The organism is Pseudomonas sp. NPDC088414 (genome assembly GCF_044753325.1).
Classification (GTDB): domain Bacteria; phylum Pseudomonadota; class Gammaproteobacteria; order Pseudomonadales; family Pseudomonadaceae; genus Aquipseudomonas.
Map to the genome: position 1 here is coordinate 114,955 of NZ_JBIVMY010000001.1, position 40,699 is coordinate 155,653.

The window sequence follows — 40,699 nt, forward strand, 5'->3', positions numbered from 1 at the left end:
CCGAATGTGCCTGGCAGAACGGCGTCGACAAGCAGCGTTGCAGCGGATTGCCGAGCGTGCAGCGTCCGGGCTGGCTGCTCGGCGAACCGCAAAGTGTGCCGGAAGGTTCGGCGCGAATCCTCATGGGCCCGGAACGTATCGAGTCCGGCTGGTGGGACGGTGACGATGTGCGCCGCGATTACTACCTGATCCAGAACCGCGCCGGTCAGCAGGGCTGGGCCTATCGGGCCGTGGGCGAGGGCGGTCCGTTGTGGCTGCAGGGCTGGTTTGCATGAGCGATGGTTATGCCGAGCTGCATTGCCTGTCGAACTTCAGTTTCCAGCGCGGAGCCTCCAGTGCCCTGGAGCTGTTTCAGCGGGCGAAAAAACACGGCTATCAGGCGCTGGCGATCACTGACGAATGCACCCTGGCCGGGATCGTCCGCGCCTGGCAAGCGGCGAAATCAGTGGAGCTGCCGTTGGTCATCGGCAGCGAAATACGCATCGACAACGGCCCTAAACTGCTGTTGCTGGTGGAGAATCTGGCGGGCTATCAGGCCTTGTGCGGCTTGATCACTCAGGCCCGGCGGCGTACGCAGAAAGGCCAGTACCAGGTGCTGCGCGAGGATTTCAGCGAGCCGTTGCCGGGATTGTTCATTGTGTGGGTGCCGGACAGTATCGATGACGTGCAAGAGGGGCGCTGGCTGAAGCAGACCTTCAGCGAGCGCCTGTATCTGGCGGTGCAGCTGCATCGCGGGCAGGACGACCGGCGGCGGCTGACGGCCCTGTCGAGTCTGGCCGAGCAGTTGCAGATTGTCGCCGTGGCCAGCGGCGATGTGCACATGCACGCCCGTGGCCGGCGCGCCCTGCAGGACACCATGACCGCGATCCGCCATCACGTGCCGGTGGCCGAAGCCGGGTTGCGCCTGCACCCCAACGGCGAGCGGCACTTGCGCAGCCTCGACGTGTTGCGCGAGTTGTACCCGCAAGCGTTGCTCGACGCCTCGGTGCAACTGGCCCGGCGTTGCACTTTCGAGCTGGGCGAGTTGCGCTATCAATATCCGAAGGAGCTGGTGCCAGAGGGGCACACCGGCAGTTCCTGGTTGCGCCAACTGACTGAAGAAGGCATTGCCTGGCGCTGGCCTAAAGGGCCACAGGCCAAAGTGCTCAAGCAAATCGACGACGAACTGAAGCTGATCGCCGAACTCGGCTACGAAAGCTACTTCCTCACCGTGCACGACGTGGTGCGCTTCGCCCGCCAGCAAAAAATCCTTTGTCAGGGCCGTGGTTCGGCGGCCAACTCGGCGGTGTGTTTTGCCCTGGGCATCACTGAGATCGACCCGGACCGCACCACGCTGCTGTTCGAGCGTTTCATGTCGAAGGAGCGCAACGAGCCGCCGGACATCGACGTCGACTTCGAGCACGAGCGCCGCGAAGAAGTCCTGCAATACGTGTTTCGCCGATATGGCCGGCGGCGTGCGGCGCTGACGGCGGTGGTCAGCACCTACCACGCCGCCGGTGCGGTGCGTGACGTGGCCAAGGCCCTTGGACTGCCGCCGGATCAGATCAATGCACTGGCCGAATGCTGCGGTCACTGGAGCGATGAAACGCCGCCGCTGGCGCGCTTGCTCGAAGGCGGCTTCGACCCCGACAGCCCGCTGCTGCGTCGGGTGCTGAGCCTGACCGGGCAACTGATCGGCTTCCCCCGGCATCTGTCGCAGCACCCCGGCGGTTTTGTGATTTCCGAGCAGCCGCTGGACACCCTGGTGCCGGTGGAAAACGCGGCCATGGCCGAGCGCACGATCATTCAGTGGGACAAGGACGACCTCGATGCGGTCGGCCTGCTCAAGGTCGATATCCTCGCCCTCGGCATGCTCAGTGCGATCCGTCGCTGCTTCGACTTGCTGCGCCGTCACCGGCATCAGGATCTGAGCCTGGCGACGATTCCCGCCGAAGACAAACCGACCTACGAGATGATCAGCCGCGCCGACACCATCGGCGTGTTCCAGATCGAATCCCGGGCGCAGATGTCAATGCTGCCGCGGCTGAAACCGGCAAAGTTCTACGATCTGGTGATCGAAGTGGCGATCGTCCGTCCGGGGCCGATTCAGGGCGGCATGGTTCATCCGTACCTGCGCCGCCGCAACAAGGAAGAGCCGGAAACCTATCCCTCGCCGGAGCTGGAAGTGGTGCTCAAGCGCACCCTCGGTGTGCCGCTGTTTCAGGAGCAGGTGATGCAGATCGCCATTGTCGCCGCCGACTACAGCCCCGGCGAGGCCGATCAGTTGCGCCGCTCGATGGCCGCGTGGAAACGCCACGGCGGGCTGGAACCGCACAAGGCACGGTTGGCCGCCGGCATGAAGAAAAACGGCTACAGCGAGGCATTCGCCGCGCAGATTTTCGAGCAGATCAAGGGCTTCGGCAGCTATGGTTTTCCCGAATCCCACGCCGCCAGTTTCGCCTTGCTGACCTACGCCAGTTGCTGGCTCAAGTGCCACGAACCGGCAGCGTTCGCCTGTGCGCTGATCAACAGTTGGCCGATGGGTTTTTACAGCCCGGATCAGATCCTTCAGGACGCGCGCCGCCATCAATTGCAGATCCGTCCGGTGGACGTGCGCGCCAGCGACTGGGATTGCAGCCTGGAACCGATCAGCGGCGCGCAACCGGCAATCCGCATGGGGCTGCGGATGATCAAGGGTTTTCGCGAGGACGACGCCCGGCGCATCGAAGCGGCGCGGGCGCGCGGGGCGTTCGCCGATGTCGCCGATCTGGGCGAGCGGGCCGCGCTCGACAGTCGCGCCCAAGCGTTGCTCGCCGATTCGGGGGCGTTGCGCGGCATGGCCGGCCATCGACATCGCGCACGCTGGGAAGTGGCCGGGGTGCAGAAACAGCTGGGCCTGTTTGCCGGGTTGCCGAGTCAGGAAGAGCCGGATGTGCTGCTGCCCAAACCCAGCGTCGGCGAGGACCTGCAGGCCGATTACGCGACCATCGGCACCACGCTGGGGCCGCATCCGCTGGCGCTGCTACGCGGCGAACTCAAGGCACGGCGTTGCCGCAGCTCGCAGGAATTGCTGGACGTCGAACACGGCCGGCCAGTGAGCATCGCCGGGCTGGTCACCGGGCGTCAGCGGCCGGGCACCGCCAGCGGCGTGACCTTCGTCACCCTCGAAGACGAGTTCGGCAACGTCAACGTGGTGGTCTGGCGCGATCTGGCCGAGCGTCAGCGCCAGGTGCTGGTCGGCTCGCAACTGCTCAAGGTCGATGGCCGCTGGGAGCGCGAAGGCGAAGTCCGGCACCTGATCGCCGGGCGATTGAGCGACCTGAGTCCGCTGCTCGACGGCATCCGCGTGCAGAGCCGCGACTTCCACTAACACCGATCCCCCCTGTAGGAGCTGCCGAAGGCTGCGATCTTTTGACTTGGATTTTTAAAAGCAAGATCAAAAGATCGCAGCCTTCGGCAGCTCCTACACGGGGGGATTTGCGGTGTTCAGATCAGCCAATTCATTGGCGTCAAAAAAATCTGTCGCGAATGATGGCACTTTGTCATAATGCCGCCCCTTTTCCGCTCCCCACTGCCTTGCCGTGCCGGGACACACCGTTTTTTTCAGAAGGAATGCACAGTGAGAATGATCTCCCGGATGTTGGTCTCAGGCGTTGCGATTGCCGTGCTCGGCACCCTCGCCAGCTCCCTTGCCGGGTGCGCCACCGAAAGCTCCCGCGCGCTGCCGGTGGCCAAGGTCGAGAGCGCCACGCAAGTCTGGACCGGCGCTCGTGTGCCGATGGCGGTGGGCAAATTCGATAACCGCTCCAGCTACATGCGCGGGATCTTCTCCGATGGTGTCGATCGTCTCGGCGGCCAGGCCAAGACCATCCTGATCACTCACTTGCAGCAGACCAACCGTTTCTCGGTACTGGATCGCGACAACATGGGCGAGATCCAGCAGGAAGCCGCAATCAAGGGCCAGGCCCAACGCCTCAAGGGCGCCGATTACGTGGTCACCGGTGACGTCACCGAGTTCGGCCGCAAGGAAACCGGCGACCATCAGCTGTTCGGCATTCTCGGCCGGGGCAAGACCCAGGTCGCCTACGCCAAGGTCAACCTGAACATCGTCAACATCAGCACTTCCGAAGTGGTGTATTCGACTCAGGGCGCTGGCGAATACGCCTTGTCCAACCGCGAAATCATCGGCTTCGGCGGCACCGCTGCGTACGACTCCACCCTCAACGGCAAAGTCCTCGATCTGGCCATGCGCGAGGCGATCAATCGTCTGGTCGATGGCATGAACGCCGGTGCCTGGAAACCGGCTAACTGATCGCTATTCATTGCAAGGAGCAACACCCATGAATCTGACTTTGTCGCGGTCGCTGCTGGCCCTGACGCTGGCCGCGAGCGCCTTGCTGGCCGGTTGCAGCAGCCCGAAAACCCTGTACCAGTGGGAAGACTACCAACCGCAGGTCTACGAATACTTCAAAGGCGAAGAGCCGAAAGAAGCCCAGGCTGAAGTGCTGGAGCGCGACCTGCAGAAGATCCGTTCCACCGGCAAGGCTGTGCCGCCGGGCTACCACGCGCACCTGGGTCTGCTGTACCTGAGCATGGGCAAGGACGATCAGATGGTGCAGCAGTTCCGCACCGAGAAAGCGCTGTTCCCCGAGTCCGGCCCGTACATGGATTTTCTGCTTAAAAACGCCAAGACCGGAGACGCCCAATGATTTCGCGCACCCTGAAACTGCTGGCGGCCGGTCTGGCCCTGACCGTACTCGGTGGCTGCGTCGCGCCGAAAACCGTCGACTATTCAGCGTACAAACAGGCACGGCCGAAGACCATTCTGGTGCTGCCGCCGCTCAATACCTCACCGGATGTGAAGGCTTCGTACAGCCTGTTGTCGCAGGTGACGTTCCCGCTGGCCGAAGCCGGTTACTACGTGCTGCCGATCGCTCTGGTGGACGAAACCTTCCGCCAGAACGGCCTGACCACTCCGGATGACATTCATCAGGCGCCGGCCAACAAGCTCAAGGAAATCTTCGGCGCCGACGCTGCGCTGTACATCACCGTGACCGAGTACGGTACGCGCTACATGGTGATCAGCAGCGAAACCGCGGTAACCGCCACTGCCAAACTGGTAGACCTGAAATCCGGCACCACGCTGTGGACCGGTTCGGCGCGGGCGTCGAGCGAAGAGGGCGGCAACAACAGCGGTGGCGGCCTGATCGGCATGCTGATCACTGCCGCGGTGAAGCAGGTGATCAACAGTTCCACCGACGCCGGATACCCGATTGCCGGTGTGGCGAGCAATCGCCTGTTGTCGGCGGGGCAGCACGCCGGCTTGCTGTATGGCCCGCGTTCGCCGAAATACGGTACCGACTGAACCCTTGAGGCAGTGATGCCTCTGTGGCGAGGGAGCTTGCTCCCGCTGGGATGCGCAGCGGCCCCAAATCCGACAGCGCGATGAGTCTGACTCACCGCGTCGTTTGGGTTTACGACTGCTGCGCAGCCGAGCGGGAGCAAGCTCCCTCGCCACAGGTTTCGCAATACAGGTTTATTTGGGCTCTGGCCAAAACCGTTCGCCACCCCCCGGCGCCTCCGTCCACGCTTGCAACGAGCGGGTCGGCAAGTCGAAGTAATCCCGGGTCCGTGCATAACCATGGCCGCCCATGCGCCCGATCGCATCCAGGCCCAACTGATCGATGTACAGCGTCTGTGGATCGATCAGCTCGTCGCGCACATGCGCCATCAGCACCTCGCCAAAAATGATCTCCCGCGACTGACCGATGTTCAGCGCCATCATCCGTCGACACTCCAGCGCCACCGGTGCCTCGCCGATGCGCGGGCATTTGACTGCCGTGCCAGGGATTGCCGTGAGGCCGGCGGCGGTGAGTTCATCAAAGCCCGGAGCGAACGGCACGGCGCAGACGTTCATCGCTTCCACCAGCGCATCGCTGACGATGTTCACCGTGAATTCCTGATTGAGTTGGATATTGCGCGTGGTGTCCTTGGGGCTTTGGTCGCCGTAGTTTTCCACGCCGAGGGCAAGGATCGGCGGGTCGGCGGACAGCGCGTTGAAGAAGCTGAACGGTGCGGCATTGACCCGGCCCTCACCGTCGATGGTGGTGACCAGGGCAATCGGGCGTGGCACCACGCTGCCGATCAGGATCTTGTATTTTTCCCGGGGGCTGAGCTGGCTGAAGTCGAAGCTGTGCATGGCAGATATCTCTAAAGAAGTGGATCGATTGCGCTCAATGGCGCTTCGGCGCTGTAGTCGTCAGCGAACGGGATGGCCGGCTGGAACAGGGTCTTCCAGTCCGGGCGGGCAAAGGCCCGCTCGCTGTGGCTGCGCATGAGTTTTTCGTATTGGCGCTGGGCCTGGCGTTGCAGGGCGGGGTAGTCGACGCCATTGACCTGACCGTCGTGCATCACGCAGCGACCGTCGATGTAACTGGCGATGCAATCGTCGCCGCGTCCGGCCAGCAGCAGGTTTTTCAAGGGATCGAACAGCGGCCCCAGATGCAGGCCGCGCAGGCTGAACACGGTGATGTCCGCCTTGGCGCCGGGGGCCAGACGTCCAAGGTCATCGCGGCCCAAAGCCCTGGCGCCGCCAAGGGTGGCGGCGTTGTACAGATCGAGGCTGCTGGTCAGCGAAGCATCACCTTCCATCAGCCGGGCGATGCTCAAACCATGACGCATGTTGTCCAGCAAATCCGCCGGCCAGGTGTCGGTGCCGAGGGCGAAGTTGATGCCCTTGGCCCGGTAGCGCCCGAACGAGTTCAGCGCCTCGCCATCCCGGGCGAACACCAGCGGGCAATGCACCAGGCTGGCGCCAGCGTCGATCACCCGTTGCAGATCGTCGTCACCACGGGTGTAGATGCCGTGGGGCAACAGGCTGCGCGGCGTCAGCAAGTCCAGTTGTTGCAGCCAGCCCAGCGGTGAAGTGCCGCGCAACTGCTCGACCATTGCCACTTCGCTGCGCGCCTGGCAGCAATGCAGGCGCATTGGCGCATGCAGCTCGCGACTCAACGCCGAGGTGCGTTGCAGCAGCGCCGGGGTGCAGGTCTGGATGCGATCGGGCAACAGCGCGCCGCGAATCAATCCGTTGTGCGCACCGTCGAAATCCTTGAAGAAGCGTTCAGCCGCCGCAAGCCCGGCCAGACCTCGTTCTTCATCCCAGTGATGGGCGAGTGTGCCGTCGGCGCGCCAGTAGCTCATGCCGCTCATGTAGCAAGGCCCGAGGTAGGTACGCAGGCCGAGTTCGCCGGCAACGCCTGCGACGGCGGCAAACTCGGCGTAGGTCTCGGCCCATTCGCGGTAGTACATCGAGGTGATCGGCATCGCCGTGGTGATGCCGTTGCGGATCAACTGAGTGAAGGCGTAGCGGTATTTGAAGATTTCTTCTTCGGGGCTGTAGGTCTCACGCGGGCCTGCAGCCAGATACTCGGCAGACCACATGCGGCCCATGCTGCGCTCGTCGCCGTTGTCGAGAGTCAGCACGGTGGAGTCGAGATCGCCGAGGGCGTCCAGATCAATGAAACCTGGGCCGATCAGCGCATTGCCGTAGTCAATCCACTGATTCACCGGCCCCTGATAGCCGCGCCCGACGAATTCGATCCGCGAGCCGGCGAACACCACTTCGCCGTCACGCCACAGCACGTGCTGCGTGCCGTCGAAGCCGACCACGCAACTGGCACGCAAGCCGATGCGTTTCACAGGCGACTGTCCAGCAGACGACCACCGCTGGCGATCAACACACCGCCGCGATAAACCTCACGCACCGGCCGCGCCACCACGGCCTCGCCAAGGGTCTCGACCGGCATCAGCAGAAAGTCCGCTGGCCGTCCGAGGTCGAAGCCGTAATCATTGATCCCCAGCGCAACAGCGCCATTGACCGTGGCCGCTTCGAACGCCGCCGCCAGTTCATCGTCCTTGGCCAGATCGAAACGAAACGCCAGCAGCATTGCCCGCTCGAGCATGTCACCGTTGCCCATTGGCGACCACGCATCACGGATACCGTCGGAGCCGAGACACACGTTGACGCCCGCTTCACGCAACGCCAGAAACGGTGGCACGGCGGTGTCGGCCGGCGCCGAACTCATCAGCGAAATGCCCAGTGCGGCGAGGCGTTCCGCCACCGGTTTGACCTGGCTCCACGGCAGCATGCCCAGGCAGTAGGCGTGGCTGATCATCACCCGGTGCTGCAGGTTGAATCGCTCGGTGTATTCGGCGATTCGCGCGATTTGCCACAGGCCCAGTTCACCTTTGTCGTGCAGGTGAATGTCGACGCCACGGCCGAACTCGGCGGCGAGTCTGAACACGAAATCCAGCTGCGCGATCGGGTCGTTGTCGATGCCGCATGGGTCGAGGCCGCCGACGTTTTCCACGCCCAGGGCCATGGCTTCGCGCATCAGTTCGGCGGTGCCGGGACGGCTGATCAGCCCGGTCTGCGGGAACACCACCAATTGCAGGTCGATCAGGTCCTTGTAGCGTTCGCGTAGATGCAGCATGGCTTCGACGTGGCGCAGGCCGAATTCGGGGTCGATGTCGACGTGACAGCGCATCGTCAGCGAGCCACGGGCGATGCAGTTTTCCAGCAGGGCACCGGCGCGTTCGGCGATGGGGGATTTTACTTCGCGGAGGATGCGACGCTCGTTGCTGATGTAGTCCTTGAGCGTCGGGCCGGCGCTGTTCGGGCGCCATGGCTGGCCGTAGAGGGTCTTGTCGAGGTGGACGTGGCTTTCCACCAGTGGCGCGGTGAGCAACTGGTTCTGACCGTTGATGTCGGTGGCGGCCAATGGGGTGTTCGAGGCCGGGCGGCGTTGGCTGAACCGGCCGTTTTCGATCAGCAGGTCTTCGGCTGGGGCGCCGTAGGGGCGGATGTTTCTGAGCCATTGTGGCTGGGTCATTGGTTTACCTCGGTTTCAGTGGTGTCTGTGCGGGCCTCTTCGCTGGCAAGCCAGCTCCCACAGGTTTAAGGGAGTGCTCAATTTCTGTGAACGACACAGGTTCTTGTGGGAGCTGGCTTGCCAGCGATGGCTGCACCTCGGTTTCAGTGGTGTCTGGGCGGGCCTCTTCGCTGGCTTGCCAGCGAAGGCCGCGCTGCGGTCTCAAGCGAAATAAGTCAGCCCTTGAGCTTCGACCAGATCCGGTCCTGCAGCTCGCGCGACTTGTTGCTGCATTCCTTTTCCGGGCGCAGGCGCGAGGCGTATTCCTCGGGCATGTTGATGGCGTCCATGACCTTCCACTTCGGGTCGAGCAACTGGTCGCTCTGGATGCCGTTGGCATAGGCGATGGCGTTGGACACGGCGGCAGCGTTTTCCGGTTTCATCATCCAGTCGATGAAGATCTTCGCGTTGCCCGGGTGCGGCGCGCTTTTCGGCACGGCGAAGTTGTCCTGAAACATCGCCACACCTTCACGCGGATAGACGTACCTGATGGTGTTCTTCTGCAAGGTGGCGCGGGCAGTGGAGCCGTTCCAGTTCTGCATCATGATCACCTCGCCCGAGGCCATGCGATCGACGGTGTTGTCGGAGCTGTACATCTTCAGGAACGGTTTCTGCTTTTGCAGCAGTTCGAGGATGCGCTTGGCGTCCTGCGGGTTTTCCGTGCACTCGTCGACGTTCAGGTAATGGCTGGCGGCGTTGATCACGCTGCTCGACGTATCCAGCGCGGCGAGCTGGCCTTGCAGTTCCTTGCGCGGTTCGAAGAACTCTTTCCACGAATCCTCCAGTTTGCCGCCGGGCACCCGCGCACTGTCGTAGGAAAAACCGGTGGTGCCCCACAGGTACGGTGCCGAGAACTTGCGACCCGGGTCGAAGCTCGGGTCGCGGAACGGACCTTTGACGTACTGGAAATTGCTCAGGGTCGGGGTGTCGATTTCCAGCAACAGATCCTGCTTGATCAGGGTTTGCATGATCGACTGCGACGGCACGATCACGTCGTACGCGGCGCCGCCGGCCTGCAATTTGGCGAGCAGGGTTTCGTTGCTGTCGTAGCCGTCCATGGTGACCTTGATCCCGGTCTCCTTTTCGAACTTGGCCAGCAGATCCACCGGGTAATAATCGGTCCAGTTATAGAAAAACAATTCCTTGGGTTCAGCGGCGTGGGCGCCGAACGCGGCGAAACAACTCAGGGCCAGACCGGATACGGCCAGACGCAGGCTTTTGACTTTCATGAGAGCGCTCCAGGTTTATGGTTGTTTGCCGCGTTGGCCCAGCCAGAAGGCCAGCACCACGAGGACGATGGAAATCACCAGCATCAGGGTCGAGATCGCGTTGATCTCGGGCGTCACGCCGGCCTTGATCGCCGAAAAGATGTACACCGGTAACGTGGTCGAACCAGGCCCGGCGACGAAGAAGGTCATGATGAAATCGTCGAGGCTGACCACGAACGCCAGCACCGAGCCGGACAACACCGCCGGCCACAGCAGCGGCAAGGTCACGCGGCGGAACACCTGCCACGGATTGGCGTACAGATCGTTGGCCGCCTCCAGCAGGCTCTTGTCCAGATCGTTGAGGCGGGCACGGATCGGCAGGTAAGCGAAGGGAATGCAGAAGCCGATGTGCGCGACGATCACCGTCAGCAACCCGAGCTTGATCCCCAGCGCCATGAACAGCAGCAAGGTCGCTACGGCGGTGACGATCTCCGGCAGGATCAGCGGCAGGTTGATTCCGCCTTCGACCATTTTCTGCCCGTAGAACGGTCGGTAGGTCGCCAGTGCCGCGAGCAGGGCAATCGCCGTAGCGCACACGGTGGCGAGGGTGGCGACAATGATCGAGTTCAGCGCTGCGGTCTGGATCGACGGGTTGGCCAGAATCCGTCCGTACCAGGCGAAGGAGAACTCGGTCCAGACCGTCGCCGAGCGGTTGGCGTTGAAGCTGTAGACGATCAGCACCAGGATCGGCAGGTACAGATAGGCGAGGATCAGCAGGCTGATTTCCCGGGTCGCCGGGAGTTTTTTCAGGTGCAGAGAGATCATGCTTGCGCTCCCCGGTTGAGGGTTTTCGCCGCGCTGCGGCTATAGAGGGCGTAGAGCACCAGTGACAGCAGCAAAATGCCCAGCAGCAGGAACGACAACGAACTGCCCAGCGGCCAGTTGCGCGCGGTGCCGAATTGCTGCTGGATCAGGTTGCCGATCATCAGGGTCTTGCCGCCGCCGAGAATCGCCGGGGTGATGAACGCGCCGAGGCTCGGCACAAACACCAGAAGCGCTCCGGCGATCACTCCGGGCATCGACAGCGGCAGGATGATCCGGCGCAGTGCATGCCAGCGGTTGGCGCCCAGGTCATACGCGGCTTCCACCAGACGCCAGTCGAGTTTTTCCAGGGTCGAGTAGATCGGCAGAATCATGAACGGCAGAAAGCTGTAGACCAGCCCGACACTCACCGCGAAGTCGTTGTAGAGCAGGGTGATGCCGCCGGCGCTCGGGAACAGTGCGTTGAGGCTCTGGGCGACCCAGCCCTGTTCGCGCAGGATGATCAGCCACGCGTAGTTGCGGATCAGCAGGTTGGTCCAGAACGGGATGGTGATCAGCAGCACCATCAGATTGCGCCGACGCGGAGTCAGGCTCGACATCCACAACGCCACCGGAAAGCCGAACAAGAAACACAACACCGTGGTGCCACCGGCCTGCAACACCGAGCGCAACAGCGCCTGGGCGTAGACCCAGTTCAGCTCCAGTTCACCGTCGAAGCCCTCCTGAAAAAACAGCTGCACGTAACTTTGCAATTGCCATTGCGCCTGCCAGTCAACGCCGCCGTAGGTGTTGCGCGGCAGCAGGCTGATGTAACCCATGATCCCCAGTGGGATGGCGATCAGGGCGAGCAGGGTCAACACCACCGGGCTGAGCAACAGCGCCCGGTTCAGAGCGGGGGAAGTGCTGCTGACGCTCATCTCAGGCCTCCATCAACAGGCAGGCGTGCGGCGGCAGGTGCACGGCGACACGTTCGCCGACGGCACGACCACGGTTCAGGCCTTCGTTGTTTTCGCGCAGCATGACTTTGACGTCGTTGTTCAACCGGCACTGGTACAGCGTGGCGGTGCCGACATACAGCACCGCCTCGATGACGCCGCGCAGGTGATGCGGCTGGCTGGCATCCACCAGTTGCGAACGCTCCGGACGGAACGCCAGTTGCACGCTGGTGCCGGCAAAGCTCTGTTGCTGACACGGAATTTCGATCGGCATGCCATTGGGCACGAAGAGTTTTTCGTTGTGCGCGCCGTGCTTGAGCTGACCGGGAAGGAAGTTGATGTCGCCGATGAATTGCGCGACGAAACGGTGTCTGGGCTGTTCGTAGATGTCGGTCGGGGTGCCGATCTGCAGGATCTTGCCGGCGGACATCACCGCGATGCGATCGGACAGGGTCAACGCTTCTTCCTGATCGTGGGTGACGAAAATGAAGGTGATCCCGGCTTCCTTCTGTACGCGCTTGAGTTCGACCTGCATTTCCTTGCGCAGCTTCAAGTCCAGCGCCGACAGCGGCTCATCCAGCAGCAGGACCTTGGGTTTCGGCGCCAACGCCCGGGCCAGAGCCACGCGTTGTTGCTGACCACCGGACAGTTCGGCCGGTTTGCGCCCGGCCAGATGCTCCATCTGCACCAATGCGAGCATTTCGTTGACCCGATCCGGAATCAACTTGCGTTCAAGACCCTGCATCTCGAGGCCGAAGGCGATATTCTGCGCGACACTCATGTGCGGAAACAGCGCGTAACTCTGGAACACCGTGTTGACCCGGCGCTTGAACGGCGGCAGATCATTGACCGGCTCGCCAGCCAGGCGAATCTCGCCTTCACTGACGTGTTCGAAACCGGCGATGGTGCGCAGCAGGGTGGTTTTACCGCAGCCCGAAGGGCCGAGCAGGGTGAAGAACTCGTTATCGGCGATATTCACCGACACATTGTCCAGGGCCGGTGCGAGGCAAGGGTCCTCGGAGTACCGTTTGGAGACGTTGCGCACTTCAATTGCTATTGGTTGACCCATAATGGTGCAATCCTCTAATTATTGTATGCAATATCTGAATGCAATTTAGAAATACCCGGATTAATCTGCGTGTGCAACCCCCTTTTTCCATGGCCAGTCATCGCCAGGGGTCGGTTGCCTGACGCTAAAGGAGTGTTGCAATGACCGAGAAAAAACTGGAAACCACGGTCGACCGCGTCTACCAAGGGGTTTACGAGGCGATCAGCAAGCGTTCGCTGCGTCCGGGGATGAAGCTGGGCGAGGCCTCATTGGCCGAACTGTTTAATGTCAGCCGTACGTCGGTGCGTGCTGCGCTCAAGCAACTGGAGGCCGACGGACTGGTCACCACCGAGCCCAATAAAGGTGCATCGGTGTCGTTGCCCAGCAATGAGGAAATCCGTTCGCTGTTCGAAACCCGGCGCCTGATCGAGATCGGCATCGTCACCGAACTGTGCCGGCGCAAGGACACCGCTGCGATGCAGGATCTGCGCGAGCATCTGTTGCTGGAAGACGAGGCCCATGCCGCTGGCGACCACGAACGGCTGATCCACCTGCTTGGCGAGTTCCACATCAAACTGGCGCGCAGCCTCAACAACCCGGTGCTGCTCGACTGGTTTCAGAAGCTGATTTCCCGTGCTTCGCTGTATGCCGCCGCGCTGGACGACGACAGCCACGAAGCCTGTCGCGACGACGAGCACCTGCGGCTGATCGAGTACATTGAGGCGGGCAACCAGAGTGCCGCCATCGAGTTGACCTGCATGCACCTGAACGGCATTGAAAAGGCCATTCTCGACGTCGCGGCGAAGATGAAAACTGGCTACCATCCGCTCAAACACCTGATCGGGGTCTGAACCCGGGCCAGGCCTGAAATCGGCTATACCTTCAATGAAACCAATGCGGTCGGCGGCGCTCGAAATACACGGGCGCCACGTTCGTCAAGCGTTGCGATTTATCGGGCAGACACCACAGGACACCGAGTCAATCGATGCAGTTTTTATCCGATAGCCACGGGTGTGACGGCTGGAAAGGCGAGATGGCCGGGCGTATCCGTGCGTTCGACTGGAGCGACACCGAACTCGGTCCGCTGCAGAACTGGCCTGCGAGCCTGTGCAGTGCGGTGCAACTGATGCTGGCGTCGCCGTTGCCGATGGTCATGCTCTGGGGCCGCGCCGGCTACATGATCTACAACGATGCCTACTCGCTGTTTGCCGGTGGTCGCCATCCCTATCTGTTGGGGGTGCCGGTGGAGCTGGGCTGGCCCGAAGTCGCCGATTTCAACCGGCATGTGGTCGACACCTGTCTGGCGGGCGGCACCTTGTCGTACCGCAACAAGGAACTGGTGCTGTTGCGCGATGGCGTGCCCGAAGATGTCTGGATGGATTTGTATTACAGCCCGGTGGCCAATGATGACGGTGTGCCGGCCGGGGTGATGGCGATGGTGGTCGAGACCACCGAGTTGGTGCGCTCCGAGCGCCTGCGTCAGGCCGCTGAAGATGCCTATCGCGCGGACAACGAACGGGTGCGTCTGGCACTGAACGCCGGGGCCTTGCTTGGCTCGTTTGTCTGGGACGTGAAGCACAATGTGCTGTCGGCGGATGAGCGTTTCGCCCGCACGTTTTCGTATCCGCCGGATCAGGACTTGAGCAATCTGCCGCAGTCCTACTGCGAAGCGCGGATCCACCCGGACGATCTGGCGTGGGTGCATGACCGGGTCAGCCAATCGGTGCAGACCGGTGAACCATACAACGCCGAGTACCGCGTGCGGCGCCCGGACGGCAGTTATCTGTGGGTGCTGGCCAGCGGTGCCTGCGAGTTCGACGAACACGGCGCAGCGTTTCGTTTCCCCGGCGTGTTGATCGACATTCACGAGCGCAAGAACGCTGAAGAATCCCTGCTCAAATTCACCCGCAATCTGGAACAGCGGGTGGCCAGTGAAGTGGGCGCGCGGCTGGCGGCGGAAGAGCAACTGCGCCAGTCGCAGAAGCTTGAAGCCATCGGCGGCCTCACTGGCGGTGTGGCCCACGACTTCAACAACCTGCTGCAGGTGATCGCTGGCAACCTGCACTTGCTGGCGCGGCATGAGCCGGACAACGCCAACGTGCAACGCCGGGTCAGCGCGTCGCTGGCGGCGGTCGAGCGTGGGGCCAAGCTGTCGTCGCAACTGCTCGCTTTTGCCCGGCGTCAGCCGTTGTCGCCGGCGGTGTGCGATCCACGGCAGATCTTCGATGGTGTCGGCGAATTGCTCCAGCGTGCGTTGGGCGAGACCATTCAGATTGATGTGCAGTTGCCGCAGGAACCGTGGCACATCAACGTCGACCGCAATCAACTGGAAAACGCCATTCTCAACCTGGCGATCAATGCCCGGGATGCGATGAAGGGCGAGGGCACGATTGTCCTCAGCGCCCTCAATACTCGGCTGGACAGCAATTTCTGCGCGGGCAAAGGCATCGTTGCCGGCGATTTCGTGCGAGTGATGGTCAGCGATTCCGGCGTCGGCATTGCGCCACAAATGCTCGAGCAGGTGTTCGAGCCGTTCTTCACCACCAAGGCCGACGGCCAGGGCACCGGGCTCGGTTTGAGCATGGTGTTCGGTTTCGTCAAACAGAGCGGCGGCCACGTCGAGATCGACAGCACCGTGGGCGAGGGCACACGGGTGCAACTGTACTTTCCGCGCAGCCTGCGACCGGTTCTCGATGAGACGCCGAGCGTCGATCCGCAACAGGGGGGCGGCCACGAGACCATTCTGGTGGTCGAGGACAACGACGCCGTGCGCGCCTCGGCGGTAGAGTTACTGCGCGAAGAAGGTTATCGCGTACTGACCGCCGGCAACGGCGACGTGGCGATGCAAATGTTGTTGGAAGGTATCGAGGTGGATCTGATTTTCACCGACGTGGTGATGCCAGGGTTGATCAAGAGCTCCGATCTGGCAGCCTGGGCCAAAGTGCAGACGCCGCCGGTGGCGGTGCTGTTCACCTCCGGCCACACCCGCGACATCATTTCACGCAACCACCAGTTGAGTCCGGACACGCACTTGCTGGGCAAACCGTATGGCCCTGAGGCGTTGCTGCAGATGATTCGCTCGGTGCTCAATGCCTAGCCGGCTAATCCCCGATTCTTTGTGGAGAGGGAGCTTGCTCCCGCTCGGCTGCGCAGCAGTCGTAAACCCGGGAACCGCGGTATACCGGCCGGGTTGATTCGTCTGGATTTTGGGCCGCTTCGCAGCCCAGCGGGAGCAAGCTCCCTCGCCACAGGTTTTGGGTTCGACTTACATTTTCCGATCAAGGCCCGCCAATGACTACCAAGCGTAATTCCAAAGCACCCGCCGGCATGGTTCGGGTGCGTGGCGCCCGGGAACACAATCTGAAGAACGTCGACGTCGATATCCCCCGCGACGCGCTGGTGGTGTTCACCGGCGTCTCCGGTTCGGGCAAGTCGTCACTGGCCTTTTCAACGTTGTACGCCGAAGCCCAGCGACGCTACTTCGAATCCGTGGCGCCGTATGCGCGGCGGCTGATCGATCAGGTCGGCGTGCCGGATGTCGATTCCATCGAAGGCCTGCCGCCCGCCGTGGCCCTGCAACAGCAGCGCGGTACGCCGAGCACGCGTTCGTCGGTGGGCAGCGTGACCACCTTGTCGAGCCTGATTCGCATGCTCTATTCCCGCGCCGGCAGTTATCCGCCGGGGCAACCGATGCTGTACGCCGAGGATTTCTCGCCGAACACCCCCCAGGGCGCGTGCCCGGAGTGCCACGGTCTGGGCCGGGTCTACGAGGTGACCGAGGCGCTGATGGTGCCTGATCCGAACCTGACCATCCGCCAACGCGCAGTGGCCTCCTGGCCGCTGGCGTGGCAGGGGCAGAACCTGCGCGACATCCTCGTGACCCTGGGCATCGACGTCGATATTCCCTGGAAGAAACTGCCGAAAAAGCAGCGTGACTGGATTCTGTTCACCGAAGAAACCCCGACCGTGCCGGTGTACGCCGGGCTGACCCCGGAGGAAACCCGGGTCGCCCTCAAGCGCAAGATGGAGCCGAGTTATCAGGGCACTTTCACCGGCGCCCGGCGTTACATCCTGCACACCTTCACTCATTCGCAAAGTGCCTTGATGAAGAAGCGCGTTTCGCAGTTCATGCTCGGCAGTCCGTGTCCGTTGTGTGATGGCAAACGCCTGAAGCGTGAAGCGTTGTCGGTGACCTTTGCCGGTTACGACATCGGTGAGCTGTCGCAGATGCCGTTGTTGCAAGTGGCCGAGGTACTGCGGCCAGTGGCGGCGGCAACCTATCTGGACCACGCCGAGGAAACCGGCGAAACCCTGAGCCATGCGCAGACCCGCGAGGCCCGCCAGCAGCGCGTGGCCCACGGTGCCAGCGGCCACACTAGTGCACCGGACGTACGCCACACGCCAAACCTGTCGCTGGAAAAACGCCTGGCAGCGCAACGGATCGCCGAGGACTTGCTGGAGCGGGTCAGCACCCTGACCGATCTGGGCCTGGGTTATCTGGCACTGGAACGCAGCACGCCGACGTTGTCCTCTGGCGAGCTGCAGCGACTGCGCCTGGCGACGCAGTTGGGTTCGCAACTGTTCGGTGTGATCTACGTGCTCGACGAGCCGTCCGCCGGTTTGCATCCGGCCGATGGCGAGGCTTTGTTCGAGGCCTTGCAGCGCTTGAAGGCCGATGGCAATACGCTGTTTGTGGTGGAGCATGATCTGGAGACCATGCGCCGTGCCGACTGGCTGATCGATGTCGGCCCGGCGGCGGGCGAGAAGGGTGGGCGGGTGTTGTACAGCGGCCCGCCGGCTGGGCTGGCAGAAATCGATGAATCGCAGACCCGCGCTTATCTGTTTGCCGAGAACCAGCGGCAGACCCGCACCGCGCGCAAGCCGAGCGGTTGGCTGAAACTTGACGGGATCAGCCGCAATAACCTGCACAACCTCAGCGCTGAATTTCCGCTGGGCTGCTTCACCTCGGTGACCGGGGTTTCCGGCTCGGGCAAGTCGAGTCTGGTCAGTCAGGCGTTGCTCGAACTGGTCGGCGCGCAGTTGGGGCGGCCGGTGGTTGAGGACGAGCCGGAAGAGCTCAGCCTCGAAGACGATGCGCCGCAGGCCAGCAGTGGTCAGGTGACGGCGGGGCTGGAGTCGATCAAACGCCTGGTGCAGGTTGATCAGAAACCCATTGGCCGCACGCCGCGTTCGAACCTGGCGACCTACACCGGGTTGTTCGACACCGTGCGCAAACTGTTCGCCGCCACACCCGAGGCGCGGGCGGCGGGGTATGACGCCGGGCAGTTCTCCTTCAACGTTGCCAAGGGCCGCTGCCCGACCTGCGAGGGTGAAGGTTTTGTCAGTGTCGACTTGCTGTTCATGCCGAGCGTGTATGCGCCGTGCCCGACCTGTCATGGCGCGCGCTACAACCCGCAGACCCTGGCGATTGTGTGGCAGGGTCTGAATATTGCGCAGGTGCTGCAACTGACCGTTGAAGAGGCGGTCGCAGTGTTCGGCGAGCAACCGGGTATTCGTCGCTCGCTGGAGGTGCTGCGTGACATCGGCCTGGGTTATCTGCGGCTCGGGCAACCGGCCACCGAGTTGTCGGGCGGCGAGGCGCAACGGATCAAACTGGCGACTGAACTGCAGCGCAATCAGCGTGGCGCGACCTTGTATGTGCTGGATGAACCGACCACCGGGCTGCATCCGCGAGACGTTGATCGGCTGCTGGAACAGCTCGATACACTGGTCACGGCCGGGCACACGGTGATCGTGGTCGAGCATGAAATGCGCGTGGTGGCACAGAGTGACTGGGTAATCGACATCGGCCCGGGGGCCGGAGATCAGGGCGGCAAAATCGTCGCCGTCGGCACCCCACAGAAAGTCGCAGCGAGCAAGAAGAGCCGCACCGCACCGTTTCTGGCGCGGGCCTTTAACCAATAACCTCGGCGTCCCGTCTGGCCCCATCGCCAGCAGGCTGGCTCCCACAGATTCTGCGGTGTGCACAGGATCGGTGATCAACACAGTTCAAGTGTGGGAGCGAGCTTGCTCGCGAAAGCGGTGTGTCAGGCAATGAAGAGGCTGGATGTACCACTGCCTTCGCGGGCAAGCCCGCTCCCACAGGTTTTATGGTGTGCACAGGGTGGGTGATGAACACAGATCCAATGTGGGAGCGAGCTTGCTCGCGAAAGCGGTGTGTCAGGCAATGAAGATGTCGGATGTACCGACGCCTTCGCGAGCAGGCTCGCTCCCACAGGTTTTTGTGGTGTTCACAGCATCTGAGGTTTGCCTCAGTCCTGTGGGAGCCAGCCTGCTGGCGATGGCGGTGTATCAGGCACCATCAAGCGTGCGGCGGACCTTGTCCAGCAGTTCGCTGATCTGGAACGGTTTGACCAGCATTTCCATGCCGCTGCCCAGAAACACCTGACGATTGATCGCGGTCTCGGCGTAACCGGTCATGAACAGAATCGGCAGGCTTTCACGCCAGCCCCGCGCCACGTCCGCCAGTTCCCGGCCGCTCATGCGCGGCAGACCGACGTCGCTCAGCAGCAGGTCGATCGTCGGGTCATTCTGCAAACGCTCCAGCGCGGTTTCGATATCCGCCGCCTGGGTGCAGCGGTAACCCGCGTCTTCCAGCACTTCGGTGACGAACATACGCACTGCCGGCATGTCTTCGACAATCAGGACATGCTCGCCGGCACCCTGCGGATCCACCTTCGGCGCCGGGATGTCGGCGCCGGTCGGATCGTTCGTCGCCGGCAGCATGATGGTCACTTCGGTGCCCCGCCGTGCCACGCTGCGGATGTGCGCATCGCCACCGGACTGGCGGGCGAAACCGTAAATCGTCGACAACCCCAGACCCGTACCCTGGCCCAGCGGTTTGGTGGTGAAGAAAGGGTCGAACACCTTGTCGATCACACTGTGCTCGATACCGGTGCCGTCATCGCGCACCGACAGCGCGACATACGCACCATCGGCCATGTTCGGGTCGCCGTGGGAATACGCCGCATAGGTGTTGACCCAGATATTGCCGCCTCGGGGCAGCGCATCCCGGGCGTTGATGACCAGATTCAGCACCGCGCTTTCCAGCTGCACGGGATCGACCAGGGCAATCGCCGGTTTGTTGGTCAGTTCAAGTTTGAGGGTGATGCGTTCGCCGATGGTGCGCATCAGCAATTCTTCCAGCGAGCGCACCTGCTCATTGATGTCCACCGGCCGGGTATCCAGTGGCTGTTGGCGGGCGAAGGCCAGCAGACGATGAGTGAGCGAAGCCGCACTCATCGCTGAATTCAGCGCTGCTTCAGCATAGAGCTGCACTTTGTCGGGCCTGGCATCGGCCATGCGTTTCTGGATCAGTTCGAGGCTGGTGATGATCCCGGTCAACAGGTTATTGAAGTCGTGGGCGATGCCGCCGGTGAGCTTGCCCAGTGCGTCCATCTTCTGCACTTGCAGCAACTGCGACTCGGCGCGCGCGCGCTCGGCGACTTCCTTGGCCAGTTGCGTGGTGGTGTCGTCCAGCTGTGCCAGGTGCGAGCGTTCGCGATGACGATGTTCGGTGACATCCTCGACGAATACCAGACTCAGCTGCGGCGTGCGGTACGGCGAAATCTGCCATTCGGTTTCGCGGATCTCGCCCTGCACGCGCATGTTCAGCGTGCCTTTCCAGCGTTCGCCATCGACCAGGCGCAGGCGCAGCTCATTGAGGATTGCGCTCTGGTTCTGGTCAAAGCATTCGCTGAGGGTGTCCAGGGTGCGGTTGTCCTGAATCATCTGCGCAAAGGCGTGGTTGCACTCGTGCACTTTGAGGTTGGCATCCAGCACGGCAATCGGCGCCGAGACATTGACGAAAATCTCGCGGAACCGGGCCTCGCTCTCGCGCAGCGCGTTTTCAGTATCACGCACCCGCAGCAGGGTGCGCAGGGTCGCCAGCAGCACGTCCGGGTCCACCGGGTGAATCAGGTAGGCATCGGCGCCAGCGTCGAGGCCGGTAATGATGTCGCCGGTCTGGATCGACGCGGCGGACACGTGGATCACCGGCAGCAACGCGGTGCGTGCATCGGCGCGCAGGATCCGCACGATATCGAAGCCGCTCATGTCCGGCAGGTTGACGTCGAGGATCAGTGCATCGAGAACCTCGCTCGCGATCAGCGCCAGGCCCTCGCTGCCAGTACCGGCTTCCAGCACCTCGTAATCATGACGCTCCAGACGCCGGCGCAAGGCGTAGCGGGTGGCGGCGTTGTCGTCGACGATCAATAGACGGATGTCACGTTTCATCGACGTTCTCCAAGGCGAGCGCCAGTGGAATGATCACGAAAAAGGTCGAGCCGACCCCAGGGGCGCTGTCCATCCCGACCTCGCCGCCGAGCAGGGCAGCGAAGCGCTTGCACAGGGACAAACCGAGGCCGGTGCCGCGCAGGCGTTTCTGCAATGGCGAGTCGACCTGCGAGAAGTCCTCGAACAATGCACCATGCAGCTCCGGTGCGATACCGATACCGGTGTCGCTGACGGCGAAGCGGACTTTGTCCGAGCCTTCCAGGCGCGCTGAGACCCGCACTTCACCACGGGTGGTGAACTTCAGCGAGTTGGAAATGAAGTTGCGCAGGATCTGCGCGAGTTTCTTGTCGTCGGTGTACAGGCGCGGCAGGCCGACAGGTTCTTCGAAGATCAGGTCCACTGCCGAAGCGTCGACAATCGGCCGGAACATCCCGCGCAGGGCGGAGAACAGGTCGAACATGTCGAACCATGCCGGAGAAATGGTGATCCGCCCGGCTTCGATCTTCGCCAGATCGAGCAAGTCATCGACCATGTCGCTGAGTTCACGCGCGGCGCTGCTGACGAACGCCACCTGCTTGTGCTGCTCGGGGCTTAGCGGGCCGTCGAGTTCGTCGGCGAGCAGGCTGTTGATGCTCAGGATCGAGCCCAGCGGGGTGCGGAACTCATGGCTCATGTACGACAGGAAGCGGCTTTTCAGGTCCGAGGCCTGCCTCAGCTCTTCGGCCTGGGTGTCGAGTTCGGCGTAGAGCGCCAGCACGCCCTGGTTGGTCTCGTCGAGTTCCTCGCGCAGGGCCGCGGTCTCGCTCTGCAATCGGGCGATCAGCGCAGCCTGTTCGGCGGCATTCAGGGGTGGCGACTCAGCCATGGGCGGCCTCCAGGGCAACGACCAGCACCGTTACATCGTCGCGCCCGCGACAGAAGTCGCGGTGCAGGACGCTGGCTATCACGGCGGGATGGCGATGCACCAGACCGGGGTAGTCTTGAAGGTTCCAACGGGACTGCAAGCCGTCGCTGTACATGATCAATAGATGTCCGTTCACGTGAGCATAGTCAAAGGGCTGGGCTTTCCGGTACTGGCCGCCGACGATGCCCGGATGCGAAGCCAGGCCTCGCGATTTGTCGGCGGCGATCAGGCAGGCACCGATATTGCCGACGCCGGTAAAGGTCAGGCTGTCGCGGGCGGCATTGAACTGCGCGAATGCGGCGGCGCCGCCACGGCTGCCGATCATGTCGCGGTGCATGTCCTCCATCAGCAGCACCGGGCTGGCGAACGGCGTCTGGGCGAACACCCGCTCGCCGGCCTTGGCCGCGCGTTCGGCATCTTCACCGTGGCCAAGACCGTCGATCACCAGTGCGCTGACGCTGGCGCCGTTGTACGCCAGATGCCAGGTGTCCCCACACGCCGGATCGTTGTGCAGCGAATGCTGGCTGACGCCGTAACGCAAGTCGGGCTGCCGGTCGCTGCGTGGATACAAACGCGCCAGCAGCACCGCGCCACGGGCGTCGGCGTGCACATCGAACACTTCGGTCTGGCGTGCCACCGCACCCAGACCGATGCCCTGGGTGCCGCCGGTGGAAAAACCGTCGGTCAGGCAGGCATCCAGGTCAAAGCCCTGGGCGCGATCGATCGCGAGCATTTCGATGCCGAATCCACCGGGACGCGGCATCAGGCGCAGGTGAAACTCGCCGCGACTGGCATGTTTGAGCACGTTACTCGCCAGTTCGGTGGCGACCAGCGCCACACGTCCGGCATCGGTTGCATCAAAGCCATGTTGCTCGGCGAGCCGTTGCGCGGTGCGCCGGGCATGGCCGATCTGGCTGCTGTCTTCGATCAACAGCACCTGGGTCAGCGACCCCGCGATATTCATGTCCATCGGGTGATCGTTATTCGGGTGCCCTTGCCGGGCTCGGTGTCCAGTTCGAACTCTTCGACCAGGCGTTTTGCCCCGGTCAGGCCCAGGCCCATACCGCTGCCGGAAGTCCAGCCGTCGGTCATCGCCAGTTTGATATCGGCAATACCGGGGCCTTCGTCACGGAACGTCAGGCGCAGACCGACCTTGTGATCTTCATCGAGAATCTGCCAGTCCATGTCGCCGCCGCCACCGTAAACCATGGTATTGCGGGCCAGTTCGCTGACCGCCGTGACCATTTTGGTCAGGTCGATCAGGCGCATCCCGCATTCGGTGGCCAGTTTGCGGGCGGTCTGGCGTGCAAGCACGACATCCTGCTCGATATGGATGGGTTGAGTACCGCTGCTGCGTACGGTCATTGCCGGTCTACTCGTTCCTGCAGCAGTTTCATCCCGCGCTCGACGTTCAGTGCGGTGCTGACACCCGGCAGGGTCAGGCCGAGTTCGACTAGGGTGATCGCCACCGCCGGCTGCATGCCGACCAGCATGGTTTCGGCGTCCATGATTTTCGACAGGCCGGAGATGGTGCTGATCATCCGGCCAATGAACGAGTCGACCATGTCCAGCGCCGAGATGTCGATCAGCACGCCACGCGCCGAGGTCTTGCTGATGCGCTCGGACAAGTCGTCCTGCAACGTGAGGGCGAGCTGGTCATGCATGTCGACCTGAATGGTGACCAGCAGGAACTTGCCCATTTGAAGAATCGGGATACGTTCCATCGGCTCAGACCGCTTTGCCGAGGCTGATGCCCAGGCGGGTGAGGGCGAGTTTCAGGGCATCGGCCAGGTTGGCCTTGGTCACCACGCCTTGCAGGTCGAGGCCCAGGTGGACGATGGTCTGGGCGATTTGCGGACGCACGCCGCTGATGATGCAGTCGGCGCCCATCAGGCGAATCGCGGTCACGGTTTTCAGCAGGTGCTGGGCCACCAGGGTGTCGACGGTCGGCACGCCGGTGATGTCGATGATGGCGATTTCCGAACCGGTGTCGACGATGCGTTGCAGCAAGGATTCCATCACCACTTGGGTACGTTGCGAATCGAGGGTGCCGATCATCGGCAGCGCGAGTACGCCGTCCCACAGTTTGACCACCGGCGTGGAGAGTTCCAGCAGTTCTTCCTGTTGGCGTTTGATCACCGCTTCACGGGACTTCTGGAAGGTGCGGATGGTGTGCATGCCGAAGGCGTCGAACAGTTCGGAAATTTCCCAGAGTTGTTCGGCGAGCAGCGCTGGCTGTTCTTTATAGTGCGCTTGCAGCAGGGCAAACAGCGGGCCCTTCAGGGCGAAGATGAAACTGGCCGTCTGTTGCGAATCCTGACCGAGCTGGGCACGGCTATGGGAGAGCTTTTCGAGGAACTGGCGGGTGGCTTCCCAACCCGGCGCATTGATGTTGGTGCCGTTGTCATCCTGCAGGCCATTTATCACCAGTTGCAGGAATTCGCTGGTCTGTTGTTGCAGGTCATGATCTTTGAGATTGCGGGTGGCGCCGCTGGCTTCCAGGCCGTTGATCCATTCGCTCAGCAGTTGGGGTTGTTTGTTTTTCATCGCATCGAATGTGCTGTTCTGCAGTGCTGCCATGTGCCTGTTGCTCCGTAGCGTATTGGGGCCGGTTCTGTAAAAAGTGACCGGTGCGAAGTCAGTGACCTTTGCCGTTCAAAATAGTTGTTCAGGTGCACAAGGATATTTTTGATCCGGCGCAAGGAATGCCCCGGTAACTCTAGTCGGCGCCCCTCGAACCAGCGATGTTTTGAACGTTGGCACCGTAGCGGCTTCGAATATACAAGGCCGGCGGGTTTGAGTCGCGCCAGCATTGAAAAACGAGGTGGCTATGAACGAGCAATCGCAACAGCAGCAGAAACCGGACGCCGAACCGATCAATCGCAACGACCCGGCCATCGACCCGCAAGTGCCGGGCCAGAGCCCGCCAACGCAACCCACGGGTGGCACCGAGCAAGCGCCAAGCGCCGATCCGGCAGTGGATCAGAAGAACAAACACACTGACAACGACAACGAGTTCAGTCCGGGGTTTGAACCTGAGCCCGATCGTCCGAAGCCCGGTGAGGAAACCGATGCCGACATCGACACCGACGGCGGTTGATCGCGCTGAAACGACAAAAGGCCGCATTCAATGAATGCGGCCTTTTGCTGTACAGCACCCGGATTATTTGCTCGGGTGTTTGGCTTGCAGCTCTTTGGCGGCAGTCAGGTGTTTTTCCAGCGCCGGGAGCATTTTCTGCGCGAAGGCTTTCAGCTCTGTAGCGCCCTTGGTCTTGTCGTCGGTCACGGTGTTGGCTTCTTTCTTGAACAGTTCGATGGTTTCTTCGTGGGCCTTGACCTGGTTGTTGGCGTAGGCCGCGTCGAAGGATTCATCGCGCATGTCGAGGATTTTTTCCTTGGCCTGCTTGACCAGGGTGGTGGAGTCCGGGACTTCGATGTCATTGGCCTTGGCAATGCTGGCCAGCTCATCGTTGGCCTTGCTGTGGTCGGTGATCATCATGTTGGCAAAAGCCTTGATGTCAGCGGACTGGCTTTTTTCCAGGGCCAGGCGGCTGGTTTCGATCTCCGCAATGCCGCCCGCTGCGGCGTTGTCGACGAAACTGTTGGAAGTGGCAGCGAAAGCACTGCCCATGCCGGCACTCAGGGCGACAGCCAGAACGAGATGACGCAGGTTGAATCCGTCCATTGGTTTTTCTCCACGCAGGTTTTTGTGAGCGTTATTCAATGGAGGGAAGGTGACGACCAAAGGTTTTATCGTATTTGCGACAGGGCGACGAACGGCCACCGCTGGTCTGACAGGAGGTCGACAGAACGGCCCGACCAAGGCCATTCTGATAACGGGCCAGCGCAATCGGTCGCGTTGGCTGCCGATCAACTGACGGAGGTGTTCCATGCCGGTGACTCATGACCTGTATCAGGATTTGAAGCTTACGAAGGAAGAGGTCCAGCAAAAACGCACCGAGGATCCATTTCTGGATGCACTGATCAACAAGTATTCCCAGGCGGACGCCGAAGTAGTCAAGGCCGAGACGGCGACCTCGGATGCACCCAGCGATGACACCCTGAAGAAACTCAAAGAGAAACGCTTGCAGGTCAAAGACAAGATCGTCGCGCAGTTGCAGGCGCGATCCTGACCGTCAGTCGCGTCACCGACCCTGGTTGGTGAATTGACTGGAACGACAGCCACCAACGGCACCTCGAATGTAAGAGCCTTCATTCAATGACTCTTTGCGAGGTGCCTCATGAACACACCCAGATTCCCCAGTGAAGAGCAGGGCGGCTTCGACCCGGTGCCCACTCACCCGGAACCCAACAGCCCGGCGCACACCACCACATTTCCCAAAGAGCCGGACGAGGATCTTCCTGAAGACGAGGATCCGGACAAGTTCGATCGATCCGGTAACTGACAGTCCGCTATCGCTGGCAAGCCAGCTCCCACAAGGTTTTGGGTGAGCCGACAGATAACGGATACCCGCAAATCCCTGTGGGAGCTGGCTTGCCAGCGATGGCGTCAGTCATTCCTGCACACATCCAGCAGGCTCACTTCAACGCCTCCGCCAACGGCAACCGCGCCATGTGCGTAGCCTTCAGCGACCCCAGATACAACCAGTCCCCATACTCGCGCGCCGTGGTAATCGGCGAGTAGTTGCCGCTGCTCGCGTCCTGCAGATTGGCGATCACCTTGCCCTCAAGATCGAGCCCCAGCACGAACCCGCGTTTTTCCACCGGTTTGGGCAAAACCGTCAGGGCGCGCACGATCATCTTGCGCAGCCACGGATGTCCGGCAGTGCCATCGAGCAAGGCACTGCGCGGCGCATAGAGCGCGACCCAGAAGCGATTGCTGCCATTGAACGCGAGGTTGTCCGGCAGGCCGGGCAGGTTGTCGATGAACAGGTCATGGGTGCCGGCCTTGGGCCCCGTCAGCCAGTAACGGCTGATGCGGTAGGCGCCGGTTTCGTTGACCAGCACATAGGCGTCATCAGGGCCGAGGGTCACGCCGTTGGCAAACTGCAGTTTGTCCAGCAGTACGCTGGTCTTGCCAGTCTGGAAGTCATAGCGCAGCAGACGTCCGTCGCCACCATGCTCGATGATCGCTTCGCCGTCATGGCCGTAGCCCCAGCGGCTGCTGGCATCGCTGAAATAGGCATAGTGACCGGACTTGTCGATGGTCACATCGTCGGTAAAGCCAAAGGGCAGGCCATTGGCCTCGGTGGTCAGCGGAATCAGCTGACCCTGGGCGTCGAGCGAGAGCAGGCCCTTGACCCCATCGGCAACCACCAGCAAACCGTTGGGATGTCGGGCCAGGCCGAGCGGCCGGCCGCCAGTGTCGCTCAGCATCTGACGTTGTTTGCCATCGAGGCTGGTGCGGATCAGTCGCCCGTCATGCAGGCCGGTGATCAGAAAGTCACCTTCCAGAAGTAATGCTTCCGGGCCATCGATGTCCCCCGGGCCAACCTGTTCCGCGGTTTTCAGGCGCTGGTTTTCCGCGTACGGCCCGGCACTCAGCGACGGTGCCACTGGTGGCTTCCACGCCACCGGCTGCACCTTGGTCGGCATCAGCAGCAGAAACGCGATGATGAGGATCGCCAGCAGTAACAGCAGGCGCTTCATGAAACGTGCCCCGTCAGCGTCAGGTGCCTGAGCGCCATGTCACGCAGCGCCTGCATCGAGGTCGCCGATTCCCGCTCAATACGGCGCTTGAGCAGCAACAGATTGGCCAGGCGCATGCCCAGCCCGTCGAACTGATAATCCAGGGTGCGCACGAAACGCGTGCCGTCGCCTCGCGCCGCGCATTCATAGGTCAGCAGCAGCGACAGGCCATGATCGCCCCGCGCCTGGGCGCACCAGCGGCGACCGGGCAGATACTCGGTGACCTCCCAGCGCAAATGGCCGGCGCGCCCGCCGGCATGAATGTCTTCTTCGAAACGCGCGCCGGCATGCAGCGGGCCTTGCGGGCCGTCGATTTTCAGCGAGGACGGGTGCCACTCGGGCCAGTGATTGACGCTGGCGGCGTAGCGGAGCACGGCGATCGGTTCGCCGGCGATATCGATCTGGTGCTGCATGCGGGTCATGGGCGATCTCGAATAGCGCAACGGGGCGGGTGGCGGCTCCCAGTACAGGGTGCCGAACAGGTAATCCATCAGCGGAAAAACGATATTGAAATTACGCTCCTGCATGCGCTCGCGGCGGTGATGCAATTCATGCAGATGACGCATCTGGCGGATCCACGGCAGGCGGGTCAGCGGATTATTCGGCGGTAGATGCTCGCAGGCGTGAAACACCTCGTAGGTCAGATAACCCAGGACCATGCAGCCGCCGAACAGCCCGGCGACATTGGCGTTGAACTGCGCGAGCAGCCACCACAGCGGCAGGGTGAAAACCAGCGTATGCACGATAATCAGCCAGGCCGGAAACAGAATCACCCGCCAGTCGCGGGCGCCGTCATACGTCATGTGGCCGGGGGTGAAAAAGCTGTGATGGTCGCCGGCATGCCGGGCGTAGAACAGCTTGGCGAAGGTCTTTTTGTGGTGGCCGAGATGGCGATGGACCATGTACACGCCAAAGTTGAACAACAGCAGGGTCAGCGGCACGCTCAGCCATTCCAGCGGCTGCACCTGATGCGTACTGCTCCAGAAAGCGCCGATCGCCAACACACCGAACAGCAGCACGAAAGCGCCGTGCAGCCACGGGTTGTACAGCGGATGAATGGCCGCGCGGTAGCGGCTGCGGAATGCCTCGGTGGTCTGCCTCACTGCGTTCACCTGCGGGTATTGTTGTTATACCCGGCAGATTAGCCGATCCGGCCGTTTGTGCAGGCCGCACCTTGAGGTCAGTTGCGCCATGCTCCGGTGTAAAGCGGCCGACTCAGCTCAACGGGTTCCAGCGTTGCGACCAGTCGTCATCGGTCTCGATCACCTGCCGCAGCAGGTCGAAGGCCTGTTGCAGCGTCGCCGAGTCGCGTTCGCGGGCGTACACCAGATAGGTTGGATAGCCGAACTCCGGGGCTTTGGTCACCGCTTCCAGTGCGCCGCTTTCCAGATAGCTGCGCACTACGCGGGTGCGGAAATAACCGCTGCCGCCATGTTCGAGGATGTATTGCAGGGCCAGCGGACCGAGGTTGAAGCTCAGCGCGGCTTTGGCCTTGTCCGGCAGGGCGGCGTCGTGCTGGCGACGGAAGTCCGGCCCCCAGTCGATGTAGACGTAGGGCTCCGGGCGGTTCGGTGCGCGCACCAGAATCAGTTTCTCTTCCAGCACCTGCTCGACTTGCAGGCCGGGCCAGTACTCCGGCTGATACACCAGCGCGGCATCGAGCACGCCAAGTTCGAGCTGGCGCAACAGGTTTTCGCCGTCACGGATTTCCATGCGCAGGGCATGGCCGGGGATGTGCTCGCGCAGTTGCGCGGCCCAGCTGAGCATCAACGGGTTGCACAGGCTGACCTCGCCGCCGATGTGCAGCACGTTGTGATAGCCGTCCAGCAACGGCAGGTCGCGCCGCGCGGCTTCCCAGGTCTGCACCAGTTGATTGGCGTAGACCACGAAGGCCTCACCATTGGCGGTCAGTTTCGCCCCGGCGCGGTTGCGCACGAACAGCGTACTGCCCAGCTGACTTTCGAGTTTCTGCACCCGGGCGGTGATCGCCGTCTGCGTGACGAACAACTTCTGCGCCGCCGCCGCGAGGCTGCCGTGGCGAACGATTTCCAGAAAGGTGCGGGCGAGGTCGATGTCCATGGGCGGGCCGGTGTCTGAGGTGCGGGCATTGTAAAGGCAAAAGCCCCTCACCCTAACCCTCTCCCGGAGGGAGAGGGGACTGATTGGGGAATATTGAAGAAATCCACCGACTTGAACGATCAGCGTTGAATCCATAATCGGCCGAGATATTCCAGGTCGATGCTGGGCGCCAGACACTTTGGTCAGTTCCCTCTCCCTTGGGAGAGGGCTAGGGTGAGGGGAAAGGCAGTCACCGCAAAATCAACTGGCCAACTCGGTCGAACGCACCCGCGCCCAGTCTTCCACCAATCGCGCCGGCGTGCCGCAGGCTTTGCGCTTGTAGACGAAGTGGCTGCACTTCTCGGCAAACTGGTTGCGGTTGTAGAGCATGTCTTCCTGCATCTCTTGCAGTTCGCTTTCCCGACATTGCTCGATCAGCACCTGATCAACCCGCAACTTGCGCTCGCGCACGGCGGCGTAGGTCGGATCGGTCAGTGCCGCGTTGGCCCGTTGCAACAACCACAAGGAAAACTCATCCGGGCAGCGCGGGCCGATTTCCTGGACCATGCCCAGTTGCAGCGCTTGCGTCGCGCTGACCGGCAGACAAGCCTGAGTCAGTTGCTCGGCCATCGCCGGGCCCACCGCACGCGGCAAGCTGTAGGTCCAGTATTCCGAGCCATACAGGCCCATGCTCTTGTAATGCGGATTGAGCACGATGTCGGCCCGGGCAAACACGATGTCGGCAGCCAGTGCGAGCATCACGCCGCCAGCCCCGGCATTGCCGGTCACGCCGCTGACCACCAGTTGCCGGGCGCTGAGCAGTTCGGCGCAGACATCGTCGATCGCCTGAATATTCGCCCACGCTTCGGCGCCCGGGTCCTGCGCCGCCTGGATCACGTTCAGGTGCACACCGTTGGAAAAACTGCCGCGTCCGCCCTTGATCAGCAACACGCGGGTGTCCCGAGACTTGGCCCAGCGCAGCGCTTCAACCAAGCGCTGGCACTGTTCGGTGCTCATCGCACCGTTGTAGAACTCGAAGGTCAGCTCGCCAACATGCCCGGATTCGCGGTAGCGGATCGGCTGATACGCCTCGTCGTTGAATGGCTCGCTGGCGATCGACCAGTCGAGAGTCGGCACATCGGCCAATTGTCCGGCCAGCACATGCCGCGCCGGTTGCTTGAAGGTCTCTTCGCCGGGCAGTGGTTTGCGCCGCAGCGAGCCGATCCACAGGCTGTGATCGCCGGTCGCCACCAGCACCGCGTCGTCATGCACCGCGAGGATCTTGCCGGGAATGCCGGTGCGTTGATCAAGGTGCGCGTCGTACACGTAATACTGCCCGCCAGCCAGACTCGCCAGAACCCCGGGCTGACCATCAGCAGCATCGATGCAGCGTTTGATGAAGCGCGAGCAGTCGTGCCAGCTGAAGGTGCGGTCGTCCTGCTTCATGTTCGGTTGCAAGCGGCCGCGAACTTTGGGGTCGGTGTAATCCAGTGCGACTGGTTGCACGCCGTCGATGAATTTCTCGACCACTTCGCGAATGCAGCGAATCGCCGCATCGCTGACCCGACCGTTGTACAGCTCGGACTTGCGCAAGCCCGACGGCAGATTGAATTCGCAAGTGGCCCAGACCGGGCCGGCGTCCATTTCTTCCACCGCTTGCAGAGCAGTCACGCCCCAGCGTGTCAGTTCGTTGGTGATTGCCCAGTCCAGCGCACTGGCGCCACGGTCGCCGACGATGCCCGGATGAATGATCACCACCGGGCGCCGCGCATTGCTCCACAACGCATGCGGCACGCGATCCTTGAGGAAGGGGCAGATCACCAGATCGGCGCCGCTGTGTTCGATCTGTTCGCACACCGACGCCTCGTCGGTGAACACCACGACGCTGGGCGAGTGCCCGGCCTGACGCAGTTCGAGCCAGGCACGTTGGGTCAGGCCGTTGAAGGCCGAGGACAGCAGAATAATCTTCAGTGATCGCATGGTGTTCTTCCTTGAAGGGATAGCCGCGGGCTCCTGGTGAGCCGTCCTTGGCGTTCGATGGAGCGCGCAGATTAGAGAGTGCTTTGGGGCGGGCAACTGACCGGGGTCAACGTTGTGTCAGTCAATATTTCTGCGGCGACGGAACGTCTTATTCTCAAAGGTTTGCTTGTCCTGATTTTTTATTACTTCAAATGTACGCGACGCTATTGCACAGTCGCGCCTGATCAAGAGCCGGACGATCCCGGCAGAACCATGGATTTTCGCAGCGGGTGGGACCCGTTTCAGGGAGCAAGGCATGGGGGATGTTCAGAACCCGCATTACCGGTTGATTGGGCAAATGTTCCAAAAGGACTATCGCTGGCTGTGCGCTGCCGTTGGCCGCACGCTGGGTTGCCCGCACAGCGCACAGGACATCGCCTCGGAAACCTTTTTACGGGTGCTGGCCCTGCCGGACCCGAGCGCCATTCGTGAGCCACGGGCGCTGCTGACCACCATCGCCCGGCGCCTGGTCTATGAAGGCTGGCGCCGCCAGGACCTGGAGCGCGCCTATCTGGAAAGCCTGGCGCTGGCGCCGGAACCGGTGCATCCATCGCCGGAAGAACGCGCGCTGGTGATCGAAGCACTGCTGGCAGTCGATCGCTTGCTCAATGGCTTGTCGGCCAAGGCCAAAGCCGCGTTTCTCTACCATCAACTCGACGGTTTGACCTACAGTGAAATCGGCGAACGGCTCGGGGTTTCCACCAGTCGGGTGCAGCAATACATGGTCGAGGCCTTCAAGCGCTGCTATCAGGCGATGCAGGCATGAGGCCGGACGACGCGGTGATCGATGAGGCGGCGCAGTGGATGGCGTTGTTGCAATCGGGCGAAGCCAGTGCTGGCGAGCGCGCGGCATTCGAAGCGTGGCGCGCGGCTGACCCGCGTCATCAGCGGATCATCGAACAAATGGGCGGCGGCCTGAACCTGCTGCGCAATCCGAGCTTGCGCGGGCTGCCGCGCAGCAGTCTGCTGCACAGCCTGAATGCGCCGTCGAGCCGGCGACGCTTTGTCAGTGGCAGCTTGAGCGTGCTCGGCATCGCTGTGCTGGCCGGGTTGCTCGGGCGCCGCTATGGCTGGCTGCCGGAAGCGGGGGAGTTGGCGACCGGCACCGGCGAGCGGCGCGATTTCGTTCTCGAGGACGGCAGCGCGCTGAGTCTGAATGCGCAGACGCGGGTGGTGGCGCAATTCGATGCGGTTCAACGCTTGCTGGCGTTGCGCACCGGCGAGCTGTTGGTGGAAGTGGCGAAGGATCCAGCGCGGCCGTTCGTGGTTGAAACCGAGCACGGCCGAATGCGTGCGCTGGGGACGAAATTTCTGGTGCAACAGGGCGACGATTCTACGCGGCTGGTGATGCTGCATTCGCAGGTCGAAGTGATCACCGCCGGCGGTGCCCGGCAAGTGGTGGAGGCGGGGGAGAGCCTGCTGTTCAACGCTCAGAACATTCTGGCTCTGGAGCGCAGCAACGGCCAGGAAAGCGCCTGGCTGCAAGGTCGCCTGGAAGTGCGTGACCGGCCACTGAGCGAAGTGATCGACAGCCTGCGCCGCTACCGCCGGGGCATTCTGCACCTGAGTCCCGAAGTGGCCAATCTGCGCCTGAGCGGCCTCTATCCGCTCGATGACAGCGACCGCACCCTGCAACTGCTGGAGCGCTCGCTGCCGATCCGCGTCACCTGGCACAACCCCTATTGGGTCAGCATCGGCGCGCGGTTATAGCGTCATAACTTCTTGGCCTAATCGCCGCCCTATAAAAAGCGCCGGCCCGCTGCTCATTCCCTGCAGACGCCTTCAACAGGGAAGCCCTTGATGATTTCATTCAAACAACAATTACCGCGCCTGACCCTCGCCGCCGCATTGGCGATGGGGTTGGCGCCGCAGGCGATTTTCGCTGCGGATTCCGCCGTTCAAGTGTTCACCTTCGACATCGCCAGCGGCCCGCTCGACGAGGTCTTGCTGGACATCTCACGCCAGACCGGCGTACCGATTTCCTTCAGCCAGAATCTGGTGCAAGGCAAACGCAGCAGTGCGGTGCGCGGTGCCTTGGGCGGGCGTCAGGCCGTTGAAAAAGCCTTGCTCGGCAGCGGCCTGCAAGTCGAGCAAAGCGCTCAGGGCCTGAGCGTGCGTGAAGGCGAGGCGAGCACACCGGTGGCGGCCAAAGTCAGCGCTGTGGCCCCAGTCACCAGTGCCGATTACCGCATGGAAAAAGTCACCGTCACCGGCTCGCGAATTGCCCGAGCGCAGAGCGATGGCGCGACCCCGGTCAACGTCATCACCCACGAAGAGATGGAAGCGCGCGGCTACAAGAACGTCTATGACGCCTTGGCGACGCAGACGCAAAACACCGGCATGACCCAAGGCGAGGACTACGGCAACACCTGGCAACCGGCAGCCAGTGCGATCAACCTGCGTGGCCTTGGCCCCAATCACACGCTGGTGCTGATCAACGGCCGGCGTGTCGCCGATTACCCGACGCCCTATGACGGCAAGGTCAACTTCACCAACCTGGCGAACATTCCCTCGGCGGTCATCGAACGCATCGAAATTCTCAGCAGCGGCGCCTCGGCGATCTACGGTTCGGACGCGATTGCGGGGGTGGTCAACATCATCCTCAAGAAGCAGATCAATGGCATCGACGTCAATCTCAAGGGCGGCACCAGCGAGCGTGGCGGTGGCGATAATCAACGACTGCAAATCAGCGGCGGCGGCAGTTGGGGCGACTTCGACGGCTTGTTCGGCCTGGAGCTGACCAACCGTGATCCGATCTGGGCCGACGATCGCGGCTTCATGCAGAGCGGCCCGCTGGCGGATGTCGGTTACCGTCGCGACCTGAGCAACAACCGCTACCTCGGCCCAGGTTGCGGCGCCTATCAAGGCACCTTCGACAACAAGTTGCTGAACAACGCGGGTCGTTGCCGCACCGATCAGATGTACAACGATTACTGGACGATCCAGACGCAAAAGGAAAACTACGACGGCTACACCCGCGGCACCTGGCACTTCAGCGACAGCGGCCAGGTGTTTGCCGACTTGATGTATGGCCTCGATCACATCCAGAACAACACCCGTGGCCCGACCTTCACTTCACCGGATTTCATTAACCAGAACAGCGGCAATCTTGAACGCTGGTATCGGCGTTACGGTGAAGAGGAAATCGGCGGGCGCACCAGCAACAACAGCAAGTGGACCGACACGTCGTGGACCGGCACCCTCGGTCTCTCGGACAAGATCGCCGATACCGGCTGGAGCTACGATCTGGCGGCCAACCGCTCCGAGTATCGCAGCGTCAGAACCTCGCGCTACACGCCGCTTTCATCGATTCAGGATTTCTACCTCGGCCCGCAATTGGGCACACGCGACGGCTACCCGGTATTCGCACCTGATGCCTCGCGTCTCGACCGCCCGTTGACGCCACAGGAATGGGATCAGTTTCGCAGCAACCTGACCCAGCGCAGCAAGTCGGTCTCGACCAGCTACAACGCCTCGGTCAACGGCGACCTGTTTGACCTGCCGGCCGGCCCGGTCGGATTCGCCGGCGTGCTGGAAGCGGGCAAGCAGGAGTATCGCGTCGACCCGGATGACGGTCTGAATGACGGCACTTTTTATGGCATGAGCCCGGCGCAAAGCTCCGGTGGTTCGCGCAAGCGCTACGCGGCGGGTGGCGAGTTCAGCATTCCGGTCACCGACACCGTGCTGGCCACCGCCGCCGGGCGTTGGGATCAGTACAAATTCAGCGGTCGCAGCGAGCAACAGAAGACCTACAACCTGGGCCTGGAGTGGCGCCCGATCACCAGCCTGTTGCTGCGCGGCAGTTACGGCACCAGTTTCCGCGCGCCGGATCTGAATTACATCTACCAGTCTGACAGCAACGGTTACTACCCGGCGCAGATCGACTACTACGGTTGCAGCCAGGGTGTGCAGGGCGCGTGTGATCGCGGGCGGGTCGACTACACCCAGAGCGGCACCCCGGATCTTGAGTCCGAACGCGGCAAATCCTGGACCTATGGTTTCGTCTGGTCGCCGTCGCGCAACTTCGATTTCTCCACGGATTTCTGGCGGGTCGAGATCGACGACCTGCTGACCACCGTCGACGAAAACCGCCTGTTGCAGCAAGAGAACGAATGCCGCAACGGCACCCAGGACATCAACTCGGCCAACTGCCAGTCGACCCTGGCGCGCATCGACCGCAATCCGGGCAATGCCGCGATTGATCCCAATCAGTTGCAGCGAGTGCGGGTCAATGCGATCAACGCTGCCAGCGAGCGGGTCAGTGGTCTGGACTTCAAGAGCAACATCCGCTGGGGCGCCGGCCAGTACGGCGCGTTCAGTTCGGCGCTGGGCTATACCCTGGTGCTTTCGCATTTCTATAAAGAGTCGGACGAGGCGCCGACCCAGGACTGGCGCACATCGCGGACCAATTACGACTGGCGCAGCAAGGTCAACGCCAGCCTGACCTGGGATTACCAGAAAGCCACGGCGACGCTGATGGGCATTCGTTACGGCTCCGTGACCAACGGCGCGGGTGACGGGCGTCTGTCGCCATGGACGGTGTTCAACGCCAGCGCCCGCTACAAGCTCAACGACCGTGCCAGTGTCGGCCTGACCGTGAACAACGTGCTCAACCAGATCAAACACGATGACTCGGCCGGCTGGCCGTATTACCCGACCGGCAACTATGACCCGTACGGGCGGCAGTGGTGGCTGGATGTGAGTTATCACTTCGGCAGTTGAGCACACGGTATGCGTGAGTAACGTCCTACGGAAAGGGGAGAATTTTTCGCAGAAACGGGGATATTTCCGACGACATTCTCAGGTTGGTCGTCGGAAGCATGATCTATAGCATCGGACATGACATTGAAGTCGTAAACGGCTTGGACGCTCAGGCCTCTGATAACGGATGGATTATGCGAACTCCCCACCTCGAATACGAAACGCCTGCTTATTCCCATCGCCTTCAGTGGCGCACCGATCGTGCCAGATGCCCCATGGAGGATGTCGCGATGCCCAGCGTCAAGGTACCCCGATTGACGGGGGTGAAGAAGGCCGAGGGCCGACCTGTCGACTTGCTCGTAAATGGCCGGAACATAGGTGACGACGCCTTTCTGATCGTTGACCTGACCGACGAAGGTTTTGAGCTGAATGATGTCGTCAACATGCTTTCAACCTCTGAACTTTATCTGCAAGACGATATGGTCAAACGTATCACCGGCAAGTCGGTCAGAACCGTACGACGATTACTGAAGGAAGGTAAAACGGTACGGCTTGACCCGCAGCAGAGCGTCGTCGCCTACCAATATGCGTTGGTGCTGGAAAAGGCCATTTGCGCCTTCGGGAGGCAGTCACGGGCCGAGGAGTGGCTGCGCAAACCGTGCACCTACCTGAACGGTCGCGTCCCCGTGGAGTTTATCCGGCATTCACTCGGGTTTCAGATGGTGGAGCAGTATCTGGGGCAGCTGATATACGGGGTTTACACATGAATCCCTTGCCCTGGGACGAGCAGTGGTACGCCTGGCGGCTGGACGCCGAGGTTTACGGAGGGACGTGGAACAGCGGGATGGGGTCAAATCTCAATGGTGGCCGATGGAACAAACCCGGGCGGCGAGTCGTTTATGCATCAGTCGATCCGTCCTCGGCCATTCTGGAGGTGGCAGCCCATCACAGCTTTGATGCGCTGGACAGTGAACCTTATGTGCTCACGTGTTTTGAGGTCATCAGCGAAGCAAAAGTGAAAATCGTGCAGCCGGAGGATGTGCCGAACCCTTACTGGTTGAGCCCCGCCATGCCTTCACCCAATCAACAACTGTTCGCCGATGCGTTATTGGCAGAGCATCCGTTTGTACTGATCCCCTCGGCGGCAACCCGGCACTCGTGGAATTTGCTGGTGAGCTGCGACTTGGCGGAGGGGCAGTTCAGGATGGTTTCCCAAGAGCGGTTTGGGCTGGATACCCGGTTGCTGAGAGAGATGGAGCTGGCTTGATCCACACGTGCCATTTTTTTGCATAACCTCATCACCCAACGGTCTAAATCGGGCTCTATAAAACCCTGCTGTCCATTGCACATCCCTGCATAAACCAAAACGCAGGGATGGCTGTTCATGATCCATTTTTCACCCGTTAGATCCCGTTTGAGCCTGGCCTTGCTGCTGGCGATCAATACCTTGCCGGCGGTCGCTGCCGACGAGCCGACCACCCAATTGCAACGGGTGGAAGTCACCGGTACGGCAATTCGCCGGGTCGATGCGGAAACCGCGGTGCCGGTCACCATTCTGCGAGTTGAAGAACTGCGCGAGCAGGGCGTGAGCACCACCGAAGAACTGGTGAGCCGGATTTCCGCCAACCAGTCATCGGTCGGCTCCGGTCGTTCGGTGGGTTCGAGCAGCGGCGGGGCGTCGTATGCCGATCTGCGTGGTATCGGCCCGAACAAGACGTTGGTGCTGCTCAACGGCCGGCGGCTGAGCAACAACGCGACCAACGCGATCAATGGTTCCGGGGTCGACCTGAACACCATTCCGTTCGCTGCCATCGACCGTGTCGAGGTGCTGCGTGACGGTGCTTCGGCGCTGTACGGCACCGATGCGATCGGCGGGGTGATCAACTTCATCACCAAGACCAACCTGACTGAAGGTCAACTGAGCACCAACTACGACACACCGACCCATGCCGGCGGTGGTGAGAGTCGCAATTTCAGCGGCAGCTGGGGCTTCGGCGATCTGCAGGATGACCGCTTCAATGTGTTTGGCGTGGTCAGTTATGACAAGCAGCAGCGGCTGGCTGCCGAGGATCGCGGTTACACCTACAACTATCAGCCCGGACGCGGCCTCGATTACACCTCCGGCACCGCATCGCCTGCCAACTGGAGTCAGGGCAGCAACGCCACCAATCCGCTGGCCGGTTCCGGCTGCAACGCGCCGGGCCTGCTGGCGCGCAATGGCATCTGCCGTCAGAGCCTGTGGAGCTATCTCGATCTGGTTCCGGAAACCGAGAAGACCTCGGCTTTCGCCAAAGCCACCGGCAAGCTTGCGGACGATCACAATGTCAGCCTCGAATACTTCTGGGCACGTAACGAAAACCGCACGCAGATCGGCCCCGGCACCTTGATGGGCAATCAGGTCAATCCCGGCACGGCGTTTTATCCCGGCAACGGCATTACCCCCGGCCCCAACGGTTTCGCCCTCGACCCGACGCAACCGGTGGATGTGAACTGGCGCGAAACCGCCGTCGGCGCGCGCCAGCACGAAGACGACAACACCGGTCAGCGTTTGCTGTTGAGCTTCGATGGCAGCGTCGTCGGCTGGGACTACAACGTCGGTGCGTCGTACAACCAGAACAAGGTGGTCAATGCCATCGAGGCCGGTTACGTCAACGACCGCGCCGTCAGCGCCGGTATTGCCAACGGCATCATCAACCCGTTTGGCCCGCAAACCGCCGCCGGGCAGGCGCTGCTGGCAGCCAACGCGGTGGACGGCGATTACTCGACGGCGGTCGGGCGGGTCAAGGCGATTGACGGACGAGTCAGTCGCGAAATCGGTGACTGGTTTGGTGCCGGACCGTCGGCACTGGCGCTGGGTGGCGAATACCGCAAGGAAGATTTCCATCAGGACTTTGCGCAGTTCGCCGCCGACGTGCAGAGCCTGGGCGTCGACCCGAATGCCAGCGTTGCCGGGGATCGCAGCGTCTCGGCGCAGTACGCCGAGGTCAACGTGCCGGTGCTCGACAGCCTGGAATTGTCCGCTGCCGTGCGGCACGACAAGTACAGCGACTTCGGCAGCACCACCAACCCGAAATACTCGTTCCGCTTCCAGCCGTTCAAGCAACTGGTGGTGCGTGGCGCCTACAGCGAGGGCTTCCGCGCGCCGTCGTTGTACGAGTTGTACAACCCCAATTTCACCACCTTCACTGTCGCCAACTACAACGATCCACGGCTGTGCGCCGGCGGCAACCCGAGCAACGGCGGGATCGCCAACCGCGATTGCGCCCAACAGTTCTACAGCCGCACCGGTGGCAACACGGACCTCAGTCCGGAAACCGCGCGCAACGTCACCCTCGGTTTCGTCTATCAGCCGTTCGAGCGCCTGAGCACCGGGCTGGATTTCTGGTGGATCAACATCGCCAACCAGATCGCCGAATTCCCGGAGTCAGCGGTGTTCGAGAACCCGGAGCTGTACCCGGATCGCCTGGTGCGCAAGCCGGACGGCTCCATTGATCACATCGTTACCGGCCTGGCCAACCTCGGCAAGATCAAGACCAATGGTGTCGACGTCAGCTTCGATTACCGCTTGCCGAGCACCCCGTACGGCAATTTCGGCATCGGTCTGCAAGGTACCTACGTCAGCCGTTACGAATACCAGCAGCAGCTCAAGGGCGACTACATCGACAAGCTCGGCGATTTTCGTGGCGGCGACTTTTCCTCGGCCGGTGCCGTGGCTCGCTGGCGCCACAGCCTGACCGGCAGCTGGAACTACGGCCCCTACGGCGTGGCGCTGACCAACCGCTACACCAGCGGTTACCACGACTCCGACCGCGAGACCCACGATTACGTTGGCTCCTACAACGTCTGGGACCTGGCCGGCACCTACACCTGGCGTAAAACCCTCAGCGTGACCCTCGGCGCGAAAAACCTGTTCGACCGCGAGCCACCGTTCAGCAACCAGACCTACACCTTCCAGAGCGGCTACGACCCGAAGTACGGCGACCCGTTCGGGCGAACGCTGTACACGCGGGTCAATTACAAGTTCTGACCCGACCAGTGTAGGAGCTGCCGAAGGCTCGGGCCGGGGGGGGGGGGGGGTTTTTTTTTTTAAAAAAAAAAAAAAAAAACCCCCCCCCCCGCCGCGGCCGCCCAGGTTGTTAGGGGGGGGGGGGGGGGGGGTTTGTTATAAGAAGGGCCAAAACCCCCCCCCC

The 40,699-nt window shown here is 62.0% G+C and carries 35 protein-coding genes (1 of these 35 cut by a window edge); 17 read left to right on the plus strand and 18 right to left on the minus strand.

The features are described 5' to 3' along the window. The 5 genes from ACIP8I_RS00465 to ACIP8I_RS00485 all read left to right on the plus strand — a co-directional run. Positions 1–275, plus strand: the 3' end of a protein-coding gene (locus tag ACIP8I_RS00465; RefSeq protein ID WP_400757907.1) for a Y-family DNA polymerase. 1,141 nt of this gene lie to the left of the window's left edge; the window shows 275 of its 1,416 coding nt (coding positions 1,142–1,416); its start codon lies off the left edge, out of view; its stop codon occupies positions 273–275. Further along, positions 272–3,349, plus strand: a complete 3,078-nt coding sequence (locus tag ACIP8I_RS00470; RefSeq protein ID WP_400757909.1) for an error-prone DNA polymerase — start codon at positions 272–274, stop codon at positions 3,347–3,349. Before ACIP8I_RS00465 ends, ACIP8I_RS00470 begins: the two co-directional genes overlap by 4 nt. A 255-nt stretch (positions 3,350–3,604) precedes the next feature. Continuing rightward, on the plus strand, positions 3,605–4,291 hold the full coding sequence (locus ACIP8I_RS00475; protein WP_177325722.1) for a CsgG/HfaB family protein: 687 nt from the start codon (positions 3,605–3,607) through the stop codon (positions 4,289–4,291). 28 nt (positions 4,292–4,319) lie between these two features. After that, the gene (locus tag ACIP8I_RS00480) at positions 4,320–4,688 is read left to right on the plus strand and encodes a DUF4810 domain-containing protein (protein ID WP_007969675.1); all 369 of its coding nucleotides are present in this window, start codon (positions 4,320–4,322) and stop codon (positions 4,686–4,688) included. Then, entirely contained in the window at positions 4,685–5,344 is a 660-nt protein-coding gene (locus ACIP8I_RS00485; RefSeq protein ID WP_007969673.1) for a DUF799 domain-containing protein, read from the plus strand. The genes ACIP8I_RS00480 and ACIP8I_RS00485 overlap by 4 nt, the downstream gene beginning before the upstream one ends. A gap of 171 nt (positions 5,345–5,515) precedes the next feature. Here ACIP8I_RS00485 and ACIP8I_RS00490 read toward each other — a convergent pair whose 3' ends face one another. The 7 genes from ACIP8I_RS00490 to ACIP8I_RS00520 all read right to left on the minus strand — a co-directional run bounded on the left by ACIP8I_RS00490 (position 5,516) and on the right by ACIP8I_RS00520 (position 12,943). Continuing rightward, positions 5,516–6,178, minus strand: coding sequence for a flavin reductase family protein (locus ACIP8I_RS00490; protein WP_007969672.1), 663 nt, complete (start codon positions 6,176–6,178; stop codon positions 5,516–5,518). Positions 6,179–6,189: 11 nt separating this feature from the next. Further along, positions 6,190–7,677, minus strand: a complete 1,488-nt coding sequence (locus ACIP8I_RS00495) for an amidohydrolase family protein (protein ID WP_400757911.1) — start codon at positions 7,675–7,677, stop codon at positions 6,190–6,192. Next, positions 7,674–8,870 (minus strand): amidohydrolase family protein, encoded by a 1,197-nt coding sequence (locus tag ACIP8I_RS00500; RefSeq protein ID WP_400757913.1) that lies wholly within the window; start codon positions 8,868–8,870, stop codon positions 7,674–7,676. The genes ACIP8I_RS00495 and ACIP8I_RS00500 overlap by 4 nt, the downstream gene beginning before the upstream one ends. A gap of 215 nt (positions 8,871–9,085) precedes the next feature. Next, complete coding sequence (locus ACIP8I_RS00505) at positions 9,086–10,138, minus strand: extracellular solute-binding protein (protein WP_400757915.1); 1,053 nt, start codon at positions 10,136–10,138, stop codon at positions 9,086–9,088. Between the two features lie 15 nt (positions 10,139–10,153). Beyond that, a complete protein-coding gene (locus tag ACIP8I_RS00510) occupies positions 10,154–10,942 on the minus strand; it encodes an ABC transporter permease (protein WP_007969667.1) in 789 nt (262 codons plus the stop codon). Then, positions 10,939–11,856 (minus strand): ABC transporter permease, encoded by a 918-nt coding sequence (locus ACIP8I_RS00515; protein WP_007969666.1) that lies wholly within the window; start codon positions 11,854–11,856, stop codon positions 10,939–10,941. Before ACIP8I_RS00515 ends, ACIP8I_RS00510 begins: the two co-directional genes overlap by 4 nt. Position 11,857: 1 nt before the next feature. After that, positions 11,858–12,943 (minus strand): ABC transporter ATP-binding protein, encoded by a 1,086-nt coding sequence (locus ACIP8I_RS00520; RefSeq protein ID WP_400757917.1) that lies wholly within the window; start codon positions 12,941–12,943, stop codon positions 11,858–11,860. Between the two features lie 140 nt (positions 12,944–13,083). Between ACIP8I_RS00520 and ACIP8I_RS00525 the strand changes: the two genes are divergently transcribed. From ACIP8I_RS00525 to ACIP8I_RS00535, 3 genes are all read left to right on the plus strand, one after another. Next, positions 13,084–13,773 carry a GntR family transcriptional regulator gene (locus ACIP8I_RS00525; protein ID WP_007969663.1) on the plus strand — a complete coding sequence of 230 codons (690 nt, stop codon included), beginning with the start codon at positions 13,084–13,086 and terminating at the stop codon, positions 13,771–13,773. 134 nt (positions 13,774–13,907) lie between these two features. Then, positions 13,908–16,019 carry an ATP-binding protein gene (locus ACIP8I_RS00530; RefSeq protein ID WP_400757919.1) on the plus strand — a complete coding sequence of 704 codons (2,112 nt, stop codon included), beginning with the start codon at positions 13,908–13,910 and terminating at the stop codon, positions 16,017–16,019. A gap of 194 nt (positions 16,020–16,213) precedes the next feature. Beyond that, on the plus strand, positions 16,214–18,847 hold the full coding sequence (locus ACIP8I_RS00535; RefSeq protein WP_400757920.1) for an excinuclease ABC subunit A: 2,634 nt from the start codon (positions 16,214–16,216) through the stop codon (positions 18,845–18,847). A 387-nt stretch (positions 18,848–19,234) separates the two neighbouring features. On the opposite strand, the gene ACIP8I_RS00540 is transcribed toward ACIP8I_RS00535, so the two are convergent. From ACIP8I_RS00540 to ACIP8I_RS00565, 6 genes are read right to left on the minus strand one after another with little or no spacing between them, the layout of a single operon-like run. Then, positions 19,235–21,178, minus strand: coding sequence for a response regulator (locus ACIP8I_RS00540; RefSeq protein WP_400757922.1), 1,944 nt, complete (start codon positions 21,176–21,178; stop codon positions 19,235–19,237). Then, complete coding sequence (locus tag ACIP8I_RS00545) at positions 21,168–22,043, minus strand: ATP-binding protein (RefSeq protein WP_367084328.1); 876 nt, start codon at positions 22,041–22,043, stop codon at positions 21,168–21,170. Before ACIP8I_RS00545 ends, ACIP8I_RS00540 begins: the two co-directional genes overlap by 11 nt. Continuing rightward, positions 22,036–23,046 (minus strand): ATP-binding protein, encoded by a 1,011-nt coding sequence (locus tag ACIP8I_RS00550; protein WP_400758546.1) that lies wholly within the window; start codon positions 23,044–23,046, stop codon positions 22,036–22,038. The genes ACIP8I_RS00545 and ACIP8I_RS00550 overlap by 8 nt, the downstream gene beginning before the upstream one ends. Next, positions 23,043–23,447 (minus strand): anti-sigma regulatory factor, encoded by a 405-nt coding sequence (locus ACIP8I_RS00555; RefSeq protein ID WP_003225570.1) that lies wholly within the window; start codon positions 23,445–23,447, stop codon positions 23,043–23,045. The genes ACIP8I_RS00550 and ACIP8I_RS00555 overlap by 4 nt, the downstream gene beginning before the upstream one ends. Then, positions 23,444–23,806, minus strand: a complete 363-nt coding sequence (locus ACIP8I_RS00560) for an STAS domain-containing protein (protein ID WP_007912539.1) — start codon at positions 23,804–23,806, stop codon at positions 23,444–23,446. The genes ACIP8I_RS00555 and ACIP8I_RS00560 overlap by 4 nt, the downstream gene beginning before the upstream one ends. A gap of 4 nt (positions 23,807–23,810) precedes the next feature. Further along, the gene (locus tag ACIP8I_RS00565; RefSeq protein ID WP_095136271.1) at positions 23,811–24,662 is read right to left on the minus strand and encodes an STAS domain-containing protein; all 852 of its coding nucleotides are present in this window, start codon (positions 24,660–24,662) and stop codon (positions 23,811–23,813) included. Positions 24,663–24,912: 250 nt separating this feature from the next. Between ACIP8I_RS00565 and ACIP8I_RS00570 the strand changes: the two genes are divergently transcribed. After that, a complete protein-coding gene (locus ACIP8I_RS00570) occupies positions 24,913–25,182 on the plus strand; it encodes a hypothetical protein (protein WP_007968819.1) in 270 nt (89 codons plus the stop codon). Positions 25,183–25,245: 63 nt separating this feature from the next. On the opposite strand, the gene ACIP8I_RS00575 is transcribed toward ACIP8I_RS00570, so the two are convergent. Further along, the gene (locus ACIP8I_RS00575) at positions 25,246–25,767 is read right to left on the minus strand and encodes a DUF4142 domain-containing protein (RefSeq protein ID WP_367084333.1); all 522 of its coding nucleotides are present in this window, start codon (positions 25,765–25,767) and stop codon (positions 25,246–25,248) included. A gap of 205 nt (positions 25,768–25,972) precedes the next feature. Between ACIP8I_RS00575 and ACIP8I_RS00580 the strand changes: the two genes are divergently transcribed. Next, positions 25,973–26,215 carry a DUF465 domain-containing protein gene (locus ACIP8I_RS00580; RefSeq protein ID WP_027613686.1) on the plus strand — a complete coding sequence of 81 codons (243 nt, stop codon included), beginning with the start codon at positions 25,973–25,975 and terminating at the stop codon, positions 26,213–26,215. A 108-nt stretch (positions 26,216–26,323) separates the two neighbouring features. Beyond that, positions 26,324–26,488 (plus strand): hypothetical protein, encoded by a 165-nt coding sequence (locus tag ACIP8I_RS00585; protein ID WP_400757925.1) that lies wholly within the window; start codon positions 26,324–26,326, stop codon positions 26,486–26,488. Between the two features lie 133 nt (positions 26,489–26,621). Here ACIP8I_RS00585 and ACIP8I_RS00590 read toward each other — a convergent pair whose 3' ends face one another. From ACIP8I_RS00590 to ACIP8I_RS00605, 4 genes are all read right to left on the minus strand, one after another. After that, the gene (locus tag ACIP8I_RS00590) at positions 26,622–27,692 is read right to left on the minus strand and encodes an SMP-30/gluconolactonase/LRE family protein (protein ID WP_400757927.1); all 1,071 of its coding nucleotides are present in this window, start codon (positions 27,690–27,692) and stop codon (positions 26,622–26,624) included. Then, the gene (locus ACIP8I_RS00595; RefSeq protein ID WP_400757929.1) at positions 27,689–28,834 is read right to left on the minus strand and encodes an SRPBCC family protein; all 1,146 of its coding nucleotides are present in this window, start codon (positions 28,832–28,834) and stop codon (positions 27,689–27,691) included. Before ACIP8I_RS00595 ends, ACIP8I_RS00590 begins: the two co-directional genes overlap by 4 nt. Positions 28,835–28,946: 112 nt before the next feature. Next, the gene (locus tag ACIP8I_RS00600) at positions 28,947–29,810 is read right to left on the minus strand and encodes a LysR family transcriptional regulator (RefSeq protein WP_007968827.1); all 864 of its coding nucleotides are present in this window, start codon (positions 29,808–29,810) and stop codon (positions 28,947–28,949) included. Between the two features lie 240 nt (positions 29,811–30,050). Further along, complete coding sequence (locus ACIP8I_RS00605; RefSeq protein ID WP_400757931.1) at positions 30,051–31,769, minus strand: hydrogenase maturation protein; 1,719 nt, start codon at positions 31,767–31,769, stop codon at positions 30,051–30,053. A 295-nt stretch (positions 31,770–32,064) separates the two neighbouring features. Between ACIP8I_RS00605 and ACIP8I_RS00610 the strand changes: the two genes are divergently transcribed. The 6 genes from ACIP8I_RS00610 to ACIP8I_RS00635 all read left to right on the plus strand — a co-directional run bounded on the left by ACIP8I_RS00610 (position 32,065) and on the right by ACIP8I_RS00635 (position 40,536). Continuing rightward, on the plus strand, positions 32,065–32,574 hold the full coding sequence (locus ACIP8I_RS00610; RefSeq protein WP_367084338.1) for a sigma-70 family RNA polymerase sigma factor: 510 nt from the start codon (positions 32,065–32,067) through the stop codon (positions 32,572–32,574). Then, a complete protein-coding gene (locus tag ACIP8I_RS00615; protein ID WP_400757933.1) occupies positions 32,571–33,518 on the plus strand; it encodes a FecR domain-containing protein in 948 nt (315 codons plus the stop codon). The genes ACIP8I_RS00610 and ACIP8I_RS00615 overlap by 4 nt, the downstream gene beginning before the upstream one ends. Before the next feature lie 90 nt (positions 33,519–33,608). Next, on the plus strand, positions 33,609–36,530 hold the full coding sequence (locus tag ACIP8I_RS00620) for a TonB-dependent receptor domain-containing protein (protein WP_400757935.1): 2,922 nt from the start codon (positions 33,609–33,611) through the stop codon (positions 36,528–36,530). A 269-nt stretch (positions 36,531–36,799) separates the two neighbouring features. Further along, entirely contained in the window at positions 36,800–37,276 is a 477-nt protein-coding gene (locus ACIP8I_RS00625; RefSeq protein WP_400757936.1) for an antitoxin Xre/MbcA/ParS toxin-binding domain-containing protein, read from the plus strand. Next, on the plus strand, positions 37,273–37,776 hold the full coding sequence (locus tag ACIP8I_RS00630; protein ID WP_400757938.1) for an RES family NAD+ phosphorylase: 504 nt from the start codon (positions 37,273–37,275) through the stop codon (positions 37,774–37,776). Before ACIP8I_RS00625 ends, ACIP8I_RS00630 begins: the two co-directional genes overlap by 4 nt. 117 nt (positions 37,777–37,893) lie before the next feature. After that, positions 37,894–40,536, plus strand: coding sequence for a TonB-dependent receptor (locus ACIP8I_RS00635; RefSeq protein WP_400757939.1), 2,643 nt, complete (start codon positions 37,894–37,896; stop codon positions 40,534–40,536). Positions 40,537–40,699: the final 163 nt, after the last annotated feature.

Excerpts from the sequence above, each read along its gene's own strand:
- ACIP8I_RS00505 (WP_400757915.1), bottom strand. The coding sequence starts at position 10,138 with ATGAAAGTCAAAAGCCTGCGTCTGGCCGTATCCGGTCTGGCCCTGAGT.
- ACIP8I_RS00475 (WP_177325722.1), top strand. The coding sequence starts at position 3,605 with ATGATCTCCCGGATGTTGGTCTCAGGCGTTGCGATTGCCGTGCTCGGC.
- ACIP8I_RS00500 (WP_400757913.1), bottom strand. The coding sequence starts at position 8,870 with ATGACCCAGCCACAATGGCTCAGAAACATCCGCCCCTACGGCGCCCCA.
- ACIP8I_RS00615 (WP_400757933.1), top strand. The coding sequence starts at position 32,571 with ATGAGGCCGGACGACGCGGTGATCGATGAGGCGGCGCAGTGGATGGCG.
- ACIP8I_RS00525 (WP_007969663.1), top strand. The coding sequence starts at position 13,084 with ATGACCGAGAAAAAACTGGAAACCACGGTCGACCGCGTCTACCAAGGG.
- ACIP8I_RS00600 (WP_007968827.1), bottom strand. The coding sequence starts at position 29,810 with ATGGACATCGACCTCGCCCGCACCTTTCTGGAAATCGTTCGCCACGGC.
- ACIP8I_RS00545 (WP_367084328.1), bottom strand. The coding sequence starts at position 22,043 with ATGGCTGAGTCGCCACCCCTGAATGCCGCCGAACAGGCTGCGCTGATC.
- ACIP8I_RS00580 (WP_027613686.1), top strand. The coding sequence starts at position 25,973 with ATGCCGGTGACTCATGACCTGTATCAGGATTTGAAGCTTACGAAGGAA.
- ACIP8I_RS00610 (WP_367084338.1), top strand. The coding sequence starts at position 32,065 with ATGGGGGATGTTCAGAACCCGCATTACCGGTTGATTGGGCAAATGTTC.
- ACIP8I_RS00565 (WP_095136271.1), bottom strand. The coding sequence starts at position 24,662 with ATGGCAGCACTGCAGAACAGCACATTCGATGCGATGAAAAACAAACAA.
- ACIP8I_RS00605 (WP_400757931.1), bottom strand. The coding sequence starts at position 31,769 with ATGCGATCACTGAAGATTATTCTGCTGTCCTCGGCCTTCAACGGCCTG.
- ACIP8I_RS00635 (WP_400757939.1), top strand. The coding sequence starts at position 37,894 with ATGATCCATTTTTCACCCGTTAGATCCCGTTTGAGCCTGGCCTTGCTG.
- ACIP8I_RS00560 (WP_007912539.1), bottom strand. The coding sequence starts at position 23,806 with ATGGAACGTATCCCGATTCTTCAAATGGGCAAGTTCCTGCTGGTCACC.
- ACIP8I_RS00550 (WP_400758546.1), bottom strand. The coding sequence starts at position 23,046 with ATGAATATCGCGGGGTCGCTGACCCAGGTGCTGTTGATCGAAGACAGC.
- ACIP8I_RS00585 (WP_400757925.1), top strand. The coding sequence starts at position 26,324 with ATGAACACACCCAGATTCCCCAGTGAAGAGCAGGGCGGCTTCGACCCG.
- ACIP8I_RS00620 (WP_400757935.1), top strand. The coding sequence starts at position 33,609 with ATGATTTCATTCAAACAACAATTACCGCGCCTGACCCTCGCCGCCGCA.
- ACIP8I_RS00510 (WP_007969667.1), bottom strand. The coding sequence starts at position 10,942 with ATGATCTCTCTGCACCTGAAAAAACTCCCGGCGACCCGGGAAATCAGC.
- ACIP8I_RS00490 (WP_007969672.1), bottom strand. The coding sequence starts at position 6,178 with ATGCACAGCTTCGACTTCAGCCAGCTCAGCCCCCGGGAAAAATACAAG.
- ACIP8I_RS00520 (WP_400757917.1), bottom strand. The coding sequence starts at position 12,943 with ATGGGTCAACCAATAGCAATTGAAGTGCGCAACGTCTCCAAACGGTAC.
- ACIP8I_RS00625 (WP_400757936.1), top strand. The coding sequence starts at position 36,800 with ATGCCCAGCGTCAAGGTACCCCGATTGACGGGGGTGAAGAAGGCCGAG.
- ACIP8I_RS00515 (WP_007969666.1), bottom strand. The coding sequence starts at position 11,856 with ATGAGCGTCAGCAGCACTTCCCCCGCTCTGAACCGGGCGCTGTTGCTC.
- ACIP8I_RS00590 (WP_400757927.1), bottom strand. The coding sequence starts at position 27,692 with ATGAAGCGCCTGCTGTTACTGCTGGCGATCCTCATCATCGCGTTTCTG.
- ACIP8I_RS00485 (WP_007969673.1), top strand. The coding sequence starts at position 4,685 with ATGATTTCGCGCACCCTGAAACTGCTGGCGGCCGGTCTGGCCCTGACC.
- ACIP8I_RS00535 (WP_400757920.1), top strand. The coding sequence starts at position 16,214 with ATGACTACCAAGCGTAATTCCAAAGCACCCGCCGGCATGGTTCGGGTG.
- ACIP8I_RS00530 (WP_400757919.1), top strand. The coding sequence starts at position 13,908 with ATGCAGTTTTTATCCGATAGCCACGGGTGTGACGGCTGGAAAGGCGAG.
- ACIP8I_RS00540 (WP_400757922.1), bottom strand. The coding sequence starts at position 21,178 with ATGAAACGTGACATCCGTCTATTGATCGTCGACGACAACGCCGCCACC.
- ACIP8I_RS00480 (WP_007969675.1), top strand. The coding sequence starts at position 4,320 with ATGAATCTGACTTTGTCGCGGTCGCTGCTGGCCCTGACGCTGGCCGCG.
- ACIP8I_RS00575 (WP_367084333.1), bottom strand. The coding sequence starts at position 25,767 with ATGGACGGATTCAACCTGCGTCATCTCGTTCTGGCTGTCGCCCTGAGT.
- ACIP8I_RS00570 (WP_007968819.1), top strand. The coding sequence starts at position 24,913 with ATGAACGAGCAATCGCAACAGCAGCAGAAACCGGACGCCGAACCGATC.
- ACIP8I_RS00630 (WP_400757938.1), top strand. The coding sequence starts at position 37,273 with ATGAATCCCTTGCCCTGGGACGAGCAGTGGTACGCCTGGCGGCTGGAC.
- ACIP8I_RS00555 (WP_003225570.1), bottom strand. The coding sequence starts at position 23,447 with ATGACCGTACGCAGCAGCGGTACTCAACCCATCCATATCGAGCAGGAT.
- ACIP8I_RS00470 (WP_400757909.1), top strand. The coding sequence starts at position 272 with ATGAGCGATGGTTATGCCGAGCTGCATTGCCTGTCGAACTTCAGTTTC.